Below are 57,671 nucleotides of genomic sequence, written 5' to 3'. Positions count from 1 at the left end.
TTAAATTTTGTCGTGCTGAACGGAGTGAAGCATCAATTTACAGGCAATAAAAAAAGCACGTCATTGCGAGCGTAGCGTGGCAATCCCAAACTATACAGAGCGGCTCTACAAATCGGGGATTGCCACGCTACGCTCGCAATGACGCGCGAAAAACGTACTCACCACTATCGTCCTAGCTTATTCATCCACCTTCTCATCTTCCAGCTCATGGCGGGTTTCGTCTTGTATATAGGTGGCTATTTCGGCTGCCTGTTCATGGGTCAAGTCGCCAAAGCCGGTGTATTCCCATTCGCGCAGGTCGTCGTCAAAAACAATATCGCCCAAACCCACTTCTCCCTCACTTAGTTTAAATACGCCGGTTATATATAAAGTCCCTCCAGATATGGTTTGATTTACTGGCTTTATGGTGATGGTACGTTCGCCATCTTCGGTGTATAATTTATATTCTACCGCTTTGATCATCTCTTTGATTTGTTTAGATATAAGACAATCGCCAAATGATTTTGTTTATTTTATCACACTACAAATGAAGCCATTACCAACCCATAATTTGCATCACCCGCTTAAATTCGGGCTGCAAACCAGCATCAATTTGTGCGGTCTCGCCGGTAACCGGATGAGTAAACTCCAGGTGCGAGGCGTGAAGTAACATGGTTTCCATATCCCAGGTTTCTTTAAACAGCTTGTTCTGCTTGTTGCAGCCGTGGGTACGGTCGCCTATAATGGGGTGAAAAATATGACTAAAGTGCTTGCGCAACTGGTGCATGCGTCCGGTAGTTGGTACAGCCTCAACCAGCGAATAGCGCGATGTAGGGTGCTTTCCCAGGGCTATATCCAGCTCGGCACGTTTTAAAGTAGTGTATTGGGTAAAAGCATCCTGTAGCGTGCCATTCTCTTTGCGCAGCGGGTAATCGATCTCTTCCTGATCGGGGGTATGCCCGCGAACAATAGCCAGGTATTTTTTACGCACCTGGTTTTCCATAAACTGCTGCTGCATGGCAATTTCAGCAGTTTTATTTAGCGCAAACAGCAATATCCCACCGGTTTTCCTGTCGATACGGTGAGTTGGGTTTACCTTCTGACCTATCTGGTCGCGCAGTAATTGCAGGGCAAACTCCGATGCATCAGCAGCTATGGGCGACCGGTGTACCAGCAGTCCGTGTGGTTTATTGATGGCGATAAGATGTTCATCGCGGTATATGATCTCTAACATGCAGCACTCATTCAAAACGCGAAGGTACAACGCTACGTAACAATTTCATTTTACAAAGTATACTTAACTAAAAAAAATATTTTAAATAGTGTGCTTTTTATATCTTTAGTACCAAACTAAAATCTTTTTGCAATATGGCCACTACCTCAACCGCACCGGCAGGCAATGCCGATGATATCAACAAGGCGTCAACCCGCTTATTTTCATTAGATGCCCTGCGCGGATTTGATATGTTTTGGATTATGGGCGGCGAAGAGATTTTTCATACCCTGGCCAAAACCACCAAATCGCCGTTCTGGGAGGCCATAGCACTACAATTTACCCACCCCGACTGGAACGGTTTTCATCTGTACGATCTGATATTTCCGCTGTTCCTGTTCATGGCAGGTGTATCCACGCCATTCTCGGTAGGCCGCGAACTGGAAAAGGGCAAAAGCAAAAAGCAATTAACCTTAAGAGTAATCAGAAGGGCTGCCATATTAGTGCTGCTGGGCATTGTTTACAATAATGGGCTAAACATTATGCCTATATCGCAAATACGTTTTGCCAGTGTGCTCGGGCGTATTGGTATCGCTTATATGTTTGCCAATATTATTTACATCTACAGCAAAGAACGTATGCAAATGATATGGTTCTGGGTATTTATTATCGGCTATTGGCTGCTGCTCAAATTTGCTTCGGCACCGGGTTTCCCACATGGCGATCTGACCATGCAGGGCAATTTCGCCTCGTATATGGATCGTTTGATATTACCAGGCAAACTGTATTTAGGTATTCATGATCCCGAAGGCTTATTCTCAACCATACCGGCTATCAGCACCGGATTACTGGGTATATTAACAGGTCAGCTCCTGAAAAAAACAGGACTGGCTCAAACCCGCAAAGTAGCCATCATGGCGGTTACCGGGGTTATATTCCTCATCATCGCACAAATCTGGAACCTCGATTTCCCGATCAATAAAAACCTGTGGACAAGCTCTTTCGTGATGCACGTCGGTGGCCTGAGCCTGCTGTTGATGGCACTGTTTTATTATATTATTGATGTACTGGGTTATAAAAAGTGGGCCTTCTTTTTTAGGGTCATCGGCATGAACTCCATCCTCATCTATATCTCCGGGCATTTTATCAAATGGCAATACACCAGCAATGCCTTTTTTGGCTGGATAGGTCAATTAATTGGTGACCCTTATAATATTGTGGTGATGGCAGTGTGCTTTATCATGGTGAAATGGGTTTTTCTTTATTACCTGTATCAGAAAAAGACATTTTTACGGGTGTGACCGTTGATGATTTTGATTGCGCTGATTTCGTTGATTATCTGAACCTTGATTTATATGATTTTTCACGAGTTAATTTTAATTGGTGTTCAAGAAGGCTCCGCCGTTAAGGGATTACCACGATTTTATCTTTTGGTAATCCCTTAATTCGAAAACTTAATCCCAGCTCAATAAAAAGACATCAGCGAAATCATCAAACAAAATCAACGGTTAAGCCACTCCTGCTGTTCCTCGGATGCAAAGAATGTCCAGGCCATGATGCGGCTAACTTTTTGTCCTTGCGACATATTGATGGTTTGCACCTCTTTGGCTCCGGCTTTTTGAAGAGCGTTGTACAAAACACGCAGGTTTTCCTTTTTTGATACCAATGAGGTAAACCATAAACATTGTTTGGCAAAGCGGGTACTTTGCGCAGCCATAGCCTTTAAAAATGCAGCCTCGCCACCTGGATACCATAATTCGGTATTCTGCCCGCCAAAGTTTAATAGCGGTTCTTCTTTGCCTTTCGCAGTATGCAAGCCAAGGTTATTCCATTTACGGCGTGATCCTTCAGCCGCTTCCCTTACAGATGCATGAAACGGCGGGTTGCACATAGTGAGATCGAAAAACTCACCGGGCTTTATGGCGAATGTAAAAATATCGGCCCGGTGTTTTTGCAGGCGTAATTCAACAGTTTTTTTCAACTGATCATTATTATCGATGATCTTTTGCGCTGATTCAATAGCTGTCTCGTCAATATCAATCCCCACAAAGCTCCAACCGTATTCTTGCACGCCAATGATGGGATAAACACAGTTGGCGCCTACACCAATATCCAGCACACGTACCTTTTTGCCTTTGCGTACTACACCTCCGTTTGATGTAGCCAATAAATCGGCCACGTAATGGATATAATCGGCGCGACCAGGTATAGGCGGACACAAATAGCCCTCCGGAATATCCCAGCCGGCAATTTGATAGTGATGCTTTAACAATGCTTTGTTCAGCATCTTTACAGCATCGGGATTGGCAAAGTTGATGGTTTGGTTATCGTACTGGTTTATTGTAACAAAAGGCCGTAAAGTCGGCGTAGCCCTCATCAGCGCTTTAAAATCGTACCCCAGGCGGTGCTGGTTACGCGGATGCATAGTTTCTTTTGCTTCGGGTTGGTTTGGGACTGATTCTGGCAAGTTGTTTATTTTATTTATGATTATCCTACAATGCTGCCCAAATTGGCAGGTGAATAGTTTATGGATTTCAGGGTTTTGTTGTCCGATGTACGGTATACTAAAAACAGCCCGTCAATCTCTTTATAGTGTGATTCGGTACCGGCTGTATTGCGGTAATGCTCAATAGTTTGGTTAGCCTCCTCGATGGTTTTGCAGGCTTTGCTCATGTTGGAGCGGTGCACCTCATCAAACAGTTCCTTAAATTTTTGACCCAGTCCAAATTCCAGTACAGCGCCTGATAGAACGTATTGCAGATCGCAAAGTGCATCGGCTATCTCAACCAGGTTATTATCATCAACGGCCTGTTGAAGCTCTTTTAACTCTTCGGCCAGCAATTCAATACGCAACTGACTGCGTTCTTTTGACGGAATAGCCGGTTCGGCAACAATAGGATGTTTAAAAGTGGTATGGAATTCGGCTACCTGGTTTAACGAGTTTAAATCTTTGATCATGATATGAAAACAATATAAGCGCTGCTAAGTTATCAATTAACCCAAAAGCTTTCAAAAAATCATTTTTCTTACATAAACGATAATATCGACTGACTCGCTCATTTTTTCACCAATTTAATTAAAATGCCAACTAATACCGGCCTATTGATAATATACAATTAATATAAGATGTTAATATTAGTGTCCTAAAAATGAATAGAATAGCTTGTTTGCTTTATTAATAATTACTTAACATTAGCTATCTTTATTAACATAAACATAATATTAAAAACACTGTTTATTAACTTAGCTTTGTGCCGAAAAATAATTTAGAACTTCCTTGTCCAGTAATATGAAAAACGATAAAAATAAAACCGCAGTTAAAGAAGCCCGTAAGACGCTTAAGAAACAATTGAACGACAAACTGTCTGCCCAAATCAAAACTGTGGTAGGCGAATTTGAATCAGATTTAAAAAAAGTGAACAAGGCCATTGAAAAAGCCGCAAAAAATCTGGCAAAAGCATTAGCTGCAAAAATAGATGCAGAAGCTCCTGCTAAAAAAGTAACCACTCCGCAAGCATTGGCTACTAAAGATAAAAAAGTGGCTACTCCACAGGCTCTTGCTGCTAAAGATAAAAAAGTAGCTACTCCACAGGCTCTTGCTGCTAAAGATAAAAAAGTAACTACTCCGCGGGCTCTTGCTACTAAAGATAAAAAATAACCAGCCCCTAAGATGTAGCTCTATGTAAGAACATTGCTATACTCAAAAAAGCAAGACATGAAATTGTCTTGCTTTTTTTGTTAACGCTATCTTAGGCCTATGCCTCGCCGGTTAGCAATCGCTAAACCCATTATTACATCAACAAGCCGCATTTCGCCTGTTTTTAGCTATCGTAGTGGTAAAGTAGTGCTCCATTAATATAATCCGCACTATTTCCGGTTTAGATTTGCTTAAAGGCATACAAAACAAATTTGTTTAAATAAATTCGTGCCTAAAGCAAGCCTGGCTGGCTAAAAGTTAATACGCGTACCTATTCATATTTCACAGTTAAACCCTTGTAAATGCAACAGCTACCTAAGCGCCTTTTATCTATCGATGTGCTGAGAGCCATCACCATGCTATTAATGATATTTGTTAATGATGCCAGCGGTGTAAAAAACATTCCCGAATGGATAGACCATGCGCCCGGTAAAGCCGATGCCATGGGCTTTGCCGATACCATATTTCCGGCGTTCCTGTTTATTGTAGGTCTGTCATTACCTTTTGCTATCAAAAACAGGCTCAACAAAGGCGATTCCTTTACCTCTATTTTAGTTTACATACTTACCCGGAGTTCCGCCTTACTGATTATGGGGTTTTATCATGTAAACCTGGAAAGTTACAGCAATACCTCCGTGTTGCCTAAAGCGCTTTGGGCCATACTCATCACGCTGGCTTTTTTCCTGATATGGTTGGATTACCCCGAAACCTTGGGCAAAGCCAAAAGATACACTTTACAGGGCCTGGGTATAGTTATACTGATTGCCATGGCCATTGTATACAAAGGAAATGACGACGGCGAAATTACCGGCATGCGACCTGAATGGTGGGGAATACTGGGCATCATTGGCTGGGCCTATCTCATATGCGCTCTAGTTTACTTACTTGCCAAAGGCAAATTAAATATCATTTTTCCGGTACTATTATTATTTGTGGCCGTCAATATAGCTCGCCATACCGGCATCATCCATAAAAGATTATTCCTCATTGGCGATGCCTCGTCCCTATGTTTAACCATGGGCGGCATTGTGATATCTGAATTATATGCTCGCCTGGTTACGCTTGGTAAAACGCAACGTATGTGGCTCATTTTTGGGCTTACCGGAGTATTACTGATCGTGCTTGGATTGGTGATACGCCCCTACACGCAAGGTATCTCTAAGATTCGCTCCACACCAGCCTGGATATTTATTTGCAGCGGTATCTCCATTCTGGTATTTGAGCTGATGATTTACCTGGTTGATGTAAAGGGAAAGAAGAACTGGTTCACATGGATCTGGCCGGCGGGTACCAGCACACTTACCTGCTATCTGATGCCTTATTTCCAGGTTTTTCTGCTGATGCTTTTTCATATTAATTATCCGGATATTTTTAATTCGGGCATTATTGGCTTAGCCCGTTCCATGGCTACCGCATTTATATTAATTGCACTGGTTGGACTCATGGAAAAAAAGCGGATCAGACTTAAAGTTTAACATATCATACTTAAACCTCATCATAAAATGATCAACCTAAAATTTTATAAACAGGCGGCAGCCAAAGCCATGCTTTGCTTATTGCCATTTTTACTGCCTGCAATTACGCTCCAGGCACAAAAAGCAGCCAAGAAACCTAAATATGTAATTATTGGGTACGTTGGCGGTTACAAAGGTGTAGCCAATATGGAAATGGTAAACCCCGAAAAATTGACCCACATTAACTACGCCTTCGTAAACGTAAAAAACAACCGGGCCTTTTTAAGTCATGAGAGAACGGATACCATCAATTTCAGGAACCTGGTGCAGCTTAAAAAGCGTAATCCTGCTCTTAAAGTGCTCATATCCATAGGCGGGTGGACCTGGAGCGGCAATTTTTCCAATGCCGTACTCACAGATACTGCCCGCGAAGCTTTTTCGGCCAGCGCAGTGGCCATCATTAAAAAATTTGACCTTGACGGTATTGATATCGACTGGGAGTACCCCGGTATGGCGGGCAACGTGGGTAATATTTATCGCCCCGAGGATAAAGTAAACTATACGCTCATGTTTAAGGCCCTACGCCATGACCTGGATATACTGGAAAAACAGGCCGGCAAAAAGCTGCTGTTGACTACTGCTGTTGGCGGTTTTAAACGTTTTTTAGATCATACCGAAATGGATAAGGCCCAGCAATATCTTGACTATATAAATCTCATGACGTATGATTATTTTCAGGATAGCTTAGGCATAGCAGTTCATCATACCAACCTATATGCATCCAAACAGTACCAGACCGAAAATTATGCAGATAAGGCCGTATCTGATTTTATTGCAGCTGGGGTGCCTGCCAGTAAACTGGTGTTGGGAGTAGCTTTCTACGGACGCTCATCGCGTGTACTGGATATCGCCCAAAACGGATTAGGAATGAAAAGAGCGGAATATATACATGTGGGCGGCTATACACTGATCAAAGACAGTCTGCTCAACCAAAAAGGCTTTAAATATTACCGCGATCGTAATGCCGAAGCACCTTACCTGTTCAATGCCAGCACCAAGCAATTTATATCATACGATGATGAATGGTCGATAAAAGCCAAATGCCATTACCTCATTAAACATAAATTGGCCGGGGTAATGTTTTGGGAATATGCTGATGATAAAAAGGAATATTTATTAAATGAGATAGATGCAAGATTGAGGGCGAGATAATATTTAAGAAAAAACTACTTATAATACTTATAGTTTGTTAAGTATTATAAGTAGTTTTTTTTATTACCGGGCTCTTAAGCCAATAAAATGATTAGCATAATCAATTAAGAATGAATTGTAGGCAAAAAATGGTAATCCTATTATTGATCTTTCAATTTTAGCTGCCGGGATCATCTTTGTACTCTGCGCCCCTCTATCTGCTATATAGGAATAGTTATATCCCTCATTAGAGATAAAACTAACATTGGTTTGATCATCTAACAATTGTGTCTGATTGCCCAGGTTCTCGGGAAAAGAAATTATAACACCTTGCGGGGTACCGCTATCAAATAACATCTCACCATTAAACGTTTGATCATCAATTGTAAATTTACCATTAACAAAAGGTGAAAAGACCAGGCCGCTGGTTGCTATGTGTTTTTGTTGTATAATAAAGTCTTGCTCCATATTGTTGGTTACTCCTACCTGTAATAGGGCCGCACTGTTTAGCTGTAAGTTACCGGCTGTTGCCTGCCCTGGAACTGTACTATCATAAAAATTGCTGTATGATCGTAATTTAAAACCCGGCGAAACGCCGTTACCAAAGTTAATGTAGGCAAATGGACTACGCATATCTCTTCGTGAGGTAACGATATCCTGAGTGGATAAACTTTGAGCTTCTACACCACATATTCCATCAAGATTAGGGTCTACCGTGGTGGCGTTACCCGTTGCTTTAACAATGCCCTTATAAATTAATAAAAATGGCATTGGCCTGGTGGTTAAATTGGCGCTGGCGTCGCCAATAACAATGCTGCCGTAGGCAATTTGACCATAATACACTCGCTCAGCACTGGGAGTATCACCATAGGTAGCAGAATCTCTGTGCGAGGTAATTGTAATACCGTTAATATCTATCTGATCCTTTCCATTCATGCTTATGCCATCCGGAGTAATTAAATTTGAAGGAATAAAGCTTTGAGCGGTAAGAATAAGCCCCTCGCTGCCGGTATCAAATACAGTTTTAATATTAACAGACTGATTACCTATTTTACTTATGGGTAATGCCAGTCGTGTGGGATATAGGTTATTGATTTTATATCCGAACAGCAAGTTTAAAGTCACAGGGTTATTAACTGTATTTTGTGTTGGTGGGGGTGGATTATCCAAACCAGGCTGCTGATTATTATCCGGACCGACATAGGTTTTAGTACAGGCAGTTAGTAATGTGACTGCAAAACAAAAGAGGATAAAGTTTTTTCTTTTAATTTTTTTTTAAAATTGTTTTCATTGAACTTGGGGTATTTTTTTAACTAATTGTCCAATGATAAAACAATAACAAAAAACTTTTATGAAGAAACGATTAAGTGGCAGTAAACATCTGATTTTGATTAAATTACTTTCCGACCCCTAGCCATAATATGCTATTTTCAAACAGTTTGTTTTGGATACCAGAGGTAAATATCTGGTCGCCGTGGCCCATGTTAATGTACAGCATTTTGTATTTGGTGTTAGTCCACACTACTGGGATGTCTCCATCGCGGATAATATCTTTTTTACCCAGAGGGTAATTGCCCGGATCAAGCGTTACCAAAACTTTAATATCCTTATTTAACCGCGGACTTGGTTTCCAGCCGTACCATTCATTTATAGGTGCTACAAAATGAGCTGGGATACCCTGAGTTACCGGGTGTTTAACATCATCAACCACCAACTTTGCCGGTAGTGGAGGCCAGCTGTTATTATAAAAAACCGAGCTGCCTAAAAAGCTTACAAACCAGGGCCATTTGGTATACTTATCGTTGTAGCCCGCTACGTGGAAGCCGATCCAGGCGCCACCATTATCCATGTATTTTACAAAAGCGGCGCGCTGTTCTTCGTTCTGCGGAAAATCATTCAGCCAGATGATGAGCTGGTAATTCTTCAGGTTTTCATCATTCAGATTTTTCCAGTTGGTGGTAGCCTCAAAAGTAAAGTCATCTTTAGCCGCCAGATCGGTAAAATACTTAATGGCATCGTTGGCAAAGTCAACATGATCCGATTCGACCGTGGTGGTGTAAAGAGCCAGCATTTTAAATTTAGCGCCCTGCGCAAACGCTGCCGTACAGCAAGCAATAGCTATCAGCAGGCAAAATATTTTTTTTAACATCATCTGATTATTTACTATCAACATTATTTACCTGCAGCCCAAAAAATAGCATTAGTGACCAATTTCACCCAGGCCGGGTTATCCAACAGGTTTGGTGAATGCCCCATGAAAATATAAACGTTACGGGCCTTTTTCTGCTCGTTTGTCCAAACCACCGGATGGTCGCCCATTTTGATATCGCCTTGTGGATCATACGTCGATTCATCAACACTGGCCAGCACGTGTACATTGGATCGGGGGCTTTTATCGTAGGTATACCATTCCTCCTGTTGTATCAGGAATGAGGGGGGCACAGCTTTCATCACCGGGTGCTTTTTGTCTTCTACATTCACCTTTCCTTTGGCAAATGTGGCGATGTAATTTTTAAAGCTGATACCGCCCATAAAGTTCGAGAACCATTGCCATTCATGATAGCCATCGAACTCGCCTAAAAGCGTAGCATGATGAAAACCTACCCAACCACCCTTTCCTTCATCAATATATTTCTGAAAAGCGGCTACAGCTTTATCTGTCCAGGCATAAGGTGCATAATCCAGCTGCAGAAACAATTGATACTGGCTTAAAAAGGCATCATCTATTTTATCGGTATTTTGAATATAGTCAATAGTAAAACCTTTTTCGGTGGCCAGCTTATCCAGCCATACTTTGGCGCGTTTCGAAAAATCAATATGATGCCCGCCGTTCTCGTACAAAGCCAATACTTTAAAGTGTTTGGTTTGTGCGCTAAGGTTAAGGCAAATGAATAAGCCGAGGCAAATAAATAGCAATAATTTTTTCATGTGTTTTTGTATAATGTATGTAAGGTTTTATTTATCCATAATGGTTTTAAACGAGGTAAGCAGCGTACGCGAATTGTTATTTAACCCGGTAAACAACTTTTTATCCTCTGCCGACCAAGGGTGGCCCTGGCGGTAATCCCACCAGCGGTATTCAATTTTGGAGTATTCATTTGTGATACCCTTTTCTATAGGCTTTTCGTAATAATTATAAGCGCGATAGGTATACCCCGTATCACTTATCGCGATAGCCACATTGAATTTTAACCAATAATAATTTCCCGAATCGCTGGTGACTACTTTAAACAATCCAAAGCCATTAATGGTTCCGGCTTGTTGATCGATAACAGCTTTACTCTCCGATTGATCCGGAAATACGGTATTGAACCATTTACTTGCCCGCTTCAGCAATTCGGCTTTACCGGCTATGTTTTTTGAAGTGCTTTCATAATTCACTTTCCCATTTTTCATGGGGATATCAATCTTCGCGGTATCTGCCTGGGCAAATGCAAATGCCGGCAATACTAAACAGCATAACATGAAGCAGAGGATAATAATCGGATTTCTTTTCATATAGGTTATAGGTAATCAAATGAAGGCCTCTACGTCAGCGGCCCTACAGCAATCAAATATCTTAATTTGCCCTTGTAAAAAGCCGTTATAGCTGCCCTACTTTACCACTACGATACACTGATTGCCGTTTTTGGACAAAAAGTTTCTCCTATAATTGCCCGACCTAAACCTAAGGTCATGCTATGAAAACATTTAAAATTACATCTATCATTTTACTATTCGTTGTTGGCAATTCGCTCATTAGTGTTGCACAAAATAAACACCCGCGTTTCCGGGCTATTGCCATTGCCGAAGTTGGCGGCGGACATGCCCTGTTTGATGCAGCCGCCAAAATATGGTTGGATAAGCTGGCTATCGACAGTAATTTCACCATTGATTATATTACCGATACCAAGCCCATAACCAAAGATTTTTTAAAGCAATATCAATTGTTTATCCAGCTAGATTACCCGCCTTACCCCTGGGGACCGGAAGCCCAGGCAGCTTTTACCGAGTACCTGGAACAGGGTAAAGGCGGCTGGATGGGTTTTCATCACCCCACACTGCTGGGTGTGTTTGATGGTTACCCTATGTGGCAATGGTATTGCCAGTTTATGGGTGGCATTGAATTTAAAGACACCATACACGGCGGCACCACCGCGCTGCTTACTGTTGAGGACAAAAACCACCCTATTATGGCTGGCCTACCGGCATCGTTCACTACCAAAGATGAATGGTATACGTACAATAAAAGTCCGCGTCCCAATGTGCATGTACTGGCCAGCATTGACGAAAAAACCTATGTGCCCGACAAGCCCATCAAAATGGGCGATCACCCGGTGATTTGGACCAACGAGCACATCAAAGCCAAAAACATATACATAGCCATGGGGCACTTCCCCGAGCTTTTTCAGGACAGCACCTTTACTACCCTCGTGAGAAACACGATATTCTGGGCAGCGAAGAGTCATTAGTGAATTATTGATTCCGGAGCTGTTCTGCTGACGGGAAAAGAAGAGAGGACCTTATACAACTATTTTTGTCATCCTAAACAGAGCGAAGGATCTATTCTTCAACAAGTATGGCGTATACCCGCTCTTGGCCGCGGGAGGGCCAGTTACGTTTTTCGTTGTGGTTTGTTTTTTTTGGTACTCAAGAAGGCTTCGCCGTATGTCGCCACAAAAGTAACCAAAAAGGCTTCAGCAGAAATGCTTCTTTGCGCTCGTGGCCTTTGCCCCGCAAATCAGACAGAACCAGGGCTGCAATTATTTTGCCCCACTTCGTTCCCTCATCTCCCTGGCTTCAGCAAAAACTTGCTAAGCCCCACAGCCGCACAAGCCACCATTGTTCTGCCCGCTTTCGCCCGAAGCTTATCTGATGATGGGGGAAGAAAAATCACTAATTCACTAAATCAACAATTCACTAATTACTCTTCGCTGCCCACAAAATCGCATCCCTCACTAATACCCCATAATTTGGATCTTGCAGCAATACCGGTGAATGCCCTATGCCTATGTATACCACCCGCCGAAAATGCTCGTTTGTCCAGATGATGGGATGGTCGCCCATCGGTTTCACTTGTTTGTAGGAAGATTCATCGGCAGTAGCCAGCACATGCACCTCGCCGCGTGGGCTTCTATTGTACTCGTACCATTCGTCCTCAATTTCCATTTTGGCAGGCAGATTCCTGGTAACCGGATGCCTGAGATCTTCGATAATTACTGTCCCTTTCTGAAAGGCCGGGTGTGGTGAATAAACCACATTACCCATCATGCTCTCAAACCATTGCCAATAGCGGGTATTAGGCGCCAGGAAATCTTTCCCGGTTAAACCGGCAGCATGAATACCAACCCAGCCTTTACCTTGTTCTACAAAGCGCTGCAGGGCGTCCTGCTGTTGGTACGACATATCAAAAGGAGCCAATTGTACCATGACGAACACGGCATAGTTTTTCAGATTTGCATCATTGATCTTACTGGTATCATCGGTAATATTTATAGTGAAGTGGCTTTCCTTCGCCAGTTTTTCCAGGAAAGGTTTAGCGGCCATCATCATTTTTTCATGATCATCCGAACGCGACAATACCGCCAGCGCCCGAAATTTTGTGGTTTGGGCGTAAGCTCCGGTAAAGGCAAAAAACAGGTAAATGATAATGCCGGTAATGAGCTGCTTGAGTAATTGAAAATACATGATCTGTAATTTTATAGAATGTGAAAAATGTTTTGAGCGCTTTCAAATGTCAGCACAAGTGTCTGTAATACCAATGCCCATCGCATCTACATTAACACTACAAAAGCCTTCAAACAACTTCAATACTGTTGAAAATCGATCTATAGCTCCACTACAAGCAAAACTTTTATGCTTTATATTTAAATGTTTTTTAAATTACCTTTTTTAATCCAGTTACCGTGCCCGCCTGATACCGCCGGTTTTATAAAACATTTTAAAATACCCCCAGGGGAAAGCTTTGTTGATGAAGAAAATCATTCTATTGATTGTTATTTGCCGCGTTTTGGTTTCTACGGCCGGAGCACAAACCACCATTGGTGTGCCTGCTATCAAAAATTATACGCATACCGATTATAATGCCAGTACCGAAGTCTGGGATGTAAAACAGGACCGCAATGGCATACTGTATTTTGCCAATAACGACGGACTTTTAACTTTTGATGGCAGTTACTGGAAAATATATCCCCTACCCAATAAGGGCACTATCAAAGCCCTGGCTATTGACCCGGATGGAAAGATATTTGTAGGCGGACAGGACGAAATAGGTTATTTTTTCCCAGATGCTAACGGGATCTTAAAATACCATTCCATTAAACACCTGATGCCGCAAAAGGCCAGGCAATTTGCCGATATATGGAGCATTGTACTCTTCAAAAATGAAGTTTTCTTTCGTACCATTGAGTGTGTTTTTGAATACAATAATAACGAGATCAAAACATTCGACGCGCCGGGTGGCTGGCGGTTACTGGCAAAAGCCGGTTCGCAATTATTTGCCGAGGATAAGGACGAAGGACTTGTATTCTTTAAAGATCATCAATGGCAACTCTGTCATACCCCATTGCCAACTGCCAGTTTGCATATTACCGGGGTGATGGATTACAACCGTGATACGGTGCTGCTCACCACCTTAAAACAAGGTCTGTTTTTATTCACAGGATCGACATTGATTAAAAAACCTACCGCCATTGACCCCATTTTACAGAACGACCTGGTGAACTGCGCCAAAAAAATAGGCGACGATCGTTATGCCATCGGCACCAAAGCCCGCGGCCTGATCATTATTGACGGCAAGGGCAACGTGGTAGAACGGTTCTCCAACAACGAAGGGCTGCAAAATAATAACGTGCTTGGCCTCTTGCTCGACCGCGACAAGAACCTCTGGCTCGGTCTGGAAAGCGGCATTGATTTTATCAATTATAACACCTCGGTTAAGCGTATTTATGCCAATAAGGATAACCAGTTAAAAAGCAATGCGGTAAGCGTGTTTAATCAAAAACTGTTCATCGGCACTTCAAACGGATTATACAATGTTCCGCTTGATGCACGGCAAAAAGATATAAGCAACAATAAAGGCACATTTACCGAAGTAGAAAACACCAAGGGCCAGGTTTGGAGCCTGCGTGAAATAAACCACAACCTGCTGGTTGGGCATGAGGATGGCGCCCTGGTGGTTGATAACAACCGTGTAAAACAGATCACCAACCGGGAAGGTGCCTGGCGCTTTGTACCTATCCCCTCTTCGCCTGATATTATTGCAGGTACTTATACCGGTTTACAACTGATCAAAAATAATGGGAATGATTTTAAGGCCGATGTTAAAATGGATGCCCTGTATGAATCGTTACCCACCCTGGCAAAAGACAATGACGATCATGTAATTTGGGCATCGCACGCTTACCGTGGGGTTTATAAGATCCAGTTATCTGCCGATAGAAGAAAGATCATCCGCTACACACAATACACCGATCGTAACGGACTGCCATCGGTATTAAACAACCATGTTTATTTTATCAGGGGTAAAATACTGGTAGCCACTGAAAAAGGCGTTTATGAATATAATGTCAGTCAAAACAGATTTGAGCCATCGGCATTTTACAAACCTATTTTTGACAATAGCTATATAGAACATTTGACCGCTGATTCTACAGGTAATGTCTGGTTTATCAGCGATCAGCGGGTTGGTGTGGTAGATTTTAGCAAGCCATCGGCTGGTAAACCTTATACGGTGATCTATTTCCCGGAGCTTGCCGGCCAAACCGTGAAAGGGGCCGGATATATTTATCCATACAATAAGGAAAACATCTTCGTGGGCTCCAACAACGGCGTGTTTCATTTAAATTACCGGCAATACGTACAATCGGAAACAAAGTTGAATGTGTTGCTGACCACGGTAAAGGCCATTGCCGAAAAGGACAGCCTGATATTTGGCGGTTACTTTATGAAAGATAACGATGTGGCGACCGTTCAGGGCAAAAAGCAGATCGTTACCTTATCCAACCATTGGAACTCTTTTCATTTTGAATACTCTTCAACCTTATTTGCTCAAAAGAGCAACGAAGAGTTTTCCTATAAGCTGGAAGGCTTTGATAATGAATGGTCAAAATGGTCGGTAAAAACCGAGAAGGATTATACCAATTTACCTTACGGCCAGTACACTTTTTCGGTAAGGGTACGCAATAACCTGGGGAATGCCTCGGCGCCGGTGAGTTATACCTTTGTGGTAGATCCTGCCTGGTATCAAACTATCTGGGCCTATCTTTTTTATCTTTTACTGGTAATTTTCGCCATCTACCTTACTATTAAAGAGCAACGGAAACGCTTCGACCTGCACCGGCAGAAACACGAAGAAGAACAACGCCGCCTCAGCTATCTGCACAGCCTGGAGCTCGACAGGAATGAGAAAGAGATCATCGCCCTGAAAAACAACAACCTGGAATCGGAACTAAATTATAAGAATAAGGAACTGGCCACCATTACCATGCACCTGGTGGAGCGCGGCCGTATCCTGCTCAACATTCGGGAAGAACTGGTAGCTGCCATCAAAAAAGTGAACATGCCCGATTTGACCCACGAATTCCGGAATGTTTTTAAACTGGTAAGCGATACCGAAAAAAAGGACGACGACTGGAACCACTTTGCCATTTATTTTGATCAGGTACACAACAATTTCCTTTCCATTATGAAAACCCGTTTCCCGGGGCTTAGTCCAACCGATCTGAAACTGTGCGCCTATCTGCGGCTTAACCTTACCTCTAAGGAAATTGCCCAATTGATGAATATCTCGCTCAAAGGTGTCGAGATCAGCCGTTATCGCGTACGCAAAAAGCTGGGTTTAGCAACGGAAGTTAATTTGTATGACTTTTTGATTGATATAACGAAGTAGATTCTGATCAACAGTATAGTCACGGCGTCATTGCGAGGAGGAACGACGTGGCAATCCCCGATGTGCAGAGCCGCTCTGTATTTTAAGGATTGCCACGCTGTCGCTCGCAATGACGCGTGCTTTTTAAAAGCCTTCCCCTTTGGGGAGGGTTGGGTGGGGTGCTACTTATATATCCTCCCCATCGTTTGGTCATCCCAGATGATCTTTTTGAGCTCCTCGGGATTGATGATACCTTGCTTGCCGTAAACTACCTTGCCATCCGGGTCAACCAGCATGGTGTATGGCAAGGCGCCATCCCATTTAGGATCAACAGCCTCTATCATCTTGTATTTATCATCGCCGGTATAAATATAGTTGGGGCCGGATGCCTGTTTGCCTTTCAAAAAGCTCAAGGCCTTATCCTTGCGCGATGGATCATCGGCACTGATGGTAACAAATTCCAGTCCACGATCACGGTAGAGATGCATGATGGTCACCAGCTCCGGAAATTCGGCCACACAGGGGCCGCACCAGGTAGCCCACAAGTTGATCAATCTTAATTTATCGCTTTTATTTTTCACCAAATTGGCTATACCCGCGGCATCAATCGTGTCCAGTTTTACGGGCTCATTGGCCCAGGTTACGGCCGCCTTCTGGATCCAGTCCTGCTTTTCGGCCCATTTGATTGAGCAGCCAAAGGTTTTGGTTACCGGAACCGCTACTTCCTTACCCTCCAGTACGGCATCGATAGCGTTGCGGGCATCCAGTGATCGTGGCGTTTTGGCCGGATTCTCCATATCGTCAATACGGCCATTATAACGGAGTTTACGATCCTTATCAAAAATAAAGATATGCGGCGTAGCTACCGGACCATATTTATTACTGGCGACCTCTGTTTCGCCGTCATATAAATAAGGAAAGTTAAAATGACGGTCTTTAGCGCGTACTTTCATGTCCTCAAACGAATCGCCAAGGTCGCTGTAACCCAATTCGTCCAAACGCAGCGAGGCCGGGTTGTTGGGATTGATAGCCACCACTTTTACACCTTTTGAGGCATAGTCGCTGGTGAGTTTCACCAATCTATCCTCATAGGCTTGCGATGTTGGGCAGTGGTTACAGATAAACACCACAGCCAACACTTTGGCATCTTTGAATGATTGTAACGTATACGTTTTCCCATCAATACCAGGCAGACTAAAATCCGGAGCAGATGCACCCGTAGCTAAAGTGGTATGCGTTACCTGTGCAAAGCTAAACCGTGACAGGGTCAGTAAAGCAATAATGGTTATCAAACAAAACTTTTTCATATTCTTCTTAGCTAATTATTCGTGTACGGCCACAGCCAACAAGTACCAGGCGGTGTGCGGCAACCATTGTTCGGCCCAGCGCCAGTCGTAATCCTTATGGATCTGGGCATAGGATAAATTAAAATCGATATCATTTTCATCAGTCAATCCGCCGGTTACGCCATTTACAATACCGCCGGGCGCATTGGTATACTCAAACGTACCAAAGAAACCATAGGCCGGGTTATTATGCCCTGTGCCCTGCAGCATACTGGCATCAAAGGGATTCAAACCCAGTATCCAATTCAACTGATCAACAGCGAAAGTTTCCAGCTGATCATGGTAAGCCTTATCATCAGCAAACAAACCGGCAGCCAGGCGCGCGGCGGTGGCCATAGAAGATAAGCGCGCATTTTCACCCTGCCACCATGGAGAAGCATCGCTACCCTGCGGAAAGAAGAACGAGGTGCGCCTATTACCCAGGGTATCCTGCACCAATTGGCGGCTATAGCCAAACGGGTTATTCACCTCATGGGTAAGCTTCAGCTCAAAATCAAATGATGCTTTGACGGCTTTTTTGATGGATGCCTGCATAGCCTGATCAGCATATGGATAATAATAGATCAAGCTGGTAACCGGTAAGCCCGCATCTGAAGGATGGAAGAATGGCCTGTCAGTACTATCGGCCTTCCAGTAATTTTGATAGTTTTTCCAGGCAGATAACCGGTTGATGAGGTTGTTTGCCCTTTTGGTTGCAACCGTTAAATATTCCGGCTTTTTGGTGGCCTTATACAATTCAATGGCAGCGCTTAAGGCGCAATAATCATCGAGGATATTCTCGCGGCCGTCAAAAGTCATGAGTTTGTTATTGGTTTCCAGGAATTGGAAGGCGTTTTCAGCAGCCTGTAAGTATTGTTCGCTGGTAAAATCGCCGTTTACTTTGATGGTTGATGCCATGGCCAAAGCGGCAATGGCCATACCCCCACCCGATCGGTAGCTGGTTTGGTATCGGTGCCAGTCCTTATTTTCGGCACTGTTACTAAATGGCTGATCTTTGGTTTGTTTGATGCGATAAGAAGCATCTTCGGCCCGGATCACCCTGTCCTTGGCCAGCTTACCCGGACCGGGAGCCGATACCGACCGATAAAAAGAACCGTTTTTGACTTGCATCCGTACCAGGTAATCGGCGCCATAAGTCGCTTCATCCAAAATACGGCGGTTGATCTGCCTGAAATCAGTCGTTGTTTTTTTATCGAGGATCTCTTTGGTTTTCAGCAGACTCCATACCACCAATGGTATCTGTTGCGGATTGAAATAATTGGAGAATGACAGATGCGAAAAATGTTTGCCGTAATCGCCCGTGGCATCATACCAGCCACCATGGGCATCAATGGTATCCTTAGTTCTGCCAGCCAGCAGCAAATGATGATCGGCCTTATCTATTTCGCCAGCAGCACGCTGTCCTTTAAAGTAATATACTACATCAGATAGTGTAGCCTGCTCCAACACGTTCTTCCCAATTTTAAACGGGTAGGAACTTATCTTTTTACCTGATAAACTGATCTGCACCTGATAGGTGCCCGCAGTAGCAAAACCACTAAAATCAAGCGTGTAGAACTCCCTGTTTTTCCATCCCTTTACGTTACCGTTGTATACTGGCTTGCCAGAAAATACAACTTTGCCGTCCGCGTCCACCAATTGAAATGTGGTGATGGCATAGGCTTTGTCTGTCACCACAACAGCCTTTTTAGCTTTGGTATCTTCATAACCTACCTGGTTGGTTACCACTTTAACTCGCTGCGCAAAGGTTATGGTTGGGAACAGAACCAGTAGAGAGATCAGGAAACGGTATGTTGTTTTATTCATAGATTGGGGTATTAGGGTTATATAAATTTATCAATTTATGGCAATGGAATACAGCGCATTATGCCCGGTAACGTACAAAGTTTTTCCATTCTTAGTAAAAACAAGCGATGTAGGGCGTTCAGGCACTTTGATCACACCTATCTGTTTGCAGGTGCTGTCATAAATATACACCTGTCCATCGGCAATATATACATGCCCCTTTGCGTCAACTGCCGAATCAAATTCACCCCGTTCGGCAAAATATTTCAGTTCGCTCAGGTAGCCTTCATTACTTACATTGAGCTGTACTGTACGTTTATCATATTCATCCGTAGTATAAACCGGTTTACCGGGATAGGCGGCAACCAGGGCACTGGAGCGGGCCAAATCATATACCACAGGGATAATGGTAACTCCATCCGGCGCTACCCAGCATTCGGCTGCTTTATTAACAGATACCGTATTAAAATCATGATAATCACGCCAGCGATGCGCCGGGTAAAGCGCCTGGTATATAATTTTGCCGGTTGGCATGGCCTCTTTCTGCAACAATTGAATACTCTCATCCGGATTACCTGTATTTACTGAATAAACCAAACTGCCAAAGCCTGAGTTACCCCAGCCGCTAAAAGATGTACCTGATGCATCAGCCGGATTTTTAAATTCTTCGGGCTTGCCATCAATCAGGTAACCGGGCTTAGGGGTATACTTAAATACCACCAGCAGGTTATCATTTTTATCGCAGGCCAGCGAAAGTGGTTCCCAGGGATAATCGGCAAGTAAACTGATAGTTTTGGTATTCGCATCCCATTTATAAATACGCCTCATCCTGGCTTCACTAAAGTAAACGTTGCCCTTGCTGTCGGCACAAAGACTATTGGCAAACTCAAAACCCGACGCCAGTTTTTGCACATTGCCCTGAACGGGTTGTTCGCTGGTTGTTGTGGTACTATTGATGACCAGGCGTGTAAATTCCCATGGACGCACCGTAGTATTGGTACCGACATCATACAGCGGATCGGTAGTGGTGTATTTGATCTGGCTGTAGTTATGCACATTCAACAATTCCACATTTTTATTATTCCAGCTGCGGATAGAATATGGATAAGGTTTGATCACCCGGATAACCCGGAACATATACAAATTCGCGAAGGTTATGTCGGTACAATTTTCCAGTTCCAACGGCTGGCATTCGGTGCTTTCGCGGCTTTCTTCTTCCAGCTGCAGGGCGTATACCTTCCAGTTGCTTACTTTGTTAAAACGGACTTCGTTGCGTACATGGTGCTCTACCGATAGCGCATAAATACGTCCTGGTGTGCTGGTATTGGAAACATAAGCCCCGGCCGTAGCGTAGGTATTGGCACTCCAGATATTTTTAAATGTGCCGCCGCCCCCGTCGGTTATCCAAAGGCTCCAGTATTGGCTGTCCCACATATCGCTGTCGTTACCGCGATATAAACCAGGGCCAGCCTGTTCACCAGGTTTATTCATCCCCCCATGACCTCCTAAAAATTTCACGTCGTTCAGGTAGGAGTTTTCGCCGGCCATCCATTTACAGGCCACTGTCCGCGGATTGATTCGCCCCGATGATAAACCGATCCCGGTGAGAATATTGTTGCTGCCTTTACCGGTTTCGATCATCGGCACAGGTCCGCCGAAACCGCCGAAAGCTTGTGTATTATCTTTCAATATAATCTGTGTAGCAATTGGATTCAAACCGATCAGCACCGTATTCGGTTTGAGTTTTAAAGTTTCGGTGATCCGGTATCTTCCTGATGGTATATAAATAGCAGGATATTTGTCAATGGCATCCTGCATCGCTTTGGTATCATCCGTTTCGCCATCGCCTTTGGCACCTAATGTTTGCAGATTGGCCCATGTACCTATCGCCGGGAAATCCGGAATATCCTTTTTTACCGGCGGCGGGAAAGATGACAGTGGTTGTATCTCTTTTATGGTTTTATGCACCGGGTCGGCGGTCAGGTTATCCATCTGCAAACCGTATATAAAGTTTTTTACTTTGTAGGTAGCGCCCTGGCCAGCGGTTATTGTTTTGCTGCGTCGATAACTGGCCAATGTTTTCACATCGCGGCAATCCACATTACGCAGGCTGATCTGGTTAAAGGCATTATCCTCATTACTGATCACCACAGCCGGACCGCTCACATGATCAAACCGGCTATCTTCCACAAACAACTTTTCATGATAATTAGGATGGATCTCGATCACCGTAGGCACATTCTTTACCTGCATGCGCACAATGGTTAGTCCGGCTTCCTGTGTACTGATGGCAGCCTTACGCTGCCCTTCAAAATAGGTATCCACCATCATAAACTGCCACCCTGGAGATGGTTTGGTGGTCAGGATACCGTAATCACCGTTAAAAAAGCGTACATCTTCCATTTCATTGCCTACATCAAACATCCCAGCCTTACCTTTACCTGCGTCAATATCAGCATGGGCAATAAAACTATGCTGGGCATAATGCGTGCGCAAAGCCACGGCTGCCGGATTGCCATCTTCAATTTTAAGGTTGATGTTGGAAAGCGCGCTATAAAAGGTAGAAGCCCCTGCGTCGGATATCTCTTCACCGGGTTTGGATATATTATTTACAAACCAGAACATGTATTTGGCCTTGCCTTTATCCGTAGTATCTGCCACCTGAAATCCCGGTGAGTTTTTGGCCAGGATAATTACCGGGCGGGTTTTGCCATAGCCTATCAATCGCACCGCCCGGGGTACAAATATGGTTTTACTGATGAGGTATTTCCCTTCGGGGATAAACAGCACGCCGAAATTATTTTTATCCTTCAGGTCTTTAATGGCCTGCTGCAGCGCATCGGAGACATCAGTTTTACCATCGGCCTTAACCGGGTATTTATCAGGCGTAAAATAAACAGCTTCTTTATCATCCAAACGTTGCTGATAAAATGACCTGGCAGCCCCAAACGGAGCATCCGGGGCCTGGGCAAAGCCGCAATGATAAATTAATGGTATAAAAAGCGTCAATAAAAAGAACTTCTTCACGGTTGGTGTTAATTTTAGATAAGGTATCACAATTGGTAATTGAATGTAACAGGGTATAAAGCAGCATTGATCAGCCTGAACAAAGCTCGATATTAGTTTCCCCAACTGCTATTTTACCAACACTACATCACCACTACCACTATTGCCAACAAGATATTATATCAAATTAGTTACAAAAGATCGGAAGACGAATCTGGCTCACTCTCTGTCTCTGTTGCTCTGCATTTTTTCTGTAGTACCGGCACTATGCGTTTTTCTTCCTTTAAACCCTGTTAATATCATCATTTTCAGATCGCAGTAGTGGTAATGTAGTGCACCAAAACTATAAAATCGTTTAACTTTATAGCATACTTGCAAAGTGTTATAACCTGGATAAGCATACTGTCGCATGGCTTATTTCTTTTAAAATTTTTGATTTACTGGCCCTACAAATCGCAAAAGATCAATGAGATTTGAATATAGATACAAATGAGAAAATTCTTAATTGCTACGCACGGGGCTTTTGCCAAAGGAATAAAATCGTCATTGGATATGATCATTGGCGAAACCGATAACATATTCCTGATTCAGGCCTACCTAGATGATCATATCAGCGTAGAAGACGAACTGGCTGCCGTTTTAACTCATATTACTGCCGGAGATGAGCTGGTGATATTTACCGACCTGCTGGGCGGCAGTGTAAATAACATCATGATACGCGAAGCATTGAAAGACAATGTACATATCGTATCGGGCTTTAACCTGCCTTTATTAATTGAGATTATTATGGGCGATGCCGGCACCCCGGTTACCGAGATAATAGAAACAGCCATTATCGATGGTAAAGAGCAAATGGTATATGTAAACAAACTGATAACACAACAAAATGATTAAGCTAACCCGCATAGACGACAGATTGGTACACGGACAGGTGGCCATGACCTGGACACCCGCGTTGGGCGCTGATTGCCTGCTGGTAGCCAACGATAAGGCCGCCACCGACGAATTTTTAAAAATGACCCTGGGCCTGGCCAAACCGGCTTCGGCCAAATTACTGATCAAAACCCTGACCGACGCTATTACATTTTTGAATGATCCGCGCGGGCAGAACATGAAAATATTGGTACTGGTCAATTCCGTAAAAGATGCGGCTACATTGGTCGCCGGTGTAAGTGAGATCAGGAGCATCAACTTTGGCGGCATCCGCACCAAAGAAGGCGCGCGTTCCATAGCCAAGGCATTGGCGGTTACTGATGATGATGTAGCCATTATCCGCGATCTTTTAGCCGAAGGCATTGAACTGGAAGTAAGACAAGTACCGACTGATAACAAAACCCCGATAGAAACCCTGATTTAAGATGCTGGCCACCTATCTGCTACTCACACTTATAGCCGTTTTTGGACATTTTGAGGATTTCCTGGGCACTACGCTGTTAAGTCGCCCGCTGATCCTGGGGCCATTGGTGGGATTAGTGCTGGGCGATGTTACCCAGGGTGTGATGATAGGTGCTACGCTGGAGTTGATCTTTATGGGGAATATTAAAGTTGGCGCGGCCATTCCACCGGATATTATTACCGGAGGGGTGTTGGGGACCGCGTTCGCCATCATGTCGCACAAAGGGCCTGCTATCGCATTGGCTTTGGCCGTACCCATTTCTATTCTCTCCGAAATGGTGATCAGCGGCTTGTTCGTTTTCAGGGCGGTGTTCAATAAAAAATTCAATCAATATGCCGAGGCTGGCGATTATAAAGGCGTCCAGCGATTACATATCCTGTCGGGCCTGTTAAAACCGGCACTCATGGGTATCATCATTTTTGTGGCTTTGGAATTAGGTTCAACGGCTATCAAATCCTTCCTTGATCTGATCCCTGTCTGGGTACAATCGGGCTTGCAGGTGGCCGGAAACATGCTGCCAGCGCTGGGTTTTGCCCTGCTCATGAACCTGATGTTTAACAAACGAGTAGCACCTTATTTTTTCCTCGGCTTTATGCTGGCGGCCTATTTAAAGCTTCCCATTATTGCCATTGGCGGCTTAGGGGTGATCATCGCGCTTATCGTAACACAGGATGCGCCCAAACCAACCGCATCTTCCGCCCCCGATGATGATTTTGATTTTGATGATACACCTGTCGAAACAACACCCGCTGAACCTCAACATCAACTAAGCAAGGGCACTTTAAGAAAACTATTTTTAAGATCGCTTGCCCTGGAGGCCAACTTCAACTTCGAAACCTGGCAAAATACCGGCTTTGCCTTTGCTATTATCCCGGTGCTCAAAAAATTGTATCACACCAAAGAGGCTATGACCGCAGCGCTTAAAAGGCATTTGCAGTTGTTCAATACCAGTCCTTATGGCTCTACGCTCATCATCGGCATTACCGCCGCCATGGAAGAGCAAAACGCACTAGATAAAGATTTTGATGAAGAATCTATCAGCTCAGTAAAATTGGGACTCATGGGACCACTGGCCGGTGTGTTCGACTCCTTATTTTGGGGAACTTTTAAGGTGATCGCCGCGGGCGTGGGTACCTCGTTGGCTATCAAGGGGAATATATTAGGCCCTCTGCTTTTCTTGATCATATTCAATGTACCACATCTGCTGCTGCGCTATAACCTCACTTTTATAGGCTACAATGCAGGCACCAAATTTTTGCAGAACCTGAGCAAAGGTAACGTAATGGATAAGCTTACCTCCGGCGCAGCTATACTGGGCCTCATGGTAGTAGGCGCTATGCCTGCCACACTCATGAATATCAAAACACCGCTGAATATTGGTTCGTCATCATCGGCCGTTGGCGTACAGGGCATCCTGGATCAAATAGTACCAGCTATGATACCGTTAGGGCTTACCTTCCTGGTATATTATTTTGTAAAAAAACAAGTTAAAACCACCTGGCTGCTACTGGGCCTACTGGTATTAGGTTTTGCAGGCAGTATAATCCATTTGTTTGTATGACGATCAATGGCATAGGCGTATCTCCCGGAATTACCATTGGCAAAGCCAGCTTACTAAAAAAGCAGGAAGCGGCCTTGTCGGGTGTTGTATTAGCGAATGATGCTGATATTACTATCGAGATAGAAAAGTTCAACAATGCTGTAGCTCTTTCAGTTCAAGACGTTGAAACTATGATCAACAGTTACGATCAATCTCAGGGAAAAGAAGGCCTGGAAATTCTGGAAACGCATATTGAGCTTTTAACAGATCCACAGATCAGCGAGGACGTAACCGAAAAAATATCCAAAGAAAAGAAGAATGCCAATGACGCGGTGATCGAGGTGATCGCAGACGCGGTTCAACTTTTCACAAATATGGAGGATGAATACCTGAGCGCGCGTGCTGCCGATGTTCAGGATATTGGTGATCGCCTGCTCAGAAACTTAAACTCATCAATTCCAGACACTACTACAACCTACGAAGCGGATACCATCATTATTGCCGAAGACCTTACGCCTTCGGATACCATCAGCATGGATACTACGCATGTTGCCGGCTTTGCCACACAAGTAGGTGGTCGTACATCACATGCAGCTATTATTGCCACATCGCGCGGCATCCCGGCCATTGTGGGATGCGGTATAACCTTAACGGAGATCAAAGATGGAGATCTTTTAATCCTCGACGGACAAAGCGGGGCTATTATCATCAATCCTGATCAGAATACAATTGACCAATACCGCATAAAACAAGACAACTTGCAGGCACAGAACAATTTACTCCGGTCGTTAAAAGATACACCTGCGACAACTACCGATGGTATCAATATTAAACTATTTGCCAATATAGGCGATGCAAATGATATGGAACAGGCTATCGGTTTTGGCGCTGAAGGCTCCGGATTATTGCGTACCGAACTGCTTTTTATGGGTCGAGATGCTTTACCCGACGAAGAAGAGCAATTTGAATTTTATAAAGCCGTTGCCCTAAAAGCCAAAGGCAAACCTGTTATTGTACGCACGTTGGATATTGGCGGCGACAAACAACTCCCCTATTTTAATTTCCCGGCAGAACAAAACCCTTTCTTGGGTTACAGGGCCATTCGCATCTGTCTGGACCGTCCGGATATTTTTATCGTGCAGTTAAAAGCCATATTACGGGCCAGCACGTTTGGCCGGTTAAAGATCATGTTTCCGATGATCTCCAATATACAGGAAGTAAGGGCTGCCAAAGTCATATTGCAACAAGCCAAAGATGAGTTATCTAAAGCGGGTATCACCTTCGATAAAAATATCCCCGTAGGTATTATGATCGAAATACCATCAGCTGCAATCACTGCCGATCTGCTCGCTAAAGAGGTGGACTTTTTTAGCATCGGCACCAATGACCTTTGTCAGTACACGCTGGCCGTCGACCGCATGAACGAGCAGATCAAAGAGCTGTATGATCCCTACAATCCCGGGGTGCTTCGGCTTATTGCTTATGTGATCGATCAGGGTCATAAAAATAATGTGGAAGTAGGTATGTGCGGCGAGCTGGCATCAGATCCTAAAGCAACCCTTTTATTATTGGGCATGGGACTTACCGAATTTTCCATGAGTGCGGCAGCTATTCCCGAAATCAAGAACATCATTATCCACAGTGATCTGACAAAAGCCAAACAGATACATAGCCATATAATGGAGATGGATAGTTCAACAGCCATCACAGCTTATTTACAGGAGATAACTCTATGATAACAAAAGACTATATCATTACCGCAGCCGAAGGCATACATGCCCGGCCAGCAACCAACCTGGTAAAACTAACTAAAAACTACAGCTCACTCATCAGCATAAAAAAGGGTGATCGTACGGTAAAATTAAGCAGCCTCATGAACATCCTTTCCCTGGGCATCAAAGGCGGCGAAACCATCTCCATTATTATTGACGGGGAGGATGAAACGAGCGCTATTATAGCTATTGACGCGTTTTTTGAGGAAGAATTAAAACACCTGTAAAGGCAAAATAATAAGATGAAAATCACAATAACCAAAAACGAAAAAGAATTTAACGAAACCGCGGCCTGGCGCATTATTGGTCAAATGCTGGAGAAACCCACGGCTGTAATAGGTCTTTCAACCGGGCAAACCACTATCGACATGCACCGCATAGTGTCTGATATCTATACGCAATATCCCTTTGATGTATCTCGCATTACGCTTTTTAATGTGGATGAGCTCACCAACCTGCCAAGGGAATACTCGGGCAGCTGCTATACCATGATATTGAACCAAATAGCAGGTCCCTTGGGTATACCCGACGAGAATTTCATTATGCCTCCTACACTGAGCGATGATTTTGAGGCCGAAAGCCTGCTTTTTGAAAAACGCCTGGCCGAACGCGGTGGCGCCGATCTGCAAATGCTGGGTATTGGTAGTAACGGCCACATCGGCATTAACCAGCCCGGTACGCCTTTTGAAAGCGAGACATGGGTATCGCCTATGGATCCTGACTTTGAAGCCCGTGTACGCCGCGAGACACAAGTACCAGAACATATTGTATTGGGCGGCCTAACCCGTGGTGTGAAAAACATTATGCATACCCGCAAACTGATATTGATAGCCAAAGGCGCTCATAAAGCCGAAATCATTGAACAGGCAATTTTAGGTCCGGTAACTACCGATATACCTGCCTCGGTGGTACAACTGCACCCCAACTGCGAAATCTTACTCGATGCCGATGCCGGCGCGCTGATTCATGAACGTGTAAAACAACGGGGTTATAATTTTTAAAGATTTTCCCACCTTAAACCTTTATCATAAGTCTTATAACAATTGTTGTAAGACTTTTTTGTTCCCGGAAAAACCGGTACATCACGCCTAAACTACCTGTCCTGTTTATCTATGAATCGAAATACAGTAGCCGTAAAAGCGGCATTCTTTTCATAATAAAGCATATGTGATCCATCCAGCTTCACTACGTGCTGATTGGGGAACCTGAAAGTTTTATAATGTGCGGTTCCGATGGCGTAATCGCGTGTGCCGGTAATAACCAGTACAGGTACATGGATCTGACTGCTGATAGGAGCATAATCTTTCCAGTACTCCGGATAGCGGTTTTGTTTGGTCGTATCTATCAGATGGGCGATAACGGCATAACCAAAATCAGAAGTACGTTTATAGTTCGATTCTATGCTATCCATTTTTTCGATAGTATTTATGCTATCTGCCAATAACTTATACCCGAGGTGTACTTTGTTTAACTTTTTTCTTACAAGAGAATTTTGCTGCAACAGTTCCTGTGTATTATCATTGGTAATTGTCGTATCCTTATGCAGCAGGCGATAAGAATACATGATCTGTTCTCTTAATGAGCTGTTATTAAAAAAGTGGAGTGTAGAATTAGCTAATATTAATCCGGATACATGCCCCTGATATTTTTGAGCATAGTTAACGGCCAACACCCCACCAAATGAATGGCTTAGCAGGTAAATTTTATCGGCTCCCAATTGTTTCCTGGTTTCTTCAATATCATCAACCAAGCGGCTCAAACTATAATCTTTCGCATTTTGAGAATGGCCTGAGCCCCGCTGGTCGAGGTAAACCATGGTGAGCCTTTTTTCAAGATTGGAGCCTCCCATTTCTTCGAACGACAAATAATCCTGCCCTGGACCGCCATGGATGTATATACATACCGGCCCTTTGCCCGCTACCTTGACCGCCAGTTTAATACCATCGGAGGTAACAATATTCTGCTCTCCCGCTTTAAGCCTTATCTGTTGCGCACTGGTCGAATAACCAAAAGCTATTAAGGCTACAAATAAAATGACGCCATAAAAGATGTTATATTTCATTGATTAACTTGTATGATGTTTTAGATTTAACGATACAGCCATTGTTACACATTATACCGGCCTCACTTATTCCGGCGCTAACCCAAATAAACATCCATTGTAAATCAAACCATTTTCTTACAAGGTAATAGTTAACAATTACTTTAAACTTAGCAATCTTGTTTTTATTCATTTTTTTGTTGCGCTGAACAGATATTTTCTTTATTTTTCAATACCTCAAACCTGCATATCATGATCAATGAATACTACATTTTAAGAGACAACGAAAAACACGGCCCCTACAGCCATACCGAATTAATGGATATGCAAGTGAGTGCCACCGAACTGGTGCTATCACCTTTGGCTACCGATTGGCAGGAAGCTGCCGAGCTCCCGGAGTTTGATGAATATTTTAAATCAATTGGCGTGCATGTACCTACGGTAAACAATGTGGCTAATTTTGGCTGGAGGTTGCTGGCTTATATAATTGATAATGTAATGGTAGTAGTAGCCGCTGCGATAGTCGGTGGTATGTTTGGCCTGATAAAACTTGTCTGGGGAGGAGGTGTAAATGCAATTAATATGAACACAGAAGAAACATCCTCCACCAAATTATTAACCAATCTATTATTCGCCGCTATTTTTATGGTTTACCATTCAATTTTTGAATCCACGAAACTACAGGGCAGCATAGGTAAAGTAATTTGCAAAATGGCGGTTGTTGATATTAACGGGCAGCGCTTAACTTTTAGCCAGGCACTGCAACGTAATCTAAGTAAATTAATATCAAGCTTGCTATGTGGTATTGGCTTTTTAGCTTGTATATGGAGCCCCATGCAGCAATGCTGGCATGACCAGATAGCCAAAACATTTGTTGTTCGTAAACCCAATTAATAGTTTAATTTTTATCCTCCCGGAACTCATCAGTAAAGTGCTCCCTATGTTTCTCTTTAGCAAATTTATCAGCGTTGTAGGCGTCAGATTTTCCTTTAGGGATAGACAATGAACTCCATTTTTCATCACAAAGCATCTTACCAATAAAAACAATTTGCCCCACATGGTACGGATAATGTGCGAGTTGCCGGTTAATGGCCTCGGCAACCGTATGCCCCATATTGCGAATGTAAATGATCCTTTCCAGATCATCGGCAGTTAATTGTTCAAGGGTGCTCAAAAGGCATTCCCAGCCCCTGTTCCACCGTTCTAAAAGTTCATCACGCCCCGGATTTGTAGTGACAAATTCAGCCTCCCGGTTACGCCATTCCTTTTCGCCGTCTGTATTAAAAATATCCGTCCACCTGGAAAGCATGTTTCCCGACAAATGATTAACAATCATGGCAATGCTGTTTGATTCCGCATTATATTGCCAGTTCAACTGTTCATCAGTTAATTGCGCGAATGTTTTTTCGCCCAGTATTTTATAATAGGCAAACTGTTTTTTAACGCTTTCCAGGTAATCATATATCATAATTAAAGTTAAGGATTTTGAACCTACAGATCAATTTTTTGTTCCCCGATTGTAAACCTGGATATGCTACTTAATACAGATGTAGCATTTAAATTTATTTTGCATCAAAACATTTTCTTATAAGATAATATTTTAATAATTACCTTAGGTTTAGTAATCTTGCTTTTGTTCACTTTGTATTACCCATGCCCATTAAACACAGTTCCGCCTTGCCACCAGAAATGTTAAGGGTTTTTGAGACCTTACCTCACCCTTATCTTATTCTTTCAAAGGAACTGTACATACTTACTGCCAGCAACGCTTATTTGCAATTAACAGGTAAAATGAGAGCCGAGCTCCTCGAAAAACACCTGTATGATGTTTTCCCCAAAAAACCAGATTGGGCAACAGACGAGGGAGGTATAGTTTTTTCATTGGAGCAGGTATTGGAAACCAATAAACCCCATCAGTTGCCCATAACACGTTTTGATACACCTGATCATGAAGGTAAATTACAGGAGCGTTATTGGGATACCGCGCACACCCCTGTACTTGACCCTGATGGCGATATCTGCTACATTATACACCATACCCAGGATGTTACCGAGAAAGTTATCGCCGAACGGAATCTGATTGCCAGCGTGAAAAAAGAGAAGGAGGCAGCAGCCAAGGCGGGTCAGTTAAGCAAACAAATGGAGAATCTATTTGACGAGATCCCCGCCCAAATTGCCATTTTTACGGGGCCCGATCTTGTATATGAATTTATAAATCCACTATACGAAAAAGAATTTTTCCCGGGACGTAAAATATTGGGCAGGCCCTTGCTTATGGCTATGCCTGAGATAGCTGCCCTCCCTGTTTGGGATGCACTTCAACAAGTATATAAAACGGGTGAAACCTATATCGGTAACGAGATCTGTGTACCACTGGTTAGCGAAATTGGCGGGCCACCAGAGGATCATTATTTTAATTTTATTTACCAGGCTATCCGCGATGAAAAGGATAACATAACCGGCGTTTTAAGTTTCAAATATGATATAACCGAATTGGTTATGGCCAGAAAACGTCTGGAGCAAACCAGTAATGAACTATTAGCCCTTAATGAGGGGCTGGCCCACGCTAACGAAGAAATACAGGTTACCAGCGAAGAGATACAATCGGCCAATGAAGAGTTGAGCACCACAAACGAAGAACTGTTTCAGACTCAGCAAAACCTGCTTAAATTAAATAACGAATTAGAAAGCAGGGTTGAGTTACGCACTCTTGAGTTGCTAACCGCGCAATCAGAAGCTTCTGGTCAAACCGAACGCCTGAAAAGATTCTTTATGCAGGCCCCTGCCGGCATTTGCATACTCGACGGCCCCAATTTTGTATTTGAATTGGTTAACCCTCCTTATCAAAAGCTCTTTCCGGGACGTCAACTTACCGGGAAACCGCTATTTGAAGCATTACCAGAACTTAAAGATCACCTTATATACGATATTTTAAAAAATGTATATAAAACCGGTAACACCTTTGAGGGCAAGGAACTTCTGGTTCCTATGGCACGTGAGGTCAACGGTCCGGTGGAAGATCGTTATTTTACATTTATTTATCAGGCCAGGTATGATGCTGCCGATAAAGTAGACGGTATTATGGTTTTCGCCTTTGAAGTTACCGAAGCCGTGCTGGTGAGGCAAAAGGAAAAGGAAAATGAAGAACGTTTCCGCTTTTTATTAAATGCCATACCACAACAAGTATGGACAGCCCGCCCCAATGGCAAACTTGATTATGTAAATGAGGTGATCTGTGATGATTTTGGGCGAAATGCTGAAGATATCATTAGCCAGGGCTGGCAAACTTTTATACACCCGGATGATCAGCAAACGTGTTTAAAGAAATGGCTTACGGCCCTTAGAACGGGGCATGAGTACCTGGTGGAGTTTCGTTTAAAATTTCAGGATGGGCAATACCGCTGGCACTTGGCCAGGGCAGTACCCCTTATTGAAAATGGAGAGATCAAATTATGGCTGGGTACCAATACCAACATTGATATCCAAAAAACCAATGAGCAAAAAAAGGATGAGTTTTTATCTATTGCCAGTCATGAACTAAAAACACCACTTACCAGCATCAAAGCCTTTAATCAGCTCATGATGCGTATCAATGATCCCCAAAAGCTTAATGATCTTATCCAAAAATCGGCCGCGCATGTACTGCGCCTCGAAAAACTGATCAGCGATCTGCTGGATGTGTCACGCATCAACGCCGGAAAGATGGATTACAATATGGAAAGCTTCAATTTCCATGAAATGCTCAAAGACACCATTGATAGCGTTCAGCATACCACCTCATCTCATCAGATAATGCTGAAAAGCACGGAAAATATAATCTATACCGGCGACCGTTTTAGACTGGAACAAGTGGTAAATAACCTGCTGACCAATGCCATCAAATATTCCCCTGAAGCAAATAAGGTAATCGTTAGCTGCGTACTACATGATGATAACAGCCTGATCGTATCCGTTCAGGATTTTGGTATTGGTATTGAAGAAAAAAACCTGAGCCGGCTGTTTGAACGGTATTACCGTGTAGATAATACCGCGATGCGTTTTGAAGGCCTGGGCCTGGGGCTATTTATTTCAGCCGAAATCTTGAAAAGGCACAATGGCAGTTTTTGGATTGAAAGCATACCTGGTGAGGGTTCTACCTTTTTTTTCAGACTGCTAACGCATCAGATTCCTAAACAGGCCCCTATTATACAGGGAGATCTGTACTATCATGACAGCGCCATTACGCTTAGCTACAATAGCGTTCACTCCCGTATTGATGCCGACTGGACCGGTTTTCAAAACCCGGAGTCGGTACACCGCAGCTGTCAACGTATGTTAACCATGATGGCAAAAAACAATGTTTACAAAATACTTAATAATAATATTCATGTGCTGGGCAATTGGTCTGAAGCTATTGACTGGGTTGCCCAGGAATGGTTCCCGGCTATGCAGAAAGCCGGTTTAAGATATTTTGCATGGGTTAATTCGCCCAGTATATTCAGTCAATTATCGGCTCGCAAAAGTGTGAATACCCTTCCAGATAAGATAACTATTAAGTTTTTTGCCGATGTAATAACAGCCGAAGCCTGGATAAATGAGCAGTAGCTTTTTCTCCCCCTACAAAGACTATTATCCAATTAAACCTTATCCAGATAATTCTTTAACAATTGATTAAACTGTTCAGGCTGCTCCATATTGGGTATATGGCCTGCATCTTTTATAACCGCAAGTTCGGCTCCTTTCATGCGGGTTTGCATATGCTCGGCAGTGGTTACAGGCGTAAATACATCTTGATCGCCAACAATGATCAATGTTGGGAAGTCGATATTTAAAAGAATCTCCGTATGATCCCTTCTTTCGGCACGGCCAAATTGAACAGCTGCAGCACCGGCAGCATCCGTAGTGATCATCATATGGCGAAGATGATCTAACACTTCTCGTTTAATATTAAAAGTATTTTGGCAAAGATAATGCCCTATGTTTTCGGCGGTATACTTTTCCATACCATAATTTAGCAGGCTTTTTGCAAGTTGCTTCCGGCTTAAATAACTGGAGGCATTTTCGGCTCTTGCATCAGTATCCGCCAGTACCAACCCCTTCATTAAATGCGGGGCAAGCCTGTATATCTCCAAAGCCACCTGCCCGCCCATTGATAACCCCACAAATACAGCTTTTTGGACAGCCAGTTCATCCAGCAGATAAATAATATCGAGAGCAAGCTCATCTAAAAGCACTATCGGTTCTGTGGTAACGCTTTCGCCATACCCCCTCAGATCAGGAATAATGAGCCGGTTTAATTTACTAAATACCTGCGATTGATAATTCCACATGCTCCGGTTAAAAGGCTGCCCATGTATAAATACAATAACATCACCGGTACCCAGATCTTCATAAGTCAAATCAATACCCCTGATTTTCAATTTATTTGCCATACTACACTATTTTATGACACCAATGTCTCACAAAAGTATTAATTTTAATTTGAATAAGAAATTTTATGAGAAAAAAGTATCATAATGAGCAAACTATCATTAGACAAAGGGCGAGTTAGTCAGAAAATGAAAACCCGCGAGGTTCTTCTTTCAAAAGCAAATGAACTATTAAAGCAACGTATCGAGATAAGTGTTGATATGGTGGCCCGCGAAGCCGGAATTTCAAAAGCCACGGCCTACAGATACTTTTCAAGTTCGGAGGCTTTAAAGCGTGAAGCATCTTTGCAGCTTAAGGCAAAAACAAATGATGATCTCTTTGCAGATTTAAGTAATTCCGATCTGAACGGAAGATTAGACCGGTTGATTGACTACCACTTTAATTTATTCACTAATAATGAAATCGAATTTCGCCTTTTTTTAAGCTCCATCATTGGCGAATCAGTTATCCGAAAGGAAACCCCATCCAGAGCCGGGCGGAGGATCATCCTGATCAGGGAAGCACTTAAACCTTTACAATCAACATTAACTCCAGATGCGTTTGATCATATGGTTAATTCATTGAGCGTATTTTTTGGTATTGAATCCATAACTGTTTTAAAGGACGTATGCCACTTAACTAATGCTGAAATATTACAAACCTGGAAATGGTCGGTAAACCGTATTGTGTTTTTTAAAGATTAAACACTCTTTATGAAAACTGCATATAACTTTTTAATTCGTCCTGCAGGCGGTTTGCGGTTTCAATAAGCCCTCTATCAGTAATGTGCATATCAATGTTAATATCCTCACCTATCTGATTTTCTTTAAATACATCTTTAAACCTGAAATATTTTAATGAAAAGTTCCAGTTATTCTCAAGAAATGAAAAAAGCCTGGTATCCTCTTTATTTAACATGGAATAGTTAACCACCACGAAAGAATCGTTGTTTAATTTTTTGATACAATTTAAAATATCCTGGTTATAGGCTATCCATACTTTTAAAAACTTTGAAGTATACTCGTTATAGAATTTTAATAGTCTGCGCTGTCTCCTGATCTTTTCCCAAACCAATCTGGATAAATATTTACGACTCATGTATTTTTTATCCAAAGACTTAAATTCCCGGCGCAATAATGAGCTCACCACTGATTGATAATCGCGCAGGATGATCAGATAGCAGGCATCGGGCAACAGCTCCTGGTAAACATCCAGAAACAAACATGTGCGTGGGTCTTTCCACCCCCACTGATCATACAATTGCTGTTTAATTTTAATAATACTTTTCAGTTTCTCTTTTTCATATATAGAGAAACCATCAATTTGTAAGTCGGTTAAACCAGAAGGAGGCAGATTGTTGCTGCTCAGAACTTCTTCATGCATTTTTAAAAATTCCACATCTTCAAAATGGCCATCTTCGTTTCCCCAGCCGGGGCCAAGTAGTTTTTCACCAAGTTGCAAACCACATTTGGTAAGCCAGTTTGAGATGAGCGAGGTACCGGAACGGTGCATTCCGGCGATGATAAGAGTTCGTTTTTGCATAATTTATAAAAGGACGATCGTTTTAAAATACTTAAGCAGGGGTAGCTTAAAAATTATCTGTCATTTTATTGGGAATTTTCTCCGAAGCATAAAGATTGTTAAGTATGAAATAAACCAGCAAAGATGTGCTTTGCTGTACAGAGTTCTCGCTGGTATTGATATAAAGATCCGCATCATACGGTACATCAAACCTATCATTGATACCTGTTAAGTTCTGCAATTTGTTGGGGTGCCCTTCGGGCAAAAGCGCTCTTTGGTAAAGGCCCTTAGTATCGCGGCTGATGAGTTTATTAACCGGGCAATCAACATGCACTATATTTACATCCTCATACCTGTCAACCAATTCGCGCCTTACATCGTCATACGGGTTTATAGCGCTGATAATGGTAACAATACCCTGTGCTGAGAAACGGCTGGCTACAAATCCCAGTCGCCTGATATTTTCACTCCTGTCGGCTCTTGAAAATCCAAGATCTCTACAGATTTCCTGTCGATATTCATCGCCATCAATAATTTCGATCTTTATTCCAAGCTCTGTTAATTCGGCAGCAACATTTTTTGCCAATGTTGTTTTGCCGGCTCCTGAAAGGCCGCAAAATAAAAGTATCATAGCAGTTAATTAAGTTAAACACCATTCTGCGAAAGTCTTGCAGGACACTTTCTGAACGTGAACTTATAAAATAACTTACGCGTTACGCCGCAACCGATTGTAAAAGATTATTTACAATCAGGTACATCACTTTCTTCTGGAGATAATTTGGTGATATCTAAACTTCACGGAAGCCACTTTAAAGCCCCTTTTTGATCAAATTCTGATCACTACGTGCAACAACATTCAACTGATACACCTAACAAAAATGTTACGTGTTTAAACCCTGCTAAAAACAACAAGCTATAATTTAATGAAGAATTTTAAACATCAGTTCTTTCATCAATTCGCCATGCGGGGCATTTGATTCCACACCTTTGCTTTTCAGGTCATACTCGCGCAGATAGCTGATGATCTGCATGGTTTTTGGATAATTATAATTACGACCGGCCTGTTCATAATCCTTTACAAAAAAGGGGTTTACACCCAATTCGCGGGCCAGGTTTTGCTGCGATTTATCTTTCACGTAATGATAGGCCAGTACCTTACTAAAATAATTATTCAGGTTACCCAGCACCAGTACAATAGGGTTGGCTTTGGGGTTAGCCTCAAAATAATTGATGATCTGGTTAACTTTATAGGCATCTTTTTTACTCAGGGCTGCTTGCAGCTCAAATACATTATACTCTTTGCTGATACCAATATTATCCTGGATATGCTTAAGCGTGATCTCCTGGCCGGCAGCCACATTCAGCATCAGTTTTTCGAGCTCATTGGCAATTTTCGACAGATCATTACCCAGGTATTCCGAAAGCATGGCCGATGCCTGCGAGTTGATCTTATAGCCTTTATCGCTAATATAACCTTCTATCCAGGCAGGTATCTTATTATCATATAAAGGGGCCGATTCAAAAATGATCCCTTTTTTTTCGATGGCCTTATATGTTTTTTTTCGCTTATCAAATTTTCCGTACTTGTAACAAAATACCAGAATGGTACTCGGCAAGGGATTTTCAAGATAGCTCAATACCGGATCGATGCCTTTTTTGCTGTCGTCATCCTTACCCCACTTCATCTCCTGCGCCTCCTTTACCAATACAATCTGGTAATCGGCCATCATTGGATAGCGCTTGGCAGCGTTAAGCACCGTCATCATATCGGTATCCTTACCATATACCACGGTTTGGTTAAACCCTTTTTCTGCTTCGGGCAGAAGACTATGTTCAATATAATTGCTTACAAGATCAATAAAATAGGGTTCTTCGCCATGCAACAGATACAGGGGTTTATATTTACGGTTTTTAAGATCTTTCAATAACTCTGCTGCGGACATCTCTTTTAATATCAAAATTCAAAAGTAAAAATTCAAAACCGGTATAGTGTAAAAATCAAAGCTAAAAATCCCTTTTAATTTAATTCTCCTTGTGCTTGCCCTTTTTTACTTTTGATTTTTTTGCGGAATAAAAGTATTTCTCATTTTGGCGTTCAAGAGTGCTTTGCAATTTTTACTTTTGAATTTTGACTTTTGAATTTAACGAATGGATCTGCTGCAGCCGCTTAATCTTCCGCCATACCCTTTTAAGATCACCGATCATAACGGCCAGCTCAGCTTATTTGATGAGATCCGAAAGAAAAACATCATCATTACCCCCGAAGAATGGGTGCGCCAGCATTTTGTACAATATCTTATTAAACACAAAAACTACCCGCGCGCACTGATCAAACTGGAAGGAGGAATGAAACTTAACGGTCTTCAAAAACGTACCGACATTGTTGTATTTAATGCCGAAGGTAAAAGGATACTTATTGTAGAATGTAAGGCCCCTTCAATAACCATTGATCAGAAAACTTTTGACCAGATAGCCCGGTATAATATGGTGCACCAGGTATCATTATTAGCGGTAAGTAATGGCTTGCAGCATTATTATTGCCAGATTGATCACATCAGCAAAAAATACCTGTTTTTAGAGAATATGCCCGCTTATACCGGAACTGTTTAACCCAGGAAGGCTTATCAGGTTTTGGATTTTTTCCAGCAATTCGTCGGGTTTAAATGGCTTTGACACATAGTCGTTCATCCCTACTCTAAACACTCTATCCTTTATGTCAACCAGTGCCGATGCTGTAAGCGCGATGATGGGTATCCTGGCCTTTTTAGGGTCGGCCATTTTCCTGATTTCCCGGGCGGCATCAAAGCCATTCATCACCGGCATTTGCAGATCCATCAGTATAATATCAAAGTTGCCGTATTGCATAAACTCAACCGCACGTTCACCATTTTCGGCAATAGTGGGTATTATTTTCCATTTCAACAGCAATTTCTTCATCAGCATAACATTTACCATATTATCCTCAGCAATAAGTACCTTTATGCTTCGTAAGCCCTCTTCCTCGGCTATTTCGGCTTGTTTGGCTACATTTTCGGCAACCACTTCTGTTGATACCGAAAGCTCCATATTAAATAAAAACTCTGACCCTATACCAATTTTACTGATCACCTCAATGTGGGTTCCTTGTAGTTCAAGCAGGCGTTTTACAATGGCCAAACCCAAACCGGTACCCTCATACTCACGTGTAGCAGCTAATGATTCCTGGGTAAAGGGCTCAAATATATTTTTCAGGCTACTTTCCTGAATGCCTATGCCGGTGTCTTTTACAGAAAACCTAACGATAAGATTATTATGCCGATCTTCCAGACAGGCTACATTAACCCACACATCACCTTTTGGGGTAAATTTTATAGCGTTATTAACCAGATTAAAAACCACCTGAGTAATACGTGTAGGGTCACCAAAAAAAACTTTATTCTTTAAAACATTGTCAACCGTAAGGGTAAACTGCAAACCTTTTTCATGCGCTTTCAACATCTGCCCGCCACATATGTTATACATCAGTTCAACCAGATCAAACTTCACATTTTCCAACACCAGCTTGCCCGATTCAATTTTGTTAAAGTCGAGCACATCATTAACGATGGCCAGTAGGTTATTTGCCGAAAATTTTAATATTTCCAGGTTTTCCTTTTGCTCAGGCCTTGGGCTGCCCATCATCAACAGGTTGCTCATTCCGATCACCGCGTTCAGCGGTGTGCGGATCTCATGCGACATGGTTGATAAAAACTCCGATTGGGCATGTGCTGATTTTTCGGCCTTCTCAATAGCCTTTTCTAATTTTTGATTGAGAGCTTTTTGTTCATGGGCGCTTGCCTTCAATTGCTTCAGATTCTTTATAAACGCATTATATAGGTGGCTATGAATAAAAATGAGTATAATAAAATTGGCAAACAGACTGATCACAATAGTTACCTGGTCTATCTTATCGGGCTTTACGCGTATCACATAGCTATAATTACGCTCAATAAATAAAAAAAGCAATATGGGTACCGTATTCAACAGGGAGTAAATCAACCCCCATTTTTGCCCCAGCATATAATAACTAAATACAATGACGATAATAACCACCTGCACCGTAACTATATTGATGCTTTGCAACGATATATATACGATACTCACATTGAGCAAAGTGCCCACAATGAGTAAGGCATGTGATATGGCGAGCCAGTTAGGTTTGTACGTTAAGGCTTTAAAAAGTACAGCGATGCTGAGCATTAAAAACAAGCAAGTGTAGGCCAGCATCATTTGTCCCTGGAAATAAACACTGGTTAATAAGGCAGCCGAAGCCACAAACACCAGAAAAAACCCATAATATAATAAACGTATACGTGCCTGATCAAGAACGGATTGTTCCCTTGAAATGATCTTGTAGATAGATAAGTTAAAAAAACTTGCTTTTGGGCACATATTCGGGCAGCAAACATTTTAGTAACGCGGTAAGCCAATCGAGGTAGTATCGTTTTAGCTTACCGCTGTTTGCAGCGAACTTTTATATGCAATTAATCAGCCAAATCGTCAAGTGCTTTTTGGATAATCTGTAGTTTGGCTTCTGCGTCGGCTTTTTTTCGTTTTTCAATTTCAATAATTTCGGGTTTGGCGTTGCTCATAAAACGCTCATTATTGAGCTTTGCATTTACCAATTTTAAGAATCCCAAAAGATAATCTTTTTCTTTTTCCAGGCGGGCACGCTCGGCTACAGGGTCTATTTCCTCTTTAAATGGAACATAAAACTCATCTGTTGAAGCTAAAAAGCTGATAGCCCCATTTACTTTATCCGCAACTTCCGAAAACTGGCTTATATTTCCAAGCCGGGCTATAATGGCCTGGTACTCCAGATAATTTATACCAGAGTTGGCTTTTACAAAAAGTTCAAGCGGTTCTTTGTCCGCTATCTGTTTTGTTTTACGGGTATTACGTATTGCCGCGATAACTTCTTTTACTATTTCTACATCGGCCAATAGCCGTGCATTAATTTCCCCAATAATTGGCAATTGCGCAACAATACAACAGTCATTTTCTGTACGTTCGCCAAACAGCTCATCATGCCATAGCTCTTCGGTAAGGAAAGGCATAAAAGGATGCAAAACCTTTAATATATTTTCAAAGAATTGTATGGTAGCAGTATAAGTAGCCCGATCAATAGGATGCTGATACACCGGTTTGATCATTTCCAGGTACCATGCGCAAAAATCGTCCCATACCAATTTGTAGGTATCCATTAAAGCTTCCGACAAACGGTATTGCGCAAAGTTATCTTCTATCTGGCCCAATGCCTGGTCAAAGCGGTTGCCAAACCACTCAATAGCGATGGTGTTGGGGTTGGCAAGGGTATCATCAACTTCCCAGCCTTTTACCAGTTTAAATGCGTTCCATATCTTATTGGCGAAACCGCTGCCTTGTTTGCAGTAGCTTTCGTCGAACATCAGATCGTTACCAGCAGGCGAGCAAAGGAGCATACCCACACGTACACCATCGGCACCGTAAGTATCGATCAAGTCAAGCGGATTCGGCGAATTACCTAATGACTTAGACATTTTACGGCCCAATTTATCTCTTACTATACCGGTAAGGTACACATTTTTAAATGGCACTTCTCCCCTAAACTCGTGCCCCGCCATGATCATCCTGGCCACCCAGAAGAAAAGGATCTCGGGCGCAGTTACCAGGTCGTTGGTTGGATAATAATAGTTGATATCGGCATTGTTGGGGTCTTTAAATCCACCGAATACCGATATAGGCCATAACCATGATGAAAACCAGGTATCAACCACGTCGGGGTCCTGAGTTAAGTCTTCAGCCTTAAGTTCAGGGTTTTGAGTCTTGAGCTTGGCTTCAACTAATGCTTCCTCGGCATTTTTGGCGATAACAAATTCGCCGTTTGGTAAATACCATGCCGGAATCTGCTGTCCCCACCATAACTGGCGGCTGATGTTCCAATCCCTTACATTCTCCATCCAATGGCGATAGGTATTGATAAACTTATCGGGGATCAATTTGATCTCGCCGTTCAGTACATAGTCCAATGCGGGTTTTGCCATCTCGGCCATTTTGCAGAACCACTGCATAGATAATTTGGGCTCGATAACCGCGTCTGTCCGTTCCGAAAAACCGATCTGCGATTTATAATCCTCTACTTTTTCCAACGCGCCGGCTTCTTCCAGCAACACGGCTATTTTTTTACGGGCCGCAAAACGGTCAACGCCAACTAATATCTGGGCTTTGTCGTTCAGGGTACCGTCATCATTTAAAATATCAATAACAGGCAGGTTATGACGCTGACCCAGTTCATAGTCATTCAGGTCATGTGCCGGGGTAACTTTTAAACAGCCGGTACCAAAATCCATGGTCACGTATTCATCCAGGATAACCGGTATCTCGCGGTTGATCAGCGGGATAAATACCTTTTTACCATGCAGATGCACATACCGTTCATCATTGGGGTTGATACAGATAGCTGAATCCGCCATAATGGTTTCCGGACGGGTGGTAGCGATGGTGAGGTAGTTCGAAGTCTGAAGTTTGGAGTCTAAAGCCGAATCTTGGACTTCAGACTTCGGACTTGAGACTGCATACCGTATATAATACAGTTTCTGATTTACTTCCTTACGGATAACTTCCTCGTCAGATACTGCTGTTTTACTCTGCGGATCCCAGTTTACCATGCGGATGCCACGGTAGATAAGGCCTTTTTTATGTAGATGGATAAACGTATCTATTACCGCTTCGGACAAATCCTCGTCCATGGTAAATTTGGTACGGTCCCAATCGCAGGAGGCACCTAATTTTTTAAGCTGCTCCAGGATAATGCCGCCATATTTTTCTTTCCATTCCCAGGCATAAGCTAAAAACTCGGGTCGGGTAAGATCGGCTTTGCTGATGCCCCGCTCTTTGAGCATGGCTACAACTTTAGCTTCTGTAGCAATACTGGCATGGTCGGTTCCGGGAACCCAGCAGGCATTTTTGCCTTTCATACGGGCACGGCGAACCAATACATCCTGTATGGTATTATTCAGCATATGTCCCATGTGCAGAACCCCGGTAACATTGGGCGGCGGAATGACTATGGTATAAGGCTCGCGCTCATCGGGCACCGATTTAAAAAAATCGTGCTTTAACCAATAACTATACCACTTCTCTTCGGTTTCTTTAGGCAAATATGTTTTAGCAATACTCATAACGCGCAAAAATAGGGATTTGCCCGCTTAGTTCATAGCCGATAGTTTACGGATTCCAAAAGCATTTTTGGCGTTGATCCAGGCCCCTCCGTTTTTTTGCCGCGACAAGTTTTTCGCATCAAACAAAAGTTATAAAATTCAAACGCTTTCAACTTTTTAAAGCTTTAATTTTAACAATTTTCTGCTCAAAATCAGATGAAAAACCGATCAAAACAGCTTAAATTCTCATCAAAATCATCCATTTTAACACTTTTTAACAAATTTTTGATGGGTTTTAAAACTTTAAAAAGTATAAAATAACTGGCTTTCAAATAGCTACATACCAAATAGTCGGTTTTTATTCCTTTTTCAGAGACACAGAATTATGCTTTTCAAACAGAGCAGAATACCAGATCGGCTTACTTAAATATACAGAAATTATTTGAGCCCTGCAACGGGCTTACTTCCCAGATACAATAAAATGTCAATAAGCTAAATTACTCCGTAGGAGTTAAAGCTTTGTAGTAAACAAAAACAAGCATTGGGCATGCCGTAGGTATGCAACGGACGTGCAGTACCTATGGCACTGTTTTAAAACCGAATTTTTTCTACAAAGCTTTAACCCCGATGGGGTTGTCTGATTTTGCACGGCAGCCTTACTCTCCCTTCCCATCCTTGCTCTTTGTTCCTCCCATCCTTACTCATCTTCCCTTCATCACAATAATTTTACAATTGCTGCGTTTTTAAATACGACAACCGTAAATAGCCATGAAATCAATGGATCTGCACCGCTTTTGGCTTGATATTCTAAAAAAATCCAAGCTTTCCTTTTTCATTAACTGGTTTAACCGCTAAGCATTTTCTATCAGCTGGTTTGTGCATATCTGCTACAAATCATTAACTTTAATTTTTAACATTTAACATGAAATTAAAGTTGTCTTACGTGATGCTGGCGGGTGCATTAGCCCTGTCGGCCAACAGTTTTGCTGCCGATGGCGGTACATCTCCCAAACCAAAACATAAACCTGCCGTCCCCAAAAAGTTTATCGATCCGGCCAATATGGATCTGAGCGTAAAACCCGGTGATGATTTTTTTGATTACGCCAACGGTAACTGGATCAAACAAAACGCTATACCCGCCAAAGAAACCCGCTGGGGCAGCTTCAATATCCTGCGCCAGGAAAATACCGATAAATTGCTGGGCCTGCTTGCCGAGGTAAGCAAAACATCCGCCTCACAGCCCAAAGGCAGCTTAAGGCAGCGTGTTGGCGATCTGTATGCCAGCGGTATGGATAGCCTGGCTATCGAAAAACGCGGTTATGACCCCATAAAACCCGATCTGCAGCGCATCGACCAGATCAGCAACCTCGATGGGGTAATCGGCGAGATGACCTATCAGCGTGTTAATGGCGAGGGTAGCCCGCTTTTCAGATTCGGCGTTGGCCAGGACGAGAAAAATGTGAACAAATACGTAGTAGGCTTTAACCAGGGCGGTACCAGTTTACCCGATCGCGATTATTACCTCAAATCCGATGCCCGCACCAAAACCATCCAGGACGCCTACAAAAAATACATCGTAGCACTATTTACCCTAACCGGTACCAGCAACGAAGATGCCGTTAAAAATGCCGACGTTATTTTTGGCCTGGAAACCACGCTGGCCAAAGCGCAACTGAGCCGCGTGGCCATGCGCGACCCTAACGTTACCTACAACAAATTTTCTGTTGATGGTTTCAGCAAGATCACCCCGCACTTAAACTGGAACACCCTGTTGCCGCAGCTAAAAGCCAGTGGTCAGGATACGGTTTTGGTTGGTCAGCCGGGATTTTTTAAAGCGGCCGACTCGCTGTTGGTAGCCGCCCCTGTTGATAGCTGGAAAGTTTATCTTAAATGGAGCATTCTTAAAGGCGCGTCATCATCATTAAGTTCGCCTTTTGTAAATGCTACTTTTGATTTCAGCAAGGTATTAACCGGCCAAAAAGTACAAACCCCACGTACCGAACGCATGAGCGGCCTGGTTGATGGCAGCATTGGCGAATTGCTGGGACAGCTTTTTGTAGAGAAATACTTTACACCGGCTGCCAAGCAGTACATGATTAACCTGGTGAACAACCTGAAAGGTACCCTGGGCGACCGTATTAAACGCCTGGAATGGATGAGCCCCGAAACCAAAGAGCGCGCGCTTAAAAAACTGGCCGCCTTCACCGTAAAAATAGGTTACCCAGATAAATGGGAGCTGTATGAGGGCCTGGTTATCGACCGTAATGATTATGCCGCTAACCTGAAAGCATTATCTATATGGCGCTACAACTTTAACCTGAGCCGCCTGGGCAAACCGGTTGACAAAACCCGCTGGGGTATGACGCCGCCAACCGTAAACGCGTATTATAACCCAACCAATAACGAGATCGTTTTCCCGGCAGGTATCCTGCAATTCCCTTTCTTTGATTTTAAGGCCGATGATGCCATTAATTACGGTGGTATAGGCGCGGTGATAGGACACGAAATGACCCACGGTTTTGACGATCAGGGTCGGCAGTATGATGCCGACGGTACCCTGCGCGACTGGTGGACAAAAGCCGATGCTGATAAATTTAAAGTACGTGCCAACCAGGTAGTGGAACAATACAATGCATTTACCGTGGTTGATACCCTGCATGTTAACGGCAAGTTGACCCTTGGCGAAAACCTGGCCGATCTGGGTGGTTTAAATATCGCTTACGAAGCCTACAAAAAAACCAAACAAGGTCAGGAAAATAAGAAGATAGACGGCTTTACGGCCGATCAGCGTTTCTTTTTATCATGGGCACAGGTATGGCGCAGCAGGCAGCGTCCCGAGTCGGCAGCACAACGCATCCTCACCGATCCGCATTCGCCAGAGCAGTTCCGCACCAACGCGCCACTCACCAATATCGACGCCTGGTACAAAGCCTTCAACGTACAACCCGGCGACAAGATGTACAAGAAACCGGAAGACCGGATTAAGGTTTGGTAGTTTGGGTAGTGAGTAGTGATATAAAACAAAAAGTCCGGTTTTACCGGACTTTTTGTTTTATATCACCTTTTCCTTTTCTCCGTCAGCAGATAAGCTTCGGGCGAAAGCGGGCAGAACAATGGTTGCCCGTGCGGCTGCGGGGCATAGCAAGTTTTTGCTTAAGCGCGGGGAGATGCGGGAACGAAGTAGGGCAAAATAATTGCAGCCCTGGTTCTGGCTGATTTGCAGGGCAAAGGCTATGAGCGCAAAGAAGCATTTCTGCTGAAAGCCTTTTGGTTACTTTGTGGCTACAAAGTAACAGCCTTAGCGGCAATTGAGCGCTCTACGACATGCCTCACGAATAAACCCCTCCCTACCCTCCCGGGGGAGGGAATCACACCTGGCCACGCTTTCAGCTTGTTGTCAATTTTAAGCTCTGTTTTGTAACTTTAACATACCAAGTCACCCATATTATGGACAACCTTACAAGAGTTTACAGAATGTCATTTGCGGGCGTTTATCCGCACTACATCCAAAAAGCCGAAAGAAAAGGCCGCACCAAGGCCGAGGTAGATGAGATCATATTCTGGCTCACCGGGTACAATCAACAAACACTGCAGCAACACCTGGACAACAAAACCGATTTTGAAAACTTTTTTGCCCAGGCACCGCAAATTAATCCGAATGTATCCAAGATTACAGGTATGATCTGCGGGTACCGGGTAGAAGAAATTGAAGACAAACTGATGCAGCAAGTTCGCTATTTAGATAAGTTAGTTGATGAACTGGCGAAGGGGAAAGCAATGGAGAAGATCTTGAGGAAGTAGGGTTTTGCCAATTATTGAATTATTGATTTCTGAACCATGATTTTTAGGATTAAAGGATTACCATGATTTATGCACACACCATCTAACAGGTTTGTCATCCTGAAGAACGAAGGATCTACTCTTAAACACGCATATCGTTTAAAAGATGCTTCACTCCGTTCAGCATGACAAACATATTGTAAGAAATTCTTTATCTTCTTTTCCCCGCCAGCAGATAAGCTTCGGGCGAAAGCGGGTAGAACGATGGTGGGTAGTGCGCCTGTAAGGGCATTGCGAACCTTACCTGAAGCGCGGGATAATAAGCGAACGAAGTAGCGGTAAGGTTTAGCAGCCCGTGGTTCTGCCCGGTTTGCAGGGCTAAGGCCTTGTGCGGCAAAGAAGCATTTCTGCTGAAGCCTTTTTGGTTACTTTTGTGGCGACATACGGCGAAGCCTTCTTGAGTACCAAAAAAAACAAACCACAACGAAAAACGTGACTGGCCTTCCCGCGGCCAAGAGCGGGTATACACCATGCCCCACGAATAAACCCCTCCCTACCCTCCCCGAGGGAGGGAATCGCACCGGGCCCACGCTTTTTTAAACCTTCTATTTTACCCGGAAAAGGCTTAAAACATCTGAAATACTGCATATTCCATCGTTTTCATAGTATTAATATTTACAAGGTGCAAACATTACAACCAACCGAAAGCATTATCTTTGTAGTATAATATGATTATCCAACAGTTCTATGATAAGGGTCTGGCGCATGCATCATACGCCGTGATCCGTACAGGTAAAATGATCGTTATTGATCCGGCACGTAATCCCCAACCCTATTACGACTTTGCCCGTCAGCATGATGCCGATATTGTGGGCGTTATTGAAACGCACCCACATGCCGATTTTGTGAGCTCGCATCTGGAAATTCACCAGGCCACCAATGCCGTAATTTATTGCAGCAAACTCACCGGCGCCATTTATCCGCATGAAACTTTTGACGATGGCGATGTTATAAAGCTTAACGATATCAAATTAAAAGCCATCAATACCCCTGGTCACTCGCCCGATTCCATTTGTATTTTGCTGGAAGACGAAAATGGTAAGGACACGGCGATTTTTACCGGCGATACGCTGTTTGTAGGCGATGTAGGCCGACCAGACCTGCGTGAGAACGTGGGCAACATTACCGCCAAGAAAGAAGAACTGGCTAAACAAATGTACCAGAGCACCCGCCATAAACTCATGACGCTGCCTAAAAGCGTGGTGGTTTATCCGGCGCATGGCCCTGGCTCGTTATGCGGTAAAAACATGAGTCCGGATCTGGAAAGCACTATCGGTCGCGAACTGCGCGAAAACTATGCACTGCAACTGATGGACGAACTGACCTTTGTTAAAACCCTCACAACCGATCAGCCTTTTACGCCCAAATATTTTGGTTATGATGTTGATCTGAATAAGAACGGTGCCCCGCTGTTACAGCAAAGCATCGATGCTATTGCCAGGATCAATGCCGAAACCGCTCTTGGAAAAGATATACTGGTGATTGACGCGCGCCCGAAACAACAGTTCAGGAGCGGTCATCTCCAGGGCGCTATTAACCTGCAGGATGGCGAAAAATTTGAAACCTGGCTGGGTTCGATATTAAGCCCCAATGAAGCTTTTTACCTGATAGCTGAAAGCGAAGACAGTCTGAATATCCTCATTAAAAAAGCGGCCAAAATAGGCTACGAAAAAAATATCAAAGCAGCATTACTGGCTCCGGCCCGTGCTTCTGAAATATCGGCCACGCTTGACCTGGACGATTTCAGGACCAATCCCCAAAACTATCATATTGTGGATGTACGCAACTATGGCGAGGTAAATGATGGCAAGGTATTTAAAGACTCCATCACCATACCCCTGCCCGAACTGCGCGAGCGCATTAGCGAAATACCAACCGACAAACCCATCGTGATCCATTGCGCTGCCGGTTACCGCTCTGCCGCGGCAGCCAGCATTGTTGCCGCTCAAATACGCAAGGTACCGGTTTATGACCTGGGCGAGGTGATTGTGGAGTTTGCATAGAGGAGTTCATAGTTGATGGTTCATAGATCATGGCTTTCGAACGTCGTTATAGCTAATGATCATTCATCACATAGAAACTAATAGCTGCAAAACCCAAACCCATGATCTATCAACTATGAACCATGAACTACAAATAGTAACTACTGCCGATGGCTCTAAAACCATCTACAACGCACAGGTAGGCGAGCATTACCACTCGCGGCATGGTGCTTTGCAGGAGAGTTTACATGTGTTTGTAAATGCCGGTCTGGATTATTTTTTAGCCCAAAGCGGAGCCCAGGAAGCCAGCATCCTGGAAGTTGGCTTTGGTACCGGACTTAATTTTTTACTGAGTGCGGCTTACTGTACTAATCATCAAATTAAGCTTCAATATACCGGAATCGAAGCTTACCCGCTTACAGCCGAAATGATGTCGCAAACAGGTTATGAGCAATACATTCCCACCGCTTTATGGGATACCTATCTGCAACAATACCCCGATGCCTTAAAAAATGAGGTAAATACAGATGCCCATACTAAATTGCAGGTAGCGCATTGCCAACTGATGGATTTTACCACGATCCAACTATACGACATCATATACTTTGATGCCTTTGCAGCCGTGCATCAGCCCGAAATGTGGGAACTGCCTGCCATAAGTCATGTAAGCAGCTTTTTAAAACCCGGCGGTGTATTTGTAACCTACGCCATCACCGGTAACCTCAAAAGGATGCTCAAAAGTTTGGGTTTCAGTATCCAAAAAATACCCGGCGCCCCCGGCAAACGCGAAATGTTGAGGGCGATTAGGGAGTTGTGAGTGATGAGTAGTGAGTTTGTCTGAATCAGAATTAACATAATTTTAAAATTTTCAGAATTTGCTTAACGCGCTGTCCGAAATCTCTGACTTCGAACAGCATATTAATTTACTTTCTTATCTTGATTCCTGATTCTTATTTCTTGCTTCCCAAAACCCTTATCTTTGCGGCATAAAAAACTAAACATATGCCTTTACAAGCACCAGCTACCGCCAATACCCCTGCCACCGGATTTGAACGCCTGCTCCATATTATGGACGATCTGAGGGCCAACTGCCCCTGGGACAAAAAGCAAACGCTGGAAAGCCTGCGGCACCTTACCATAGAAGAAACCTACGAACTGAGCGATGCCATTTTAAGTGCAGACATGCCCGAAATAAAAAAAGAGCTGGGCGATATTATGCTTCACCTGGTTTTTTATGCCAAAATAGCTTCCGAAACCAATGATTTTACCATTACCGATGTGCTCAACAGTGTATGCGAAAAGCTCATTAACCGGCACCCGCACATTTATGGTGATGTAGAGGTGCAAAACGAAGAGGACGTAAAACGCAACTGGGAACAGATTAAACTGAAAGAAGGCAACAAATCGGTACTGGGTGGTGTACCCGCTTCGTTACCGGCCCTGGTAAAAGCATCGCGCATACAGGAAAAAGCACGCGGCGTAGGATTTGATTGGGAAGAGAAAAGCCAGGTATGGGCCAAGGTGGAAGAAGAGATGCAGGAGTTCAAAAATGAATTTAACGCCGAGGATGAAAGCACCATCGACCATGAAAAAGCCGAAGGCGAATTTGGCGACTTGCTATTCTCGCTCATCAATTATGCCCGTTTTATCAATATCAACCCAGAGAACGCGCTGGAAAAAACAAATAAAAAATTCATCAAACGCTTTCAGTATCTGGAACTTAAAGCCAAAGAAAACGGCAAACAACTACAGGACATGACCCTGGCCGAGATGGATGTATTTTGGGATGAGGCAAAAAAGTTATAAAAACTTTTAACCCTGGTGTATCGTTTTAATAAATCGCCCCGTAATGGTAAAAAAGATGAAGATTATGAAGCGAAATTTATTTTTATTATTGCCATTATTTGCATTGATAGTTTTAGGCGAAGCCTGTTCAACTAAAAACGATCCAATTCCTGCGCCAACACCGCCATTTGGCACTTTTAGCGGAACTTTCAAGCTACTTGTAAGAAAAGCAAACAGCTCTGCTTATGATACAGTAAAAAAAGACCCATTGTTTTCTGTAACACTAAGACAGCCAAACTTATTTACTGTAACCAGGTCTACTTCTACCATACATGCGCTAAGCAGAGGAAGCTTTCAATATAATGGTCAGCTTATAGGTTTTACTGATAGTACTTATGTGCCGGGGCCTCAACCATTAACCCGTTTGATCGGTGTATATCAAGTGGGGGTTAATGCGACACGACTTCAGTTTATACGCCCAAATAACAATTCAACACAGGATTCTGTCTGGTTTTATGATCTTTATAAAGCCGCAAACTAGTTATTGTTTTAATTTCAAGGTTGCCTCTTTACAGAGGTAGCCTTTTATTATTAACATCTGCCTATATGGATAGTAAAGATCAGTAGTATTCAGAACACTACTGATCTTTTAGCTATTGAGGGCAAAAATTGATCATTTAAAAAATATTATTTTTACATGTATCAATAAGGCACCTTATTACGTAAGGCACTATAGATCAACAACAAAAATTTATAGGCGGAATTAAATATATTTAATGCATTCACCCCCTCGCATTACTGAAGAAGAGATCATCAGCCAATGCAAAACAGGCAGCTTAAAGTACCAGGAAATGCTGTATAAGCAATTCTATGGCTATGCTATGGGTATAAGTTTGCGTTACAGTTTAAACCGGGACGATGCATTAGAAGCTGTAAATGACGCCTTTATAAAGGTTTTCAATGCCATACACAGTTATCACGTTGATAAACCCTTTAAAGCCTGGTTACGCACCATAGTGGTTAATACCGCTATTGACCGCAGGCGTAAAGACCTTAAATTTCAGCTTAATGTTGATCTGGATAATGCTGCTCCCCTTAGCAGCAATGTGGGCACAGTTGATAATTTAAATGTGCAGGATATTTTAAAACTGATGAATGAGCTGCCTGCAATTCAGCTTACCATCTTTAATTTATACGAGATAGACGGATACAATCACGACGAAATTGCAAACATGCTCGCTATTCCGGTAAGCTCATCAAGGGTTTATCTGAGCCGGGCAAAAGAAAGATTAAGAAAAATGTTAAGAAAAGAGACACAAAACCATGGATGAGCAGTTGGATAACGACTTAACCAACCGCATCAGGGAGGTGTTTGATAATTTTGACGACGCCTCGTTTCCTTCTGCTGATGAAGGTTGGTTACTGCTCAGGGAAAAATTTCCTGAAATGGAAAAGAAACGTCCGGTTGCCAGGTTATGGTGGGCAAGCGCGGCGGCTGGTATGCTGCTATTTTTAAGCATTGGTTTTTGGATGATCGGTAAAAAACAGCCTGCGGATACTACGCTGGCCGTAAAACCTGTAAAAAAATCAACAGAACAAATTACAACCGCAGATAGCGCTGTATCATTAGCTACAACAAAAGCTCCGGCTGATAAACATAACACTCCTGATGCTGGTGCAGCCCCTTTAGCCGCAACAAAAAAACCTGCCCACGAAGCAACGATTAATAAACCAACTCCTGCCATACCGGGAGCGCAAACAAATCAGGTGCCTGCTTATGCTAAAACTACTACTACAAACCAGCCTTTGCCGGCTACCACTTATACTCAGGTTGCTCCTGTTATCAAATCCAAACCAACTGTTGACAGCACTAAAAACGTCATCAGCAAAGCAAACGCGCAGCAATACGCAGCTGCCGCCAAAAGCTCAAATACAATTATTACCGATCCAATTAAAAAAGCAAAGCCGGCTGACAGTGTAAAAACGGTGATAGCCAAAGCCAACACGCAACAGCCTCCTGTAACGTCTCCGGCTGCGACCAAAGGTTCTATCATGCTTAATCAGCAACCCACACAGTCACCTAAAAAAGGTATGGAAGCGCTGTTTGCCCAGGAACAGGCCCAACAACCGCAAAAAAACAAACAGGATTATGAGGTAGATAAAAAAGTACGTTTTGGCGTATACGCAGCAACATTTTTTAACTACGCTAAAGGCAGCCGTAACCAGGTGAACGCGGGCGCGGGTGTTACTTCTGATATCAGGCTGAGTAAAAATTTAAAACTGTCAACAGGGGTGATGCTGGCTCAAAATACGTTAAGTTATAATGGAAGTACGCCGCCCACTTCAAGCCTTGATGCCCTGGCTAAGACACCGCAGGCCTTTGCACCTTATGATAAGGAAAGTTTATTTACCGCCAACTCGTCGTTCCCGGTGCTTAAAAACTACAATGCCAGCTTAGTTGGTTTGGATATCCCGGTAAACCTCAAATATGAATTTAACCCGCAAAAAACCGACGCCTATATTTCGGCAGGTCTAAGCTCGGGTACATTTATCAACGAGGCTTATACTTCGGTGTATGGTTATTCGGCCGGGGCTTCTACCCAAACAACAGAAGATGTAAGCCGCAAAAGCTTCAACAGTTTCTATTTTGCCAAAATGCTCAACGTATCTTTCGGTATAGGTACCCCTGTGGGTAAAGGCAACCGTTTGATCATCGAGCCATTCTTAAAATACCCTATTGATGGCCTCGGTTCACAACAGATCCAATTCGGTTCGGCAGGTTTAAATTTGAAATTTAATTTTACAGGGAAGAAGTAAGATTTAGTATCAAGTAGCAGAGGTGGTATCAAGTAGCTAGTATCAAGTATCAAGATTGATTTTACTGGGTTGGTTATCGAATACTGCTATTAAAAAGTCGTGATACTTGATACTAGCTACTTGATACTAATCTTAAAATTCCTACTTAAACCTGATAGCTTTTACCGGTGATATTTTGCTTACCAGCATAGATGGGATGAAGAGCACTAACAGGCAAATAACCAGCGTACCTAAATTGAGCAGGAAAATATCGCCGAAAGTAAACTCCACGGGTACAAAGGTCATGTAATATGATGCCTGGTCGAGCTTAAAAAAGTGGGTTTGCTGCTGAAAGAAACCCAGGCCCAGGCCCAGCGCGTTACCCAGTAACAACCCTAAGCCAATAAGATAAGTGGCATTAAACAAAAACACCTTTTGTATATTCCAGTTGGTGGCACCCATGGCCTTAAACATGCCTATCATAGAGGTGCGTTCCAGGATCATGATAAGCAATGCCGATATCATATTGATCACCGCTACAATCACCATCAGCACCAGCATCACTACAGAGTTTACATCTAGCAGGTTGAGCCATTCAAATATGGCAGGATAATCCTCGCCTACCGTGTAGGAGCGTAGTTTTACAGGCAGTATCTCATCCAGGCGGTTGGCGGCATAGTCAACCTGGTTAAAATCTGATACGTGCAATTCATACTCTCCAATTTCGCCGGGCTTCCAGTCGTTAAGTCTATTGATCAGTGATAAGGAGCCGATGACAAAAGTTTTATCCACCTCTTCCACCCCGATACTAAATATCCCCTTTATTTTAAACTGTCGCTTACGCAATGGCTCCTGCACAAAATACATCAGCAGTTTATCGCCCACCTTTAATTTGAGGCGGTTTGCCGTAGTTTGCGATAGCATGATCTCTTTTTGAGCTTCTACCGAGTCGGTAAAGTTGATCACATCACCGGCTATCATGGTTTTCTTAAAATAGCTCCAATCGTAGTTTTTATCCACGCCTTTCAGTACTACCCCTTCTATTTCATTATTCGCCTTAATAATACCCGGTTTGGTAGCAAAAGGCATTATCCTGGTGATGAACGGGCTTTTCATCGCCCGACCTTCAAATTTAGGGTCGGCAAGGAAAGGGGAGCTTTCGTACGAGCTGTTCAGATCAAATTTCACTACCCTGATGTCGCCGGCAAAACCACGGATCTTTTCACGGATCTCGCGTTTAAAGCCTTTCACAATGGCCAGCGATAGTATCATCACTCCCAAACCCAGCATAATACCAATAATGGCAATGCGCACAATCAGCTTTGAAAAGGTGCGTTTTGACTTAAAAGTTATCCGGGCTGATATAAAAGAGGCGAAACTCAATGCAGAATGATTTTTTGTACCTTCGCAAATATGCGGTTTTGCTGCTAAACCTGCTACTTTAAAAATTGTTTAAACATAATATTTTATGCTACGAACACGTATTTTACTGCAATGTGCTTTTATAATGGTTTTATGGGCAAATACGGCATGCGGTAGCCCAGCTGCCTGCACCGGCTGCGACTCTGCAAAAACTAAACCCAACGAAGAAATAATCACTGGAATAATCACTGGCGCCGACCAGGTTCCGCTGTATATTAACTATCTTAAAGGAAAAAATATTGGGATGGTAGTAAATCAAACTTCTGTTATTGGCAAAAATTTAAAGTCGAGCGTAGATAGTTTGCTGCATGCCGGTATTACCATAAAAAAGGTATTCGGCCCCGAACATGGTTTTAGGGGGAATGCCAGCAACGGCGCCAGCGTAAGCGATGATGTTGATACCAAAACAGGTTTGCCGGTGATATCCCTTTATGGCAACAAACACTATAAACCTACAGCGGAGGACCTAAAGGGTATCGACCTGATGATATTTGACCTTCAAGATGTGGGCGTTCGTTTCTACACCTACATATCAACCCTGCACTACGTAATGGAGGCCTGTGCCGAAAACAATATCGAGCTCATGATTCTGGACAGGCCCAATCCTAACGGCTACCTGATTGATGGCCCCATACTGGATACAGCCAATGTGCCCCGCGTCTTTGTAGCCATGCACCCCATCCCCATCAGTCACGGCATGACCATTGCCGAATATGCCCAAATGATCAACGGCGAAGGCTGGTTAAAGGATGGCATCAAGTGCAAATTAAAGGTCATTAAGGTAGCCAATTACAAACACGCTTTACCTTACAGGTTACCGGTAAATCCGTCGCCAAATTTAAATACCGATCAATCCATCATCCTGTATCCAAGCGTATGTTTGTTTGAAGGCACTACATTTAGCCTGGGTCGCGGTACATTTTTTCCTTTCCTGGAGGTAGGTCATCCTTTGTTAAAAGGGAAATATACATTTTCGTTCACCCCGGTAAGTATTAAGGGCATGAGCGAAGATCCGCCGCAGAAAGACAAAGAATGTTTTGGGGTGGACTTAAAAGAACGGAGTACAGATATGATCCGCAAGAAAGGGCGGCTTGATCTATCGTTACTGATGGAGCTATACAAAGCGTTTCCAGATAAAGCGCATTTTTTTAACGCCTATTTTACCAAACTGGCCGGCACTCCCGAATTACGGAAGCAGATTGAGGCAGGGAAAAGTGAAGAGGAGATCCGCAAAAGCTGGGAACCCGGACTAAACAAATTTAAAACCGTAAGGCGCAAATATTTATTATACGAATAAGATAGTATCAAGTAATTAGTATCAAGTATCAAGACTTTTTAAAACAAAGTTCAATAACCATACTGGCAAAATCTTGATACTTGATACTAACTACTTGATACCCCAAAAAAAGAATAGCATGAGAATTGTATTTATGGGTACCCCCGAGTTTGCCGTTGCATCGTTAGATGAGTTGATTAAGGCAGGCAGCAATATTGTTGGTGTAGTTACCGCACCGGATAAACCGGCGGGTCGCGGACAAAAGGTAAGCGAATCGGCAGTGAAACAATATGCGGTAGCCAACGGACTGAAAGTATTGCAACCTGAAAAATTGAAAAACCCTGAGTTTTTGGCCGAGCTGAAAGCGCTCAACGCCGATTTGCAAGTGGTTGTAGCCTTCCGGATGCTACCCGAGGTAGTTTGGGCCATGCCACCAAAAGGTACTATTAATTTACATGCATCACTTCTACCCCAATACCGCGGTGCGGCCCCTATCAACTGGGTGCTCATCAACGGCGAAAAGGAAAGCGGCGCCACCACATTTTTCCTCAAGCATGAAATTGATACCGGCGATGTGCTGTTTACCGAAAAGGTAACCCTGAACGGTCACGAAACGGCCGGTATGCTGCACGACTGGCTCATGAACAAGGGCGCAGGTTTGCTGGTAAAAACCGTAAAAGCGGTGGAAAGCGGTCGTTACCACGAGCACCCGCAAACCGCCTTGCTCACCGGCGAAGAGCTGAAGCATGCGCCAAAAATTTTCAAAGAAGATTGCCTTATCGACTGGACACAACCAGCTCAAAGCATCTATAACAAGATACGCGGGCTCAGTCCTATCCCTACCGCTTATACCGAGCTTAACGGCAAAGTTTTAAAGATATACGGTTCCGAACTACAAGAGCAAGAACCCGCCATACAACCGGGCGGTTTTCTTACCGATAATAAAACCTACCTGAAATTTGCCGCAAAAGATGGCTTTATCAGTGTTACCGATATTCAGATGGAAGGCAAAAAACGCATGGGTATTGAAGATTTTTTGAGGGGGATGAGGTTGTAAAAGGGAGATTTTATAACTGGTTAAGTTTTGCTCCGATGGAGCAAAGATTTGAATTATTTTTTTCTACAAAGCTTTAGCCCCTACTGGGCTATTTTATCTTAAATCATTTATTTCTGTTCCAGAGGAACAAAAGATTTTTTTTCTACAAAGCTTTAGCCCCTACTGGGCTATTTTATCTT

At 43.2% G+C, this 57,671-nt stretch carries 48 protein-coding genes; 26 read left to right on the top strand and 22 right to left on the bottom strand.

From position 1 onward, the window contains the following. Positions 1–177: 177 nt before the first annotated feature. Together ACTJKG_RS25565 and ACTJKG_RS25560 are read right to left on the bottom strand one after the other, a co-directional pair. Complete coding sequence (locus ACTJKG_RS25565; RefSeq protein ID WP_172336242.1) at positions 178–462, bottom strand: hypothetical protein; 285 nt, start codon at positions 460–462, stop codon at positions 178–180. 73 nt (positions 463–535) lie between these two features. Further along, positions 536–1,213, bottom strand: coding sequence for a pseudouridine synthase (locus tag ACTJKG_RS25560; RefSeq protein WP_440740762.1), 678 nt, complete (start codon positions 1,211–1,213; stop codon positions 536–538). Positions 1,214–1,347: 134 nt separating this feature from the next. Between ACTJKG_RS25560 and ACTJKG_RS25555 the strand changes: the two genes are divergently transcribed. Beyond that, the gene (locus ACTJKG_RS25555) at positions 1,348–2,493 is read left to right on the top strand and encodes an acyltransferase family protein (RefSeq protein ID WP_172336244.1); all 1,146 of its coding nucleotides are present in this window, start codon (positions 1,348–1,350) and stop codon (positions 2,491–2,493) included. Between the two features lie 200 nt (positions 2,494–2,693). Here the strand turns inward: ACTJKG_RS25555 and rlmF are convergent, their stop codons facing one another. Both rlmF and ACTJKG_RS25545 read right to left on the bottom strand, forming a co-directional pair. Next, positions 2,694–3,659: a 23S rRNA (adenine(1618)-N(6))-methyltransferase RlmF gene (rlmF, locus tag ACTJKG_RS25550; RefSeq protein WP_253952256.1), complete on the bottom strand. Its 966-nt coding sequence runs from the start codon at positions 3,657–3,659 to the stop codon at positions 2,694–2,696. A gap of 20 nt (positions 3,660–3,679) precedes the next feature. Then, positions 3,680–4,150, bottom strand: a complete 471-nt coding sequence (locus ACTJKG_RS25545) for a nucleoside triphosphate pyrophosphohydrolase family protein (protein WP_216650602.1) — start codon at positions 4,148–4,150, stop codon at positions 3,680–3,682. Positions 4,151–4,481: 331 nt separating this feature from the next. On the opposite strand from ACTJKG_RS25545, the gene ACTJKG_RS25540 reads away from it, so the two are divergent. The 3 genes from ACTJKG_RS25540 to ACTJKG_RS25530 all read left to right on the top strand — a co-directional run bounded on the left by ACTJKG_RS25540 (position 4,482) and on the right by ACTJKG_RS25530 (position 7,555). Beyond that, positions 4,482–4,850: a hypothetical protein gene (locus ACTJKG_RS25540; protein ID WP_172336245.1), complete on the top strand. Its 369-nt coding sequence runs from the start codon at positions 4,482–4,484 to the stop codon at positions 4,848–4,850. Positions 4,851–5,191: 341 nt separating this feature from the next. Beyond that, a complete protein-coding gene (locus ACTJKG_RS25535) occupies positions 5,192–6,364 on the top strand; it encodes a DUF5009 domain-containing protein (protein ID WP_172336246.1) in 1,173 nt (390 codons plus the stop codon). Between the two features lie 27 nt (positions 6,365–6,391). Then, positions 6,392–7,555 carry a glycoside hydrolase family 18 protein gene (locus ACTJKG_RS25530; RefSeq protein WP_253952257.1) on the top strand — a complete coding sequence of 388 codons (1,164 nt, stop codon included), beginning with the start codon at positions 6,392–6,394 and terminating at the stop codon, positions 7,553–7,555. Between the two features lie 63 nt (positions 7,556–7,618). Here ACTJKG_RS25530 and ACTJKG_RS25525 read toward each other — a convergent pair whose 3' ends face one another. The 4 genes from ACTJKG_RS25525 to ACTJKG_RS25510 form a co-directional block, all read right to left on the bottom strand. Continuing rightward, entirely contained in the window at positions 7,619–8,659 is a 1,041-nt protein-coding gene (locus tag ACTJKG_RS25525) for a hypothetical protein (RefSeq protein WP_440740761.1), read from the bottom strand. Positions 8,660–8,930: 271 nt separating this feature from the next. Continuing rightward, entirely contained in the window at positions 8,931–9,686 is a 756-nt protein-coding gene (locus ACTJKG_RS25520) for a ThuA domain-containing protein (RefSeq protein WP_440740760.1), read from the bottom strand. 20 nt (positions 9,687–9,706) lie between these two features. Continuing rightward, entirely contained in the window at positions 9,707–10,462 is a 756-nt protein-coding gene (locus ACTJKG_RS25515) for a ThuA domain-containing protein (RefSeq protein WP_172336249.1), read from the bottom strand. A 27-nt stretch (positions 10,463–10,489) separates the two neighbouring features. Continuing rightward, positions 10,490–11,032 carry a DUF4468 domain-containing protein gene (locus ACTJKG_RS25510; protein WP_172336250.1) on the bottom strand — a complete coding sequence of 181 codons (543 nt, stop codon included), beginning with the start codon at positions 11,030–11,032 and terminating at the stop codon, positions 10,490–10,492. Positions 11,033–11,214: 182 nt separating this feature from the next. Here ACTJKG_RS25510 and ACTJKG_RS25505 point away from each other — a divergent pair, with 182 nt between their 5' ends. Further along, entirely contained in the window at positions 11,215–11,985 is a 771-nt protein-coding gene (locus ACTJKG_RS25505) for a ThuA domain-containing protein (RefSeq protein ID WP_440740759.1), read from the top strand. Positions 11,986–12,433: 448 nt separating this feature from the next. On the opposite strand, the gene ACTJKG_RS25500 is transcribed toward ACTJKG_RS25505, so the two are convergent. Then, positions 12,434–13,201, bottom strand: a complete 768-nt coding sequence (locus ACTJKG_RS25500; RefSeq protein ID WP_440740758.1) for a ThuA domain-containing protein — start codon at positions 13,199–13,201, stop codon at positions 12,434–12,436. 283 nt (positions 13,202–13,484) lie between these two features. Here ACTJKG_RS25500 and ACTJKG_RS25495 point away from each other — a divergent pair, with 283 nt between their 5' ends. Then, positions 13,485–16,403: a triple tyrosine motif-containing protein gene (locus ACTJKG_RS25495; protein ID WP_172336253.1), complete on the top strand. Its 2,919-nt coding sequence runs from the start codon at positions 13,485–13,487 to the stop codon at positions 16,401–16,403. Between the two features lie 161 nt (positions 16,404–16,564). Here ACTJKG_RS25495 and ACTJKG_RS25490 read toward each other — a convergent pair whose 3' ends face one another. Genes ACTJKG_RS25490 through ACTJKG_RS25480 form a run of 3 tightly spaced genes read right to left on the bottom strand, consistent with a single transcriptional unit; the run spans position 16,565 to position 22,540 of the window. Next, on the bottom strand, positions 16,565–17,689 hold the full coding sequence (locus tag ACTJKG_RS25490) for a redoxin family protein (protein WP_172336254.1): 1,125 nt from the start codon (positions 17,687–17,689) through the stop codon (positions 16,565–16,567). A gap of 15 nt (positions 17,690–17,704) precedes the next feature. Further along, positions 17,705–19,534, bottom strand: coding sequence for a glycoside hydrolase family 9 protein (locus ACTJKG_RS25485; RefSeq protein WP_440740757.1), 1,830 nt, complete (start codon positions 19,532–19,534; stop codon positions 17,705–17,707). 30 nt (positions 19,535–19,564) lie between these two features. Further along, complete coding sequence (locus ACTJKG_RS25480; RefSeq protein WP_440740756.1) at positions 19,565–22,540, bottom strand: glycosyl hydrolase family 28-related protein; 2,976 nt, start codon at positions 22,538–22,540, stop codon at positions 19,565–19,567. Positions 22,541–23,008: 468 nt separating this feature from the next. Between ACTJKG_RS25480 and ACTJKG_RS25475 the strand changes: the two genes are divergently transcribed. Genes ACTJKG_RS25475 through ACTJKG_RS25450 form a run of 6 tightly spaced genes read left to right on the top strand, consistent with a single transcriptional unit; the run spans position 23,009 to position 28,228 of the window. After that, positions 23,009–23,413, top strand: a complete 405-nt coding sequence (locus ACTJKG_RS25475) for a PTS sugar transporter subunit IIA (protein WP_440740755.1) — start codon at positions 23,009–23,011, stop codon at positions 23,411–23,413. Next, on the top strand, positions 23,406–23,876 hold the full coding sequence (locus ACTJKG_RS25470) for a PTS system mannose/fructose/N-acetylgalactosamine-transporter subunit IIB (RefSeq protein ID WP_440740754.1): 471 nt from the start codon (positions 23,406–23,408) through the stop codon (positions 23,874–23,876). Before ACTJKG_RS25475 ends, ACTJKG_RS25470 begins: the two co-directional genes overlap by 8 nt. A 1-nt stretch (position 23,877) precedes the next feature. Next, positions 23,878–25,476, top strand: coding sequence for a PTS system mannose/fructose/sorbose family transporter subunit IID (locus ACTJKG_RS25465; protein ID WP_440740753.1), 1,599 nt, complete (start codon positions 23,878–23,880; stop codon positions 25,474–25,476). Next, positions 25,473–27,191 (top strand): phosphoenolpyruvate--protein phosphotransferase, encoded by a 1,719-nt coding sequence (gene ptsP / locus ACTJKG_RS25460; RefSeq protein ID WP_440740752.1) that lies wholly within the window; start codon positions 25,473–25,475, stop codon positions 27,189–27,191. Before ACTJKG_RS25465 ends, ptsP begins: the two co-directional genes overlap by 4 nt. Beyond that, positions 27,188–27,454 carry an HPr family phosphocarrier protein gene (locus ACTJKG_RS25455; protein WP_172336259.1) on the top strand — a complete coding sequence of 89 codons (267 nt, stop codon included), beginning with the start codon at positions 27,188–27,190 and terminating at the stop codon, positions 27,452–27,454. Before ptsP ends, ACTJKG_RS25455 begins: the two co-directional genes overlap by 4 nt. 15 nt (positions 27,455–27,469) lie before the next feature. Continuing rightward, positions 27,470–28,228: a 6-phosphogluconolactonase gene (locus tag ACTJKG_RS25450; RefSeq protein WP_172336260.1), complete on the top strand. Its 759-nt coding sequence runs from the start codon at positions 27,470–27,472 to the stop codon at positions 28,226–28,228. 92 nt (positions 28,229–28,320) lie between these two features. Here ACTJKG_RS25450 and ACTJKG_RS25445 read toward each other — a convergent pair whose 3' ends face one another. Continuing rightward, the gene (locus tag ACTJKG_RS25445; protein WP_172336261.1) at positions 28,321–29,289 is read right to left on the bottom strand and encodes an alpha/beta fold hydrolase; all 969 of its coding nucleotides are present in this window, start codon (positions 29,287–29,289) and stop codon (positions 28,321–28,323) included. Positions 29,290–29,520: 231 nt separating this feature from the next. Here ACTJKG_RS25445 and ACTJKG_RS25440 point away from each other — a divergent pair, with 231 nt between their 5' ends. Beyond that, the gene (locus tag ACTJKG_RS25440) at positions 29,521–30,162 is read left to right on the top strand and encodes an RDD family protein (protein WP_172336262.1); all 642 of its coding nucleotides are present in this window, start codon (positions 29,521–29,523) and stop codon (positions 30,160–30,162) included. A 4-nt stretch (positions 30,163–30,166) separates the two neighbouring features. Here ACTJKG_RS25440 and ACTJKG_RS25435 read toward each other — a convergent pair whose 3' ends face one another. Continuing rightward, on the bottom strand, positions 30,167–30,736 hold the full coding sequence (locus tag ACTJKG_RS25435) for a DinB family protein (protein ID WP_172336263.1): 570 nt from the start codon (positions 30,734–30,736) through the stop codon (positions 30,167–30,169). Between the two features lie 185 nt (positions 30,737–30,921). Between ACTJKG_RS25435 and ACTJKG_RS25430 the strand changes: the two genes are divergently transcribed. After that, positions 30,922–33,852: a PAS domain-containing protein gene (locus ACTJKG_RS25430; RefSeq protein ID WP_172336264.1), complete on the top strand. Its 2,931-nt coding sequence runs from the start codon at positions 30,922–30,924 to the stop codon at positions 33,850–33,852. 32 nt (positions 33,853–33,884) lie between these two features. On the opposite strand, the gene ACTJKG_RS25425 is transcribed toward ACTJKG_RS25430, so the two are convergent. Continuing rightward, positions 33,885–34,679, bottom strand: coding sequence for an alpha/beta fold hydrolase (locus tag ACTJKG_RS25425; RefSeq protein WP_440740751.1), 795 nt, complete (start codon positions 34,677–34,679; stop codon positions 33,885–33,887). 84 nt (positions 34,680–34,763) lie between these two features. On the opposite strand from ACTJKG_RS25425, the gene ACTJKG_RS25420 reads away from it, so the two are divergent. Then, complete coding sequence (locus tag ACTJKG_RS25420) at positions 34,764–35,360, top strand: TetR/AcrR family transcriptional regulator (protein ID WP_172336266.1); 597 nt, start codon at positions 34,764–34,766, stop codon at positions 35,358–35,360. A 7-nt stretch (positions 35,361–35,367) separates the two neighbouring features. On the opposite strand, the gene ACTJKG_RS25415 is transcribed toward ACTJKG_RS25420, so the two are convergent. From ACTJKG_RS25415 to holA, 3 genes are all read right to left on the bottom strand, one after another. Continuing rightward, positions 35,368–36,198: a sulfotransferase gene (locus ACTJKG_RS25415; RefSeq protein ID WP_172336267.1), complete on the bottom strand. Its 831-nt coding sequence runs from the start codon at positions 36,196–36,198 to the stop codon at positions 35,368–35,370. A gap of 46 nt (positions 36,199–36,244) precedes the next feature. Continuing rightward, complete coding sequence (cysC, locus tag ACTJKG_RS25410; RefSeq protein ID WP_172336268.1) at positions 36,245–36,808, bottom strand: adenylyl-sulfate kinase; 564 nt, start codon at positions 36,806–36,808, stop codon at positions 36,245–36,247. A 289-nt stretch (positions 36,809–37,097) separates the two neighbouring features. Then, positions 37,098–38,120, bottom strand: a complete 1,023-nt coding sequence (gene holA / locus ACTJKG_RS25405; RefSeq protein WP_172336269.1) for a DNA polymerase III subunit delta — start codon at positions 38,118–38,120, stop codon at positions 37,098–37,100. A gap of 205 nt (positions 38,121–38,325) precedes the next feature. Here holA and ACTJKG_RS25400 point away from each other — a divergent pair, with 205 nt between their 5' ends. After that, the gene (locus ACTJKG_RS25400; protein ID WP_440740750.1) at positions 38,326–38,787 is read left to right on the top strand and encodes a type I restriction enzyme HsdR N-terminal domain-containing protein; all 462 of its coding nucleotides are present in this window, start codon (positions 38,326–38,328) and stop codon (positions 38,785–38,787) included. On the opposite strand, the gene ACTJKG_RS25395 is transcribed toward ACTJKG_RS25400, so the two are convergent. Beyond that, positions 38,752–40,587, bottom strand: a complete 1,836-nt coding sequence (locus ACTJKG_RS25395; protein WP_440740749.1) for an ATP-binding protein — start codon at positions 40,585–40,587, stop codon at positions 38,752–38,754. The two genes, ACTJKG_RS25400 and ACTJKG_RS25395, sit on opposite strands and share 36 nt — an antisense overlap. 92 nt (positions 40,588–40,679) lie before the next feature. Then, on the bottom strand, positions 40,680–43,355 hold the full coding sequence (locus ACTJKG_RS25390; RefSeq protein WP_440740748.1) for a valine--tRNA ligase: 2,676 nt from the start codon (positions 43,353–43,355) through the stop codon (positions 40,680–40,682). 901 nt (positions 43,356–44,256) lie between these two features. Here ACTJKG_RS25390 and ACTJKG_RS25385 point away from each other — a divergent pair. Continuing rightward, positions 44,257–46,329 (top strand): M13 family metallopeptidase, encoded by a 2,073-nt coding sequence (locus tag ACTJKG_RS25385; protein ID WP_440740747.1) that lies wholly within the window; start codon positions 44,257–44,259, stop codon positions 46,327–46,329. Between the two features lie 452 nt (positions 46,330–46,781). Beyond that, positions 46,782–47,135 (top strand): DUF2200 domain-containing protein, encoded by a 354-nt coding sequence (locus ACTJKG_RS25380; protein ID WP_172336274.1) that lies wholly within the window; start codon positions 46,782–46,784, stop codon positions 47,133–47,135. A gap of 190 nt (positions 47,136–47,325) precedes the next feature. On the opposite strand, the gene ACTJKG_RS25375 is transcribed toward ACTJKG_RS25380, so the two are convergent. Beyond that, positions 47,326–47,646 (bottom strand): hypothetical protein, encoded by a 321-nt coding sequence (locus tag ACTJKG_RS25375; RefSeq protein WP_440740746.1) that lies wholly within the window; start codon positions 47,644–47,646, stop codon positions 47,326–47,328. A 196-nt stretch (positions 47,647–47,842) separates the two neighbouring features. Here ACTJKG_RS25375 and ACTJKG_RS25370 point away from each other — a divergent pair, with 196 nt between their 5' ends. The 6 genes from ACTJKG_RS25370 to ACTJKG_RS25345 all read left to right on the top strand — a co-directional run bounded on the left by ACTJKG_RS25370 (position 47,843) and on the right by ACTJKG_RS25345 (position 53,758). After that, entirely contained in the window at positions 47,843–49,177 is a 1,335-nt protein-coding gene (locus ACTJKG_RS25370; RefSeq protein ID WP_172336276.1) for a rhodanese-like domain-containing protein, read from the top strand. A 115-nt stretch (positions 49,178–49,292) separates the two neighbouring features. Then, complete coding sequence (gene mnmD / locus ACTJKG_RS25365) at positions 49,293–49,973, top strand: tRNA (5-methylaminomethyl-2-thiouridine)(34)-methyltransferase MnmD (protein ID WP_172336277.1); 681 nt, start codon at positions 49,293–49,295, stop codon at positions 49,971–49,973. A gap of 185 nt (positions 49,974–50,158) precedes the next feature. Next, positions 50,159–50,962, top strand: a complete 804-nt coding sequence (gene mazG / locus ACTJKG_RS25360) for a nucleoside triphosphate pyrophosphohydrolase (RefSeq protein ID WP_440740745.1) — start codon at positions 50,159–50,161, stop codon at positions 50,960–50,962. A 43-nt stretch (positions 50,963–51,005) separates the two neighbouring features. Next, positions 51,006–51,482 (top strand): hypothetical protein, encoded by a 477-nt coding sequence (locus ACTJKG_RS25355; protein ID WP_440740744.1) that lies wholly within the window; start codon positions 51,006–51,008, stop codon positions 51,480–51,482. A 235-nt stretch (positions 51,483–51,717) separates the two neighbouring features. Further along, entirely contained in the window at positions 51,718–52,272 is a 555-nt protein-coding gene (locus tag ACTJKG_RS25350) for an RNA polymerase sigma factor (RefSeq protein WP_440740743.1), read from the top strand. Continuing rightward, positions 52,265–53,758 (top strand): outer membrane beta-barrel protein, encoded by a 1,494-nt coding sequence (locus ACTJKG_RS25345; protein ID WP_172336281.1) that lies wholly within the window; start codon positions 52,265–52,267, stop codon positions 53,756–53,758. Before ACTJKG_RS25350 ends, ACTJKG_RS25345 begins: the two co-directional genes overlap by 8 nt. A 141-nt stretch (positions 53,759–53,899) precedes the next feature. Here ACTJKG_RS25345 and ACTJKG_RS25340 read toward each other — a convergent pair whose 3' ends face one another. Further along, complete coding sequence (locus ACTJKG_RS25340; RefSeq protein WP_440740742.1) at positions 53,900–55,120, bottom strand: ABC transporter permease; 1,221 nt, start codon at positions 55,118–55,120, stop codon at positions 53,900–53,902. Between the two features lie 85 nt (positions 55,121–55,205). Here ACTJKG_RS25340 and ACTJKG_RS25335 point away from each other — a divergent pair, with 85 nt between their 5' ends. Together ACTJKG_RS25335 and fmt are read left to right on the top strand one after the other, a co-directional pair. Continuing rightward, entirely contained in the window at positions 55,206–56,456 is a 1,251-nt protein-coding gene (locus tag ACTJKG_RS25335; RefSeq protein ID WP_440740741.1) for an exo-beta-N-acetylmuramidase NamZ family protein, read from the top strand. 118 nt (positions 56,457–56,574) lie between these two features. Next, positions 56,575–57,492: a methionyl-tRNA formyltransferase gene (fmt, locus tag ACTJKG_RS25330; protein WP_440740740.1), complete on the top strand. Its 918-nt coding sequence runs from the start codon at positions 56,575–56,577 to the stop codon at positions 57,490–57,492. The last annotated feature ends 179 nt before the right edge of the window (positions 57,493–57,671 follow it).

The organism is Mucilaginibacter sp. 22184 (assembly GCF_052045695.1).
Taxonomy (GTDB): Bacteria; Bacteroidota; Bacteroidia; order Sphingobacteriales; family Sphingobacteriaceae; genus Mucilaginibacter.
This window is presented reverse-complemented; position numbering and strand designations above follow the sequence as displayed.

What these genes read in the sequence shown, in the direction of transcription:
- ACTJKG_RS25565 (WP_172336242.1), bottom strand. Translation starts at nt 462, where the DNA reads ATGATCAAAGCGGTAGAATATAAATTATACACCGAAGATGGCGAACGT.
- ACTJKG_RS25560 (WP_440740762.1), bottom strand. Translation starts at nt 1,213, where the DNA reads ATGTTAGAGATCATATACCGCGATGAACATCTTATCGCCATCAATAAA.
- ACTJKG_RS25555 (WP_172336244.1), top strand. Translation starts at nt 1,348, where the DNA reads ATGGCCACTACCTCAACCGCACCGGCAGGCAATGCCGATGATATCAAC.
- ACTJKG_RS25545 (WP_216650602.1), bottom strand. Translation starts at nt 4,150, where the DNA reads ATGATCAAAGATTTAAACTCGTTAAACCAGGTAGCCGAATTCCATACC.
- ACTJKG_RS25540 (WP_172336245.1), top strand. Translation starts at nt 4,482, where the DNA reads ATGAAAAACGATAAAAATAAAACCGCAGTTAAAGAAGCCCGTAAGACG.
- ACTJKG_RS25535 (WP_172336246.1), top strand. Translation starts at nt 5,192, where the DNA reads ATGCAACAGCTACCTAAGCGCCTTTTATCTATCGATGTGCTGAGAGCC.
- ACTJKG_RS25530 (WP_253952257.1), top strand. Translation starts at nt 6,392, where the DNA reads ATGATCAACCTAAAATTTTATAAACAGGCGGCAGCCAAAGCCATGCTT.
- ACTJKG_RS25520 (WP_440740760.1), bottom strand. Translation starts at nt 9,686, where the DNA reads ATGATGTTAAAAAAAATATTTTGCCTGCTGATAGCTATTGCTTGCTGT.
- ACTJKG_RS25515 (WP_172336249.1), bottom strand. Translation starts at nt 10,462, where the DNA reads ATGAAAAAATTATTGCTATTTATTTGCCTCGGCTTATTCATTTGCCTT.
- ACTJKG_RS25510 (WP_172336250.1), bottom strand. Translation starts at nt 11,032, where the DNA reads ATGAAAAGAAATCCGATTATTATCCTCTGCTTCATGTTATGCTGTTTA.
- ACTJKG_RS25505 (WP_440740759.1), top strand. Translation starts at nt 11,215, where the DNA reads ATGAAAACATTTAAAATTACATCTATCATTTTACTATTCGTTGTTGGC.
- ACTJKG_RS25500 (WP_440740758.1), bottom strand. Translation starts at nt 13,201, where the DNA reads ATGTATTTTCAATTACTCAAGCAGCTCATTACCGGCATTATCATTTAC.
- ACTJKG_RS25495 (WP_172336253.1), top strand. Translation starts at nt 13,485, where the DNA reads ATGAAGAAAATCATTCTATTGATTGTTATTTGCCGCGTTTTGGTTTCT.
- ACTJKG_RS25490 (WP_172336254.1), bottom strand. Translation starts at nt 17,689, where the DNA reads ATGAAAAAGTTTTGTTTGATAACCATTATTGCTTTACTGACCCTGTCA.
- ACTJKG_RS25485 (WP_440740757.1), bottom strand. Translation starts at nt 19,534, where the DNA reads ATGAATAAAACAACATACCGTTTCCTGATCTCTCTACTGGTTCTGTTC.
- ACTJKG_RS25475 (WP_440740755.1), top strand. Translation starts at nt 23,009, where the DNA reads ATGAGAAAATTCTTAATTGCTACGCACGGGGCTTTTGCCAAAGGAATA.
- ACTJKG_RS25470 (WP_440740754.1), top strand. Translation starts at nt 23,406, where the DNA reads ATGATTAAGCTAACCCGCATAGACGACAGATTGGTACACGGACAGGTG.
- ACTJKG_RS25465 (WP_440740753.1), top strand. Translation starts at nt 23,878, where the DNA reads ATGCTGGCCACCTATCTGCTACTCACACTTATAGCCGTTTTTGGACAT.
- ptsP (WP_440740752.1), top strand. Translation starts at nt 25,473, where the DNA reads ATGACGATCAATGGCATAGGCGTATCTCCCGGAATTACCATTGGCAAA.
- ACTJKG_RS25455 (WP_172336259.1), top strand. Translation starts at nt 27,188, where the DNA reads ATGATAACAAAAGACTATATCATTACCGCAGCCGAAGGCATACATGCC.
- ACTJKG_RS25450 (WP_172336260.1), top strand. Translation starts at nt 27,470, where the DNA reads ATGAAAATCACAATAACCAAAAACGAAAAAGAATTTAACGAAACCGCG.
- ACTJKG_RS25445 (WP_172336261.1), bottom strand. Translation starts at nt 29,289, where the DNA reads ATGAAATATAACATCTTTTATGGCGTCATTTTATTTGTAGCCTTAATA.
- ACTJKG_RS25440 (WP_172336262.1), top strand. Translation starts at nt 29,521, where the DNA reads ATGATCAATGAATACTACATTTTAAGAGACAACGAAAAACACGGCCCC.
- ACTJKG_RS25435 (WP_172336263.1), bottom strand. Translation starts at nt 30,736, where the DNA reads ATGATATATGATTACCTGGAAAGCGTTAAAAAACAGTTTGCCTATTAT.
- ACTJKG_RS25430 (WP_172336264.1), top strand. Translation starts at nt 30,922, where the DNA reads ATGCCCATTAAACACAGTTCCGCCTTGCCACCAGAAATGTTAAGGGTT.
- ACTJKG_RS25425 (WP_440740751.1), bottom strand. Translation starts at nt 34,679, where the DNA reads ATGGCAAATAAATTGAAAATCAGGGGTATTGATTTGACTTATGAAGAT.
- ACTJKG_RS25420 (WP_172336266.1), top strand. Translation starts at nt 34,764, where the DNA reads ATGAGCAAACTATCATTAGACAAAGGGCGAGTTAGTCAGAAAATGAAA.
- ACTJKG_RS25415 (WP_172336267.1), bottom strand. Translation starts at nt 36,198, where the DNA reads ATGCAAAAACGAACTCTTATCATCGCCGGAATGCACCGTTCCGGTACC.
- cysC (WP_172336268.1), bottom strand. Translation starts at nt 36,808, where the DNA reads ATGATACTTTTATTTTGCGGCCTTTCAGGAGCCGGCAAAACAACATTG.
- holA (WP_172336269.1), bottom strand. Translation starts at nt 38,120, where the DNA reads ATGTCCGCAGCAGAGTTATTGAAAGATCTTAAAAACCGTAAATATAAA.
- ACTJKG_RS25400 (WP_440740750.1), top strand. Translation starts at nt 38,326, where the DNA reads ATGGATCTGCTGCAGCCGCTTAATCTTCCGCCATACCCTTTTAAGATC.
- ACTJKG_RS25395 (WP_440740749.1), bottom strand. Translation starts at nt 40,587, where the DNA reads ATGTGCCCAAAAGCAAGTTTTTTTAACTTATCTATCTACAAGATCATT.
- ACTJKG_RS25390 (WP_440740748.1), bottom strand. Translation starts at nt 43,355, where the DNA reads ATGAGTATTGCTAAAACATATTTGCCTAAAGAAACCGAAGAGAAGTGG.
- ACTJKG_RS25385 (WP_440740747.1), top strand. Translation starts at nt 44,257, where the DNA reads ATGAAATTAAAGTTGTCTTACGTGATGCTGGCGGGTGCATTAGCCCTG.
- ACTJKG_RS25380 (WP_172336274.1), top strand. Translation starts at nt 46,782, where the DNA reads ATGGACAACCTTACAAGAGTTTACAGAATGTCATTTGCGGGCGTTTAT.
- ACTJKG_RS25375 (WP_440740746.1), bottom strand. Translation starts at nt 47,646, where the DNA reads ATGGTGTATACCCGCTCTTGGCCGCGGGAAGGCCAGTCACGTTTTTCG.
- ACTJKG_RS25370 (WP_172336276.1), top strand. Translation starts at nt 47,843, where the DNA reads ATGATTATCCAACAGTTCTATGATAAGGGTCTGGCGCATGCATCATAC.
- mnmD (WP_172336277.1), top strand. Translation starts at nt 49,293, where the DNA reads ATGAACCATGAACTACAAATAGTAACTACTGCCGATGGCTCTAAAACC.
- mazG (WP_440740745.1), top strand. Translation starts at nt 50,159, where the DNA reads ATGCCTTTACAAGCACCAGCTACCGCCAATACCCCTGCCACCGGATTT.
- ACTJKG_RS25355 (WP_440740744.1), top strand. Translation starts at nt 51,006, where the DNA reads ATGGTAAAAAAGATGAAGATTATGAAGCGAAATTTATTTTTATTATTG.
- ACTJKG_RS25350 (WP_440740743.1), top strand. Translation starts at nt 51,718, where the DNA reads ATGCATTCACCCCCTCGCATTACTGAAGAAGAGATCATCAGCCAATGC.
- ACTJKG_RS25345 (WP_172336281.1), top strand. Translation starts at nt 52,265, where the DNA reads ATGGATGAGCAGTTGGATAACGACTTAACCAACCGCATCAGGGAGGTG.
- ACTJKG_RS25335 (WP_440740741.1), top strand. Translation starts at nt 55,206, where the DNA reads ATGCTACGAACACGTATTTTACTGCAATGTGCTTTTATAATGGTTTTA.
- fmt (WP_440740740.1), top strand. Translation starts at nt 56,575, where the DNA reads ATGAGAATTGTATTTATGGGTACCCCCGAGTTTGCCGTTGCATCGTTA.